This window comes from Candidatus Anaplasma sp. TIGMIC, assembly GCF_028204095.1.
In the GTDB taxonomy this organism is placed as follows: domain Bacteria; phylum Pseudomonadota; class Alphaproteobacteria; order Rickettsiales; family Anaplasmataceae; genus Anaplasma.
The window spans coordinates 1-50403 of the sequence record NZ_JAQLOH010000004.1 but is presented as its reverse complement, the minus strand read 5'-3'; the positions used below and the strand labels follow the sequence as shown (position 1 = coordinate 50403).

At 45.6% G+C, this 50403-nt stretch carries 38 protein-coding genes; 13 read left to right on the top strand and 25 right to left on the bottom strand.

What is annotated here, in order from left to right; translation table 11 throughout:
- Positions 1-207 precede the first annotated feature (207 nt).
- A complete protein-coding gene (gene gmk / locus PGW94_RS00920) occupies positions 208-855 on the bottom strand; it encodes a guanylate kinase (RefSeq protein ID WP_271757629.1) in 648 nt (215 codons plus the stop codon).
- A 337-nt stretch (positions 856-1192) separates the two neighbouring features.
- Between gmk and ccmC the strand changes: the two genes are divergently transcribed.
- The 3 genes from ccmC to ruvB are packed head-to-tail and all read left to right on the top strand — an operon-like array spanning position 1193 to position 3461.
- Entirely contained in the window at positions 1193-1900 is a 708-nt protein-coding gene (gene ccmC, locus PGW94_RS00915) for a heme ABC transporter permease CcmC (RefSeq protein WP_410519511.1), read from the top strand.
- Positions 1897-2475, top strand: coding sequence for a Holliday junction branch migration protein RuvA (gene ruvA, locus PGW94_RS00910; protein ID WP_271757623.1), 579 nt, complete (start codon positions 1897-1899; stop codon positions 2473-2475). Before ccmC ends, ruvA begins: the two co-directional genes overlap by 4 nt.
- 5 nt (positions 2476-2480) lie before the next feature.
- The gene (ruvB, locus tag PGW94_RS00905; RefSeq protein ID WP_410519513.1) at positions 2481-3461 is read left to right on the top strand and encodes a Holliday junction branch migration DNA helicase RuvB; all 981 of its coding nucleotides are present in this window, start codon (positions 2481-2483) and stop codon (positions 3459-3461) included.
- A 1577-nt stretch (positions 3462-5038) separates the two neighbouring features.
- Here the strand turns inward: ruvB and PGW94_RS00900 are convergent.
- From PGW94_RS00900 to PGW94_RS00840, 13 genes are all read right to left on the bottom strand, one after another.
- Positions 5039-6244: a multidrug effflux MFS transporter gene (locus PGW94_RS00900; protein ID WP_271757617.1), complete on the bottom strand. Its 1206-nt coding sequence runs from the start codon at positions 6242-6244 to the stop codon at positions 5039-5041.
- 261 nt (positions 6245-6505) lie between these two features.
- Complete coding sequence (gene thyX / locus PGW94_RS00895) at positions 6506-7378, bottom strand: FAD-dependent thymidylate synthase (RefSeq protein ID WP_271757614.1); 873 nt, start codon at positions 7376-7378, stop codon at positions 6506-6508.
- The gene (locus PGW94_RS00890; protein ID WP_271757605.1) at positions 7379-8167 is read right to left on the bottom strand and encodes a succinate dehydrogenase iron-sulfur subunit; all 789 of its coding nucleotides are present in this window, start codon (positions 8165-8167) and stop codon (positions 7379-7381) included.
- A gap of 13 nt (positions 8168-8180) precedes the next feature.
- Positions 8181-9983, bottom strand: coding sequence for a succinate dehydrogenase flavoprotein subunit (gene sdhA, locus PGW94_RS00885; protein WP_271757638.1), 1803 nt, complete (start codon positions 9981-9983; stop codon positions 8181-8183).
- A 288-nt stretch (positions 9984-10271) separates the two neighbouring features.
- On the bottom strand, positions 10272-12008 hold the full coding sequence (locus PGW94_RS00880) for an ABC transporter ATP-binding protein (protein WP_271757603.1): 1737 nt from the start codon (positions 12006-12008) through the stop codon (positions 10272-10274).
- 7 nt (positions 12009-12015) lie between these two features.
- Positions 12016-12354: a frataxin domain-containing protein gene (locus PGW94_RS00875; protein WP_271757600.1), complete on the bottom strand. Its 339-nt coding sequence runs from the start codon at positions 12352-12354 to the stop codon at positions 12016-12018.
- 92 nt (positions 12355-12446) lie between these two features.
- Positions 12447-13721, bottom strand: a complete 1275-nt coding sequence (glyA, locus tag PGW94_RS00870; protein ID WP_271757598.1) for a serine hydroxymethyltransferase — start codon at positions 13719-13721, stop codon at positions 12447-12449.
- 17 nt (positions 13722-13738) lie between these two features.
- Complete coding sequence (rplI, locus tag PGW94_RS00865) at positions 13739-14341, bottom strand: 50S ribosomal protein L9 (protein ID WP_271757596.1); 603 nt, start codon at positions 14339-14341, stop codon at positions 13739-13741.
- A 24-nt stretch (positions 14342-14365) separates the two neighbouring features.
- Positions 14366-14656: a 30S ribosomal protein S18 gene (gene rpsR / locus PGW94_RS00860; RefSeq protein WP_271757594.1), complete on the bottom strand. Its 291-nt coding sequence runs from the start codon at positions 14654-14656 to the stop codon at positions 14366-14368.
- Between the two features lie 10 nt (positions 14657-14666).
- Positions 14667-14996, bottom strand: coding sequence for a 30S ribosomal protein S6 (rpsF, locus tag PGW94_RS00855; RefSeq protein ID WP_271757592.1), 330 nt, complete (start codon positions 14994-14996; stop codon positions 14667-14669).
- 76 nt (positions 14997-15072) lie between these two features.
- Positions 15073-15675 (bottom strand): CvpA family protein, encoded by a 603-nt coding sequence (locus tag PGW94_RS00850; RefSeq protein WP_271757590.1) that lies wholly within the window; start codon positions 15673-15675, stop codon positions 15073-15075.
- A 9-nt stretch (positions 15676-15684) separates the two neighbouring features.
- Positions 15685-18282 carry a TRAP transporter fused permease subunit gene (locus PGW94_RS00845; RefSeq protein WP_271757588.1) on the bottom strand — a complete coding sequence of 866 codons (2598 nt, stop codon included), beginning with the start codon at positions 18280-18282 and terminating at the stop codon, positions 15685-15687.
- Between the two features lie 683 nt (positions 18283-18965).
- A complete protein-coding gene (locus tag PGW94_RS00840; RefSeq protein ID WP_271757586.1) occupies positions 18966-19109 on the bottom strand; it encodes a hypothetical protein in 144 nt (47 codons plus the stop codon).
- 1089 nt (positions 19110-20198) lie between these two features.
- Between PGW94_RS00840 and PGW94_RS00835 the strand changes: the two genes are divergently transcribed.
- From PGW94_RS00835 to ligA, 4 genes are all read left to right on the top strand, one after another.
- Complete coding sequence (locus PGW94_RS00835) at positions 20199-20702, top strand: redoxin family protein (protein WP_271757584.1); 504 nt, start codon at positions 20199-20201, stop codon at positions 20700-20702.
- 168 nt (positions 20703-20870) lie between these two features.
- Entirely contained in the window at positions 20871-21104 is a 234-nt protein-coding gene (locus PGW94_RS00830) for a BolA/IbaG family iron-sulfur metabolism protein (RefSeq protein WP_271757634.1), read from the top strand.
- Entirely contained in the window at positions 21097-21426 is a 330-nt protein-coding gene (grxD, locus tag PGW94_RS00825; protein ID WP_271757582.1) for a Grx4 family monothiol glutaredoxin, read from the top strand. Before PGW94_RS00830 ends, grxD begins: the two co-directional genes overlap by 8 nt.
- A 6-nt stretch (positions 21427-21432) precedes the next feature.
- Positions 21433-23460 (top strand): NAD-dependent DNA ligase LigA, encoded by a 2028-nt coding sequence (ligA, locus tag PGW94_RS00820; protein WP_271757579.1) that lies wholly within the window; start codon positions 21433-21435, stop codon positions 23458-23460.
- Between the two features lie 729 nt (positions 23461-24189).
- On the opposite strand, the gene PGW94_RS00815 is transcribed toward ligA, so the two are convergent.
- Genes PGW94_RS00815 through PGW94_RS00805 form a run of 3 tightly spaced genes read right to left on the bottom strand, consistent with a single transcriptional unit; the run spans position 24190 to position 27767 of the window.
- Positions 24190-25350, bottom strand: a complete 1161-nt coding sequence (locus PGW94_RS00815; protein ID WP_271757577.1) for a ribonuclease D — start codon at positions 25348-25350, stop codon at positions 24190-24192.
- A 7-nt stretch (positions 25351-25357) separates the two neighbouring features.
- The gene (locus PGW94_RS00810; protein WP_271757573.1) at positions 25358-27457 is read right to left on the bottom strand and encodes a sensor histidine kinase; all 2100 of its coding nucleotides are present in this window, start codon (positions 27455-27457) and stop codon (positions 25358-25360) included.
- Between the two features lie 31 nt (positions 27458-27488).
- Positions 27489-27767 carry a cold-shock protein gene (locus PGW94_RS00805; protein WP_271757571.1) on the bottom strand — a complete coding sequence of 93 codons (279 nt, stop codon included), beginning with the start codon at positions 27765-27767 and terminating at the stop codon, positions 27489-27491.
- A gap of 1248 nt (positions 27768-29015) precedes the next feature.
- Here PGW94_RS00805 and dcd point away from each other — a divergent pair.
- Positions 29016-29573: a dCTP deaminase gene (dcd, locus tag PGW94_RS00800; protein ID WP_271757569.1), complete on the top strand. Its 558-nt coding sequence runs from the start codon at positions 29016-29018 to the stop codon at positions 29571-29573.
- A gap of 475 nt (positions 29574-30048) precedes the next feature.
- Complete coding sequence (ccmA, locus tag PGW94_RS00795) at positions 30049-30723, top strand: heme ABC exporter ATP-binding protein CcmA (RefSeq protein WP_271757567.1); 675 nt, start codon at positions 30049-30051, stop codon at positions 30721-30723.
- Here ccmA and PGW94_RS00790 read toward each other — a convergent pair.
- Positions 30715-31713, bottom strand: a complete 999-nt coding sequence (locus PGW94_RS00790) for a COX15/CtaA family protein (protein ID WP_271757565.1) — start codon at positions 31711-31713, stop codon at positions 30715-30717. The two genes, ccmA and PGW94_RS00790, sit on opposite strands and share 9 nt — an antisense overlap.
- Positions 31714-32013: 300 nt before the next feature.
- On the opposite strand from PGW94_RS00790, the gene PGW94_RS00785 reads away from it, so the two are divergent.
- Entirely contained in the window at positions 32014-32763 is a 750-nt protein-coding gene (locus tag PGW94_RS00785; RefSeq protein ID WP_271757563.1) for a DsbA family protein, read from the top strand.
- Positions 32764-33074: 311 nt separating this feature from the next.
- Here PGW94_RS00785 and hisS read toward each other — a convergent pair whose 3' ends face one another.
- The gene (gene hisS / locus PGW94_RS00780; protein ID WP_271757632.1) at positions 33075-34352 is read right to left on the bottom strand and encodes a histidine--tRNA ligase; all 1278 of its coding nucleotides are present in this window, start codon (positions 34350-34352) and stop codon (positions 33075-33077) included.
- Positions 34353-34467: 115 nt separating this feature from the next.
- Here hisS and purC point away from each other — a divergent pair, with 115 nt between their 5' ends.
- The gene (gene purC / locus PGW94_RS00775; protein WP_271757561.1) at positions 34468-35199 is read left to right on the top strand and encodes a phosphoribosylaminoimidazolesuccinocarboxamide synthase; all 732 of its coding nucleotides are present in this window, start codon (positions 34468-34470) and stop codon (positions 35197-35199) included.
- A gap of 638 nt (positions 35200-35837) precedes the next feature.
- Here the strand turns inward: purC and PGW94_RS00770 are convergent.
- Positions 35838-36002 (bottom strand): hypothetical protein, encoded by a 165-nt coding sequence (locus tag PGW94_RS00770; protein WP_271757559.1) that lies wholly within the window; start codon positions 36000-36002, stop codon positions 35838-35840.
- Positions 36003-36072: 70 nt separating this feature from the next.
- Between PGW94_RS00770 and PGW94_RS00765 the strand changes: the two genes are divergently transcribed.
- A complete protein-coding gene (locus PGW94_RS00765; protein WP_271757557.1) occupies positions 36073-40074 on the top strand; it encodes a hypothetical protein in 4002 nt (1333 codons plus the stop codon).
- A gap of 315 nt (positions 40075-40389) precedes the next feature.
- Here the strand turns inward: PGW94_RS00765 and PGW94_RS00760 are convergent, their stop codons facing one another.
- The 5 genes from PGW94_RS00760 to rnhA form a co-directional block, all read right to left on the bottom strand.
- The gene (locus PGW94_RS00760) at positions 40390-41160 is read right to left on the bottom strand and encodes a phosphatidate cytidylyltransferase (RefSeq protein ID WP_271757556.1); all 771 of its coding nucleotides are present in this window, start codon (positions 41158-41160) and stop codon (positions 40390-40392) included.
- A gap of 406 nt (positions 41161-41566) precedes the next feature.
- Complete coding sequence (gene frr / locus PGW94_RS00755; protein WP_410519512.1) at positions 41567-42082, bottom strand: ribosome recycling factor; 516 nt, start codon at positions 42080-42082, stop codon at positions 41567-41569.
- Between the two features lie 32 nt (positions 42083-42114).
- On the bottom strand, positions 42115-42861 hold the full coding sequence (gene pyrH, locus PGW94_RS00750; RefSeq protein ID WP_271757552.1) for a UMP kinase: 747 nt from the start codon (positions 42859-42861) through the stop codon (positions 42115-42117).
- A 240-nt stretch (positions 42862-43101) separates the two neighbouring features.
- Positions 43102-46104 (bottom strand): AsmA-like C-terminal domain-containing protein, encoded by a 3003-nt coding sequence (locus PGW94_RS00745; protein ID WP_271757550.1) that lies wholly within the window; start codon positions 46102-46104, stop codon positions 43102-43104.
- A gap of 39 nt (positions 46105-46143) precedes the next feature.
- Positions 46144-46596, bottom strand: coding sequence for a ribonuclease HI (rnhA, locus tag PGW94_RS00740; protein WP_271757548.1), 453 nt, complete (start codon positions 46594-46596; stop codon positions 46144-46146).
- Positions 46597-46815: 219 nt separating this feature from the next.
- On the opposite strand from rnhA, the gene mfd reads away from it, so the two are divergent.
- Entirely contained in the window at positions 46816-50202 is a 3387-nt protein-coding gene (gene mfd, locus PGW94_RS00735) for a transcription-repair coupling factor (RefSeq protein WP_271757545.1), read from the top strand.
- Positions 50203-50403: the final 201 nt, after the last annotated feature.

Sequence of the window (50403 nt, the reverse complement as noted above, 5' to 3'; positions counted from 1 at the left end):
GATGCATCCTCGCAAGTTGCTGGTGAGATGACTGATATGAACCTGGATAACAAGGCTATTGTGGCGGGGCATCTTGCTAAGACTGTTGAAGGTAAAGACCATAGAGCTTTGAACCAAGGTCTGTAGCGGATTTTATGAGCTGGTACTACACCGCACATTTCAAGAAACTACTGCCTGAGCCTGGAAAAATCTCTCACGTGAGGTCGTTCACGCTGTCTGGTCCGGAAAGTTTTCGTCCACAAACCTTTTAAGAAATTTCTGTCTCGATGTCCTTAAGCATTCCGCACTCAGAATATTTCCTATCATCTGGGCGGTTTCTTCAGCATCCTCGTTTATTATTACATAGTCATACTCGTAGCAGTGCGCTATTTCAAACGCGGCGCCGGCTAATCGAGTCTCAACTACAGAATCAGTCCCTCGGTTTCTACCGCATAATCTTCTTCTCAGTTCTTCCATAGAAGGAGGCACTATGAACACGCTCACCACGTGCTCTTGCATCATCTGCATAAGCTTAAAAGCGCCTTGCCAGTCGATGACCAGTAGCGTGTTTATGCCTTTGCTAATGTTGTCCTCAACATACTTACGGGGGACACCGTAGAGATTACCAAAAACCTCTGCATGTTCCAGCATTTCCCCAGAATCACAGCGCCGGTGAAATTCCTCATGTTCAACAAAGAAATAGTCCCTCCCATCTACCTCACCCGCCCGTGGCTTACGAGTAGTCGCGGATATAGATCGCACGATGTTGTAACTCTTGTTGCTTACAAGAATATTGGCAACCGTGGTCTTACCACATCCTGATGGAGATGATAGCACAAGCAACACTCCCTCACTTTTTGGCACCGAATGAGTCAACTGCTATCTCCTTCTGTTACAAGTGATGCTAATACCGTAAAGCACATTTGACCACAAAAACTAACACATGTCACACATGACAGCCCCGACATCTTTATGTGCCATTTATGATAAACCTTTTTTGTGCACGCAATGGCAATGTACCTCTCTACCTGCAAATTTGCTATATCGTGCAACTGTCAAATGTTGCCACACATTGTACCATCCTGTGGCGTGGCGCACACATTGCCACGACATATACTGGACCGCATCTGTGCGTAGTCATTTGGTAACTTGGTATTGTCCTTTGTATGTAACTGTGCTACTTTCTCCCAGTGTGTAGAGCTTGTTTATATGGATGCACGGTTTAGTTCGCTGCTTGCGGTCATCACTGCGGTATATAGTGTGCCTCTGCGCAATCTTTTTGGCTACAGGCCTGTATTTCTCCTTGTTTGCGTCTCCTGAAGACTATAGGCAGGGCGATGTTGTTCGCATAATGTACCTACATGTGCCTTGTGCGTGGATCTCGCTGGGGGCCTACACCGTAATTGCAGCACTTGGCCTTGCCACCTTAGTGAAAAAAGACAGTGCAATGCCCGTAATTGCACGTGCCATAGCACCAGTAGGGGCGTGTTTTACTTCCGTGTGCCTTGTCGCAGGCAGCGTGTGGGGTAAGTACACGTGGGGAACGTGGTGGGTCTGGGATGCACGACTTACGTCTGTTCTCTTACTGCTTTTTTTATTTCTCGGATACACTTCGTTATGGAATGTATTTGAAGACCAGCACCGGGCTGCAAGAACCACAGCGCTTTTCGCTGTCTTCAGTGCTATTAATGTGCCCATAGTTAAGTTTTCTGTGGATATATGGTCAACGTTGCACCAAACTTCCAGCATACTTCGGAAAGGTGGCATTGCTATAGACCCTGCTATGCTTGTTCCCCTGATCACGATGTTTGTAGCGCTTTCGTTACTGTTTGTGGTGCTGGCGATTCTGCGCGTTGACACATTACTGAATAAGAGAGAGACTCAGGCGCTGATGCAGAAGTTTTGCAGTGAACTGCAATGATAGGAACGCTTTCCGGCATAGTGGAAGAAATACTGGACAATGGCATTATTCTGTCAGTAGGTGGGGTCGGCTATATAGTTCATATCTCCTACAGGACCCTACTCCGGTGTAAGCGCGGCGACATGAAGAAGCTTTATATTGAGACTTACGTAAACCGGGAGAACGTTCCTCAGCTTTATGGCTTCGATAACACCGCAGAGCAGCAATGTTTGCGAATGCTGATTAAAGTGAGCGGTATTAATTACAAGACGGCTCTTTCGATACTGGATAGGTTAACACCAGATCAGTTGTTCTCAGCAATCGTGAACGAAGACAAGGCGGCACTGAAGGTGGGTGGCATAGGTGATAAACTGACAAACAGAATTTTTACAGAGCTTACTCCAATAATACAAAAACTTGAATTTAACCCCACCTTGGCTAAGAGATCACCACACGCTGAAGAAAATGACGCAATTTCCGCACTTTTGGGCCTTGGATATGAAAAAACACGAATATTGGACGCGCTGGGAAAAGTTGGAACAACACATAGTTTATCTGATACAGTGCGTTATGCGCTTAAAGAGCTTACAAAGTGACTGAACTGTTACACGAAAACGATGCTTTGCCAGAGGATGAGCGTAATTATTCCCTGCGCCCAAGTTTGATAGAAGAGTTTGTTGGGCAAAGCAAGATCGTAGAAAATCTCAAGGTGTTTATAAAATCCGCATACGAGCGGCGTGCACCATTGGACCATGTGCTTCTATATGGCCCTCCGGGGCTAGGTAAAACCACGTTGGCACACATCATCGCAAAGGAGCTTAAAGTTAATTTCCGCGCTACTTCGGGACCACTACTAAGCAAAGCTGGAGATCTTGCTGCAATATTGACAAACTTGCAAGCAATGGACGTTCTGTTTATCGATGAAATCCACCGACTGAACAGAAATATCGAGGAGATATTATACTCCGCCATGGAAGACTGCTGCCTAGATATTGTTGTTGGGGAGGGCTGCGGAGCACGTACCCTACGTATAGATCTACCTGCTTTTACTTTAATTGGGGCTACCACGAGGTTTGGTCTCATCTCTAATCCACTCCGAGACAGATTTGGCATACCCCTGCATCTTGAATTCTATACCGTAGCAGAATTGATACTTGTGATTAAACGCGCTGCACATGTTATATGTACGAATATTGATGACAGTGGCGCATATGAGATCGCTTCTCGATCACGTGGCACTCCACGGATAGCATTACGCCTGTTTAGGAGAGTACGCGACTTTATGACAGTTGAGAAATATTACTGCATAGACTCAGCTTTTGCCGACACGGCTCTGCAGAATCTTGGAGTGGACAAGGCAGGTCTTGATAAGATGGATATAAAGTACCTCTCATTCATCTACGAAGCTAAAAATGCTGTCGGTATTGACACAATTGCCGCAGCTTTGTCAGAAGATGTAGGCAATATTGAAGAGACCATTGAACCTTACCTGCTAAAAATCGGCTTCATTCAACGTACGCCTCGCGGAAGGATACTCACGCCCAAGGCGCTGGAGTACCTCATGAATCAGCAGTATGTGTAAAGCGGCACGTTGTTTTATTTCACAAAGTGCGAATACAAACTTTTAACATAAGCTATGTCATTATTTGGTTCACGGTGCCAGCGGGCTATCTAAATAACAACCTGTATTGCTTTCCAGTAATTGCATGCGGCATCGCCCGCTCACATATCATGTAGTGATAGGCAAAAGTTAGATCTTCGGACTAGCCCGCTGCTGTTCTCGTGTAATGAGACCGCAAAACCGCATTAAAATGCGAAGACTGCACCTACTGTTACAATCACGTGTAACAAGATAAAACCCGTATATGAAGAAACTAAGAGCCCTAACAGCATTACCTGCGCGTTTAGAAGCTTACATGCAATGCGTGTGTTCGCGTATCCATGCTGTGGCTTCAGTACGTTATAACAGCCTCACAGCAATGCATATATGCTAACCAATAAGCCACTTACAAACTACCGCGGCGACCATTGCACATGTTAAAACTCTTTGTACTGCTTATGGATATAGAAGTGCCGTGCTGCATTCGTTACAAAAAAATGTAGAAATTCGGTGGACAACAAAAATAGTCCATACGCGATTATGGCATCAAGTGAAGCGCATAAGGCCATTTCGCCATCATATATACATCTGCATGTTTTGTAGCCTTTACCATTCCAGGCAAGGTTATAAATTTTTGTATTATCCATCAGTAATTCTTACACTGTCACGAAGCTTGTATGAGCTTCCACAACGAACTATAAAAGCTGTGTTATATGCAGAATGTCCCACATATAAACAAGCACCCTAAGGCTGACTAAAGAATGGTCGGCCCAGTGTGCCCTTTCCACATGCAATTTGCGTAGTGTTTCTGAGCTTGAAAAATGTCGATAGAAAACAAAACTCTGTTTCGTATCATATCGCACATATTGTTTGCAGTCGCGGTAATGCCACAGCACCACGCCAGCTTTGATAGAAGCAGACTGAATACATAAATTTACGGGCGCAATATGTGCCAATACAAGCATTCGTAGTCATAGTCTCATACCGTACGTCTGCATAATAATACCAACGTTGGGAAACATGAAAATTTTGGTCTCAGTGTGCGAGCAAGTGGAGATATTCATAATCAATAAGCACTACTAGAGACACGCTACACATACTTGCGAACGGGTTGACCTTTCGCTCACAGTCTTGCTACTAAGATGCTGCTTATTCTACTAGCCCTACCAAGACAAACAATAATGCACTAAACATATGAATTCGCCATAACGCAAAACTCTCTGCAGCTGGTGAACACAGGAGAAGACTGATAAGGTACATGATTGTACACTTCGTGCCATATCACAGTTCTGGTTGCCTCGGTTACTGGACGAACTACATAACCTCATCACAGTACCATTGCGTTCATCCAGATGGTTGATAACAGGGATACGGTGAGATAATGACGCGCAGTCCTCGTCGGAGTGCGTAAAACAAAATTCGCGACAAGTTGTGGGCATGTAACGTTGAGACAAACCTCTACAATCGGTGCAGTGCCTTTGGAAAACTCCTGTGCAGTATATGCAGTTTCACCTGTAGGGGATAACTCATGAACGCACCGCGTCACACCAATACTGCTGCTAGCTAGAAGCTTCTTTCAGCTTTTTGTCACATTTCGTGAGTAAACACAAAATGAGACCACATGTAATACAGCAGACTATTGGCAAAATCGCTACTGGAACAACAGTTCCATTGTAAAACTTACCCACAATGTATATTCCTGCCGCACCAAACACTGTTTGCTCACACAGTATGAAAGCCGACGCCACACCCTTATTACTTACCTCGCTGAATGCAGTGGCAACACTATTGATTGTCACAAATGCGACCCCAAACGACGATGGTACCCATATGAGCTCTATGAACCAAGGATTTAGAAGTTCTGGGAGTAGGTAACTACATATAATGACTACAATATCCGGCACCATAACAAGTACAAGGCCCATCACTATAATCCAGCGCATTCTGGCACGGCCTAGAAGCTGCCGGTTGACGAAAGTACCGCAAATATAGGCCACAACACTTATGGCCACTAAGTAACCATAGTGGCGCACGGGTAAATCCATTCCCTCTATAAAAACAAACGGTAAATTTGCAAGCGATGCCCATACCCACATAATAGTAAGACCCTGGATACACGCATACCCCAAAAACTTGCAATTCTTGAACAGTGCAGCGTATTCGGTGACAACAGATCGACAGGACAGGTGCGTTTGGCGACTCTTTGTAGTTTCCGGCAAACAAATGAAGAGCGTTAGCAAAAGGACTATGGCACTTAACGCTACGATAACAAACAGGAGCTGCCATCCGTATCCCCATGCTATGGCATAGCTGCCTATTATTGGCCCCGCCACAGGAGATAGAGATACTACCATGTTTACGATAGATAAGTTCCTGGCCGCGTCCTCCCCAGTATATACATCATTGATGATCGCATATCCCACGACGCCTGCAACTCCGGCACCTAACCCTTGCAAAAATCTCAGTGCTATTAGTACTCCCATGTTAAGTGCGAAACAGCACCCAATGCTTGAAAGCAGAAAAATGGCTATACCGCACAACATTACTGGCCTGCGACCGTAGTGATCAGATACCGGGCCATACACCAAACCTGATAGCGAACCACCAAGCAAGTTTAAACTCACAGTGAGCTGCACAACTGTATGCGGTACACCAAAATACGCGCCGATATGCGGAAGGCTTGGAATGTACATGTCATACGACACATCACAAATCGTTATAGTCATGATAACAAGCGCCAATATCAGCGTCTCTCGAACTAGCATAGTAGCAAAACTCCCTAAACTAAACGTACACCAGCACCCAACGCACATTAATCCACTATGCGGCAGCGCTTGATCTTAGGCACATCAGTTGAACATTACCATACGTCGTAAACAGCAAAGCATTCCAGCATGCACCCGAAGATTGATACCAGAGAATTGGCAGTACTGCACCCGATGCTCATGCAGAATAGCACTTAGATTCGCACCACGCACCTATGATCGGAAAATACTTTTGGAAATAACACCAAAATTCTAAGCGTACTAACGGCTTTGTTCTGGAAACAAGGTTTCCATAAGCTCATCCCATTCCCGCTTGCCCATCCCAGTGTCTTCCCTAGCAACCTTTTCGCCACTCAAAAGTCTGCGTATGACACACAGAGCACTCCTGGACAGCGTCTTAGACTCCAAACAATACTCCTCAAATGCCTGATGCGTTATGGGGACCCACATAGCTACGATTTCACGGATTTTCTCTGCATACGCACGAAGTTCATACTGTGCGCCACTGCCCGACCGCAGCATAACGAACCTCAACAGATTGTGAAGGTCAGTCTTCCAGTACCAGTGTGTATAACAGTTCAAAGTGAGACTCATCCTCGCTAATTCCCTAGCAAGACCCTGATCGAGCATTGACTCGTAACTTGCATACATGCGGTCAGAATTATCTTTAAAAAGATCTATAATCCCTCGAGCCACCTCCGGAGCCAATGGAGCCCCCCTGCCCTGAGCATTGTTCATTGATTGCTCAGCCACCTCGTGCTCCTCGGGAATATAAAACTCATTTTCCACAACAGAATATCTAGCAGAACATTCATTTATATTAGCGGTCCTGTGCCTGACCCACTGGCGCGCAACAAAAATCGGAAGCTTTACGTGGAATTTTATTTCACACATCTCAAAAGGCGACGTGTGCGCATGTCTCATAAGATACCCTATAAGCGCAGTATCCTGACTCAACTTCTTCGTGCCCTTGCCATAGGAAACACGAGCAGCTTGCACTATGGACGCATCAGAGCCCATATAGTCAACGACCCTAATAAACCCCCGATCCAGCACCTTGTGCTCTTCGTACAATATGTCCTCAAGCGCCGGCACAACCACACGTCTAGTGCGCCCTTCTAACTCACCCTCCATCTATAGCTCCAGCCCCCTCACCATCATTTGTTTTATCTTTGCTATTGCCTTAGCCGGGTTTAGATCCTTCGGACATGTTTTTGTGCAGTTCATGATCGTATGACACCTGTACAATTTAAACGCATCCGCCAAAAACGCCAACCTCTCATTTGCTGCCGTATCCCTGCTATCTATTAACCACCTGTATGCCTGTAGCAACGCCGCGGGCCCCAGGTACTTATCTGCGTTCCACCAATAACTCGGGCAACTCGTACTGCAACACGCACATAGTATGCAGTCGTAGACTTTATCCAGTTTACTCCTATCCTCTATGCTCTGAAGATGCTCTTCTTTATCTGACCGCGCACCGTCAGATTTTAACCAAGGACTGATAGATTGATACTGCTTGTAAAAATTGCTCAAATCCGGCACCAAGTCCTTAATAACGTCCATGTGAGGCAGCGGAAATATCTTCACATCGCCCTTAATATCAGAGATGTACTTAGTGCACGCAAGAGTGTTCGTGCCATCGATATTCATCGCACATGAACCACATATTCCCTCACGACACGACCTTCTAAATGTCAAAGTAGTATCGCATTCGTTCTTGATTTTGATCAGCGCATCAAGAACCATCTGCCCGCATTTGTCCAGATCTATGTAAAAGGTATCTATCCTAGGATTCTCATCACTATCTGGAGACCACCTGTATATCTTGAAACACCTAGTGCGCTTCGCCCCGCCAGATGCATCGTGAACTTTACCATTCGGATTGACCTTGGAGTTTCTTGGCAAAGAAAACTGAACCATTTCTAACTCCTAATTAATAAACTCTTTTCTGAGGAGGAAAATACTCCACCTCGTCCGTCAAAGTATGAGCATCTACTTCCTTGTAATCTATTGTAACATCATAAGTATCAGAGTCATACCAGGCCATGGTATGTTTCATCCAATTCTCATCATCACGTTCAGGAAAATCTTCGCGTGCGTGCGCCCCCCGGCTTTCCAGACGGTTTGCTGCACAATCCATTGTAACAACAGCCTGAGGCATCATGTTTGTGAGCTCCAGAGCCTCAACCAGGTCACTGTTCCAGATCATACTCCTATCCGTAACAGAAATATCCTTCATTAACGATGCAACTTCACGAATCTTGCTCTTTCCTTCATTCAATACCTCAGCAGTACGGAAAACCGCCGCATGCTCTTGCATTACGTGCTGCATCCTGCTACGAATCTCCGCAACCCTGTGAGCACCGCTAGAATAACGCATCCTGTCAAATCTATCTACAATGCCCTCTTCAAGTGCCTTCTTGATAGGAGGACAAAGCGAACCAGGCTGGATGATCTCCTTAGCCCGCAACGCTGCAGCTCGCCCGAAAACTACCAGATCTAGTAGAGAATTGGACCCCAAACGATTCGCTCCATGCACCGATACACACGCTGCCTCACCAATCGCAAACAGACCCTTAAGCACACTATACGAAGAACCATCCCTCAATGCCACAACTTCCCCATGGTAGTTAGTAGGGATGCCGCCCATATTGTAGTGCACCGTAGGTAGAACAGGAATAGGTTCTCGCGTAACATCAACGCCAGCGAATGTCCTCGCAGTTTCACTAATACCAGGCAGACGCTCCTGTATTACCTTAGGATCTAAGTGGGCTATAGACAAATATATGTGGTCTTTCTTTTCGCCGACACCTCTACCTTCTCGAATCTCCATAGTCATAGACCTACTCACAACATCGCGCGAAGCTAGGTCTTTAGCTTTCGGAGCATACCGCTCCATAAACCTTTCACCAGCGGAATTTAACAAATATCCGCCCTCACCCCTGCAGCCCTCCGTCATCAAGCAGCCGGAACCGTATATTCCTGTAGGGTGAAACTGTACAAATTCCATATCCTCAAGAGGCAACCCGGCTCTTGCAGCCATACCTCCACCATCTCCCGTACATGTATGCGCACTTGTCGCGGAAAAGTATACTCGCCCATACCCACCAGTAGCCAAAACAACCGCATGTGACCTAAACCTGTGTAAAACTCCATCACACAGTGACCACGCCATAACGCCATGACACGCGCTACCATCTTCGCTCATCAACAGGTCTATAGCAAAGTACTCAACGAAAAATTTTGCATTGAACTTAAGTGACTGCTGATACAAAGCGTGCAATATCGCATGACCAGTTTTATCTGATGCAGCACATGTTCGTACCGCAGGTTTACCCTTGCCATACTCAGTGGTCATACCACCAAAGGGGCGTTGATATATTTTACCTTCCTTAGTTCTTGAAAAAGGCACGCCATAGTGCTCAAGCTCAACCACAGCCTGCATAGCGTTCTTACACATGTACTCTATAGCGTTCTGGTCCCCCAACCAGTCAGAACCCTTCACAGTGTCGTACATGTGCCACCGCCAGTCGTCCTCAGTAACGTTACCTAAAGCTGCACTTATGCCGCCCTGCGCTGCAACGGTGTGACTACGTGTTGGAAAAACCTTGGTAACACAGGCAACTGACAGACCAACTGCTGTCATGCCCATAACCGCCCGGAGCCCAGCTCCACCCGCACCTACAACCACCACATCATATTCGTGGTCTACGATTTCGTACGCGGGCACGGACATCCCTAACACAAAGACAAAACAGGAAACTACTCTCAGGCTACCATATCCACCCATGTAGTCAACACAACTTTGAATTCTTAATAGATATGGAACATATCATGGCAATTGGATTGTAGTAATCATGCCAATGTTTATGCTATATAGCGCACATGCTGTATACGTAAGCGTTCAGCAATCCCGCAAATCGCCCTCCAACGCTCATTAAGATTCACATAAGTTTGTCGCAAGCTTATAATCTTGTACGAAACCACGTTTCAGAACAATACCTACGTATATCGCAAAAGGTACCTACGCTCCCGCACCTACCATGCCAACCTTGTGCTGAAGCTTAAATAGCCCGGCATAAAGGCTATTATCGTCAGCCATCAGTTCATCGTGCGTGCCAACTTCCTGTATGACCCCATTGTTCAAGACCACGATCTTATCGGAATCAACCACAGTGGCAAGCCTGTGCGCAATTGTTATTGTCAACTTGTCTTTCATCAGTTCCCGAAGAGTATCGTACACTTTGCTCTCGCTATTGGCGTCTAAAGCGGATGTCGCTTCATCAAGTATTAAAACCTCAGGGCGTCTAAGTATGGCCCTTGCCAAGACAATCCTCTGCTTTTGGCCTTCGGACATAAATATCCCTTTTTCGCCAACAAAGGTGTCGAATTTCTCTGGCAGACCAAAGATAAAGTCAGCAATGTTGGCACCCTCGACTGCATCACGTAACTGCTCCTCAGTGTAATCCTGAAGACCGTACGTTAAATTCTCCAATATGGTGCCGGAAAATATTGCAGGGCACTGCGGAACCACACAGAAAAAAGATCTCAGGCTCTTCAAAGAAATATTCCTAATATCAACACCATCTATAGTGATACTACCAGTGCTAACATCATAATACCTCAGCAACAGGTCAACTATCGTGCTTTTACCAGTACCAGAATAGCCTACAAAAGCGATTTTCTCCCCCTTTTTCATGGACAGACTTACGCCCTTAAGAACTGGCTCAGCCCTGTTGGTATATGCAAAAGTCACGTCATTAATACTCACGGACTCTTCCACTTTAAAAACATCTACACATCCGGCAGAATCCGCAATACACGGATCAACGTTTAGCAGCTTAGTAATATCCTCCGTTATCCCCACAGCTTTTTGCAGATCATGTATATTATCACCCAGACCATTTACGGCCCCTGCCGCGAGCGCGGAATAAAAAATGAACGACAGTAAGGTGCCAGCACTCATGCTATGTTCCGCCACAGCCCTGATGCCTACCCACAGAACTAGCCCTACCGATGTGGTTACTGAGGCTATGATTAAGGTAACCAAAAACGCCCTGAGTATAACGTGTTTCCCTTCGGCCTTCGCGACACTTTCCAACAAACAAGCAAACTTTTTACGCACTATCTCCTCCGCCGAAAGAGACTGTATCTCCCACGTCATGGAGCAGGTCTCTTCACCAAAATGCGCAAGTTCGTCCGTCTGCTTACGTAGCAATAACCCGGATCGTTTAACCCTCTTACCTAAAAAGGCCACTATTATGAGTAACACTGGCAACACAAGCGCAATGCGCGAGGTTAGCTGAAAGTTCGTATGTACGAGCATAACCATGCTGCTGGCCAACACAGTTATGTTACGAAATATCACCAATACACTGCCGTTCAACACTGCGCCAAGAGCTGCGGTATCAGCCATAAGTCGCGTCATCAGCAAAGATGTACTAAAGCTTTCTAATTCCGCTGGAGACAAACTGACTATTTTATCATAGAGCTTGTGCCGCAAATCCCGCACCACACACGAGGCACCCTTGCCACACAGCCAAATACGTAAAAATGAACCTTTCGCAATTATAAAAATTAATAGCAGAACCCAAAAGAAGGTGCCCAAGCTTGCCGAAGCATTGCCAAATAGTCCCGTATCAACTATGGCACTCAGGCCCTTACCAAATGCCAATATGGCGCCAGAAGTGACCAATACGACAAGGTAGGCAAACAAAAAGTACCGCTTGTAGGGCTTGATATAAGAGAGCAGAATCCTCATGCGATACCTACTCCTCAGCGAGGCCAAAAATGGCGATCACTTCCTGCCTGACAAAGTCAGCCAGCTCGCGCTTATCGCGACAGTCCCACCAAAGGTCTTTGTCCGGATCATAACTGAAACGCACAGATCCACTACATGGTGACGCCACCCATATCTGCGCAGAAGGGGCATGCCAGCTTACTAAATACACAACGCCACATCCCGATATCTCAACAATACTGCCATCGCTATCACAGCACACAGCCGCTCCAGCAGAATCCACCATCGCCTCTACCATCATGAGGATGGAGTCCAACATACTACTTGCCGCTGCATGCATGCCAGAACCCGAATTTTCGCTTACCATGGAAACTCTCGACAGTAAAAAACACCAAACAAGTTACCTGGCAACGTGCATGCCCTTCCAAAATCGCTACCCACAACAAGACGTCGCAGCGATCATCCCCATAAATACGGTATAGGTCTGACAAGGCTAGCAACCTCTTTGCGGACTTCTTCCTCAACCACTGACATATCTTCACTGCCACCGGATATGGCGTTCACAATCCTCAACACAAGGCCACCAATTCTCTCAAATTCTGCAGTACCAAGACCTCTAGAAGTTTCAGCAGCAGACCCGAGTCTAATACCAGATGTTACCCATGGCTTTTCTGTGTCAAAAGGAACCGCATTCTTGTTGCACACTATACCAGCCCTCTCAAGAGAGGATGACACGTCACGACCTGTCACACCCTTAGACCTCAAATCCACAACCACCATGTGACTATCAGTGCCACCAGTTACAACTCCCAATCCGCCATCAACCAACACATTAGCCAGAGCTCGCGAATTATCCAAGATTTTACTTACGTATACCTTAAAGTCGGGCTTCAATGCCTCGCGAAATGCTACAGCCTTAGCGGCAATAACGTGCATCAGTGCGCCTCCCTGCATTCCAGGGAAAACTGCAGACCTTATCCTTTTGTGTATATCTTCGTCATCTGTCATGATAACACCACCCCTAGGTCCACGCAGTGTCTTATGAGTAGTAGACGTAACTACATGCGCATACCCGAAAGGTGACGGATAACACCCACCTGCTATAAGACCTGAATAGTGCGCAATATCCGCAAGAAAGTACGCACCTACCTTATCAGCTATGGCTCTGAAGGCCTTGAAATCTATCTGCCTTGGATAAGATGACGCCCCAGCTATAATAAGAGCAGGCTTAACCGACAGCGCTATACTTTCGATCTCCTCCATATCGAGGAGATTTGTTTCTCGGCTGACATTGTACGGAACAGCATTAAACCACTTTCCAGAAACGTTGGGCGCAGCACCATGAGTCAGATGCCCACCTGAGTCCAAAGACATACCAAGAACTGTATCACCCGGCCTCAAAAGCGCCATGAACACCTGCTGATTGGCTTGAGAGCCAGAGTGCGGCTGAACATTGGCGTACTTACACCCGAACAACTCACACAAACGCTCCACCGCAAGACGTTCCGCAACGTCAACTTCTGAACACCCACAGTAGTATCTACTACCAGGATACCCCTCGGCATACTTGTTTGTGAGCACTGAACCCTGTGCCTGAAGAACAGCACGACTCACAAAATTCTCAGACGCTATCATCTGTAACGTAGTGTTCTGCCTATTTAACTCGGCAGACAGACAATTAGCTATCTCAACATCACACTCTCCTATATCGGCGTCGCCAACATACCCTACCATAAATCCTCTCACATGACCTACGACGCACTCTCTTCTTCGCTATCAGCTCCAGAATCAACCGCACCTATACCACTATCTTCGTCTGTCACTGCCGGCTGCTCTTCAGCTTTAGCGGCAGCATCAACCTTACTCTTCCTGTCGCGCGCAATGTTGAGTTTAACCACCTCAGCATCTGCCTCGTTTTTAACAACGTGCAGTTTCACCACGGAGACCAAGTCTGCATGAAGCTCTACGTTTATGTCGTATTCGCCCACACGCTTTATCACCTCACCAAAGAACACTTCCTTTGGCTGCACAGAATAACCAATACCATTCAGCAACTTCGCAACATCTCGTACGGTTACTGAGCCAAAAAGTCTGCCATCATCTGAAGCCTGGCGCACCATAATAAGACACTCAGCTTCAAGCGCACGCGCAACCCCTTCAGCCTCTTCAAGCTTTTGCCTACTCTCGCTTTCCATAGCAGCAAGCTTTTCTGACAAAAGCTCCATATTACGCTTTGTCGCTCGTACTGCCTTACCATCTGACAACAGATATCTCGCATACCCGGGCTTAACCTGAGCAACCTCCCCCGCCTTGCCTAGCCCTCTTATGCTAGACTTAAGTATTACTGACAACATCAAAAAGACCCATATTTCACTAATTTAGCAATAAGGAAGCAATGCAAGAAACCTAGCCCTTTTGATCGCCCGCGCAAGCAGCTTCTGCTTTCTTGCTGACACAGATGTAATCCTACTCGGCAGAACCCTACCGTATTCAGAGACAAATTTTGAAAGCAAGGCCTTATTCTTGTAGTCTATGTCCGCATCTGGACACTGCGCCAAAGGACAAGATCTAGATTTCCTGAAATAAGGTCTCTTAAGATAAACCAAGGGAGAATACGAACTACCTGTCGACTCCGAATCCCCACTACGCCTTTTACCTCCACTAGACACAGAAAACCTCCTAATCTTGATCTGAACCCATCATGGCGGAACGCCCCTCTGGGACCTTATCCACCTTTAAACACAAAAATCTCAACACATCTTCATTGAGTTTTATCTTACGCTTAAACTCATCCATTGCCGCTGGCCCCGCACGCACGTACATCATGCAGTAATGCCCCTTATTATTTTTCGCAATGCTATAAGCAAAATCCATAAGGCCCCAGTACTCATACTTCACGAGCTCGCCACCAAGCTTGACCAACAATGCAGTCAAACCTTTAGCAAGTCCCTCAAGTTCGTACTGAGTAAGACCCTGCTGTGCTATAAAAGCAAACTCGTAAAAAGGCACTACGAAACCCCCATGAACAAAAAAATCCTCACGGGTATTATATACAACAGCAGGACACAATCAAGAAATATAACGCCTATACACCGTCTGCATACCCAATAGATGTGGCTAGGCGACTTGCACGCTTTTTCTCAAGCAACTCTCGCGCAATAACCGTAATTTTTTCATACGTCTGGTCCGAGATGGAACTGCCTATGTATTCACTGGCAACAGAAAAGACATTGTACGAGTAAGTATCAACAAACCACCCGGGAAGCTCAATCTGAGAGCCCGCCTCTTCATCCACAGATGGGGGCGCAAACACGTACAGAAAAGTTTCCATAACAAAAAACAAAAAGTACGAGGCCACAAGACCTTTTGCCACACCCACAATAGACCCCGCAGTCTTGTCTAAAAGGCTATGCCGTAGTGGTGAGAGCACCCTTACTATGACACTGTTCGCAAGAATAGCGCACGTCATGGCACAAACAAATACAGTAACGCCGGAAAATACATTGGCCAATGCCTCCGAGTGAACCCGCGCACTGTACATGTCACTAAAGTAATCACTGTACTCTGCAGTAATGCAAACCACAGCAACCATGCCCGCTATACCGAACACTTCCTTAACGAAGCCCCGTATAAGGCCCAGAACCATCAACAGTAGCACCACCAGCATTACTGTAATGTCCAAAACCATTGTAGCACCCTATCGTACAACGCCGTCTTTGCTGCGTGACTGGAGCAACGCCAATATCATTAGCATAAAGAACGCCACGATACTCACGTAGTAGCCGTTTACGTTCTTCCTGGTCACGACTAAGCCTGTGACTTCGTCACCTGCATCCATGTCATCGTGAACGTAACCCCCTTTGATAGTGTCAAACACTATCCATCCCTTGGGGGTGGGATCAAGAAGCACGCCTATAGCATCCTTCAGCATTTTCTCTACACTACCTTCAAACCTTTCCCTGATAGGTACTGTCACAAATCCGCTATTGACTACACTGCCCACAGATCTGTCAAAATTGACTCTAACGGTATCTCCCCTATTCAGCATAACTACTTCCTCGTCAAAAGGAATATCGGCACTATTGTTACTAACTAGACTGGAGATGTAATTCGGCGCCATGAGCATAAATGCTATAGCTACCAGTATTATTGACTCGTAGTACTTATTTCGCCTCAGGAAGTACCCTTGCATCCCCATAGAGAGCACTATTATTCCGAATAACGCGAGCACGATGTCTATCGCCGCCTTCCAAATATTTTCAACGCCGTACAATATGACGTTATTGTTGAACACAAATATGAAAGGAATTGCCATAGTCTTTATGTTGTACCAAAAAGACTGCATCCCCGTCTTGAAGGAATTAGCCCTAGCTATAGCCGCAGCTGCGTACGATGCAATACCTACCGGCGGTGTAACATCAGCCATCAATCCAAAGTAAAATACAAACAAGTGCAATGCTATAGGAGAAGTCAGCATACCATTCTTGTGCACTATGGCACTAAGAACAGGCACCACCAACGTCGATACTATGATGTAGCATCCTGTGGTAGGCATACCCATACCAAGTACGATGCATATCGCGGCCGTAATAAGCAGAGCTATAAATACGCTATTTCCAGCCAGGACATCCACAAACGACCCCATGGCCAAACCAAACCCAGTTAGCCCTACTATGCCCACAACTATTCCAGCAGTTGCAGTGGCTACAGCAATGGGAAGCATGTTCTTGGAGCTTGTTAGCATAGCAGAACATATTTTACACAAACCCGCTTTCAGAGCCGGTAATATGCCAGAGAAATCTCTACTGCGGACAGAAGTAACAACACCCTCGATTAACAACATGTACATGAGGAACATATTTGTCCAGAAGCATGCCAGTGAGGACGAAACTCTTTCCACCACCAAGGACCATACTAGGATTATTACTGGAATAAAGTAATGCAGACCTTGCTTAAAGATTTCCCACCCACTTTCCTTGGGATCGCTAATAGATTCGACATCAACACCATCGTGCAGCCTTGCGCCGCTCTCAGGTCTGTATACCAGCACCGCAATATAGACTGCTGCCAAAATGACCGCAATAGCATATATGCTCGCTCCGTGGAAAATATCCTTCACCCCAGGGATGTGAAACGCCCCTATAGTGAGCCCATCAATAACCACATGGATAAACCCAAACAACATAACAAGAGAAGTTACGCACAGACCAATACGCAACAGCATCATAGGTATTGCTCTTCCCTTGCTGCAGCTCGTCTTCTCCACATTATGGAGCCTTTGAGCTTCAAAATGCACTATAACCAACAAACCTATGTACACCATAAGTGCTGGAATCAGCGCATGCTTGACAATGTCGGAATATGGCAATGCCAAAAACTCTGCCATCAAAAACGCAGCGGCGCCCATCACCGGCGGCGTTATCTGCCCGTTTATCCCAGCAGATACCTCAATTGCAGCAGCTTTTTCTGGGCTCATGCCCATTTTTTTCATAAGAGGAATAGTAAATGATCCAACAGTTATAGTGTTCGCCACTGACGAACCGGACATCATGCCCATAAACCCAGACCCTATAACAGCAGCCTTTGCAGGACCGCCAACAGATCCTCTAAGTAGCGCAAACGAGAGCTTCATGAAGAAGCCACCAGCTCCAGCTTTGTCCAGAAGTGTACCAAACAGCACATACAGAAAGACAAAATTACACGACACCCCTAACGCAACGCCAAATACACCCTCAGAACTTAGCCACTCATGCGAGACAATTGAGGCAATGTCGTGCCCTCTATGAGCAATGACATCTGGGATAATATGCCCAAAAGCCGCATACAACAGGAACAAGCTTGCCACAACAACTATAGGGAACCCTATTGCACGCCTTGCGGCTTCCAAAAGAAGCACCATACCGCAAACTGCCGCCGCGATGTCAAGACTGTTAGGCATAGCTACCCTAGCAGCTAACCCATCATAAAACGCTATGACGTACAAAACGGATCCCGCGGCCAAGATGGCACAAACCCAACCTATTAGCCCAGCGCTCCCTTCCTTAACCTCACGTTTAATAGGAGGTATAACTAAGAACAGCAAAAATAATGCGAATGACAAATGCACAGCCCTTGCTTTCAAGCCCGTAAGCACCACACCGTCGAGCCCATATTGAGAAGCCAACCAAAACGGCAGCGGTGATGCTATGAACAGCTGAAAGAAGGCCCATAAAAACTCTACACACCCAACGGTATACCGCTCGGCTGCTAAACCAGCCCCGTGTCCGGGGTTATCTATAATCTGACGAAGTTTCATACCTTCAGTAATTTACTAAATACCTTACCATTAGCCCTAGCATGCTCACATATCATTACAGAGACATGCAGTCAATTAAAATGACCATGTCGAATATTCTCTACTACAGCCTCATAGCACACACATACCACGCAGACGATATACACGCGATTGCCATCACTACTCTGGAGAATAACCAGGAGACATTCCTACTCAAACTTAGAAGTCATAACAACACGCAATAGCACACCCATCCCCCAAAAACGATATCTACCTTGTCACCACATAAACACACTCGTTTAGGATACCGCGAAGTGGAAAAATGTTGAAACATAAGTTAAGGCAGCTTCAGGAAGCGTACACTTTGGGTAAGATATCGTGATAATACAATAGCCGCATGTGCTAGACCTCACACAACCAGCAGCCCTTGATAAAGCGCAAAAACAATTCTTCAGAGCTCCAGCCGCACTTCCGACAGCGAGCGATTTTTTATGAAATTATGGCCACAATTTGGTGATACTACACCAGAAAAAACCTTACCGCGGATGCGGATAGCGCATAACATTAATCGCCATTATCGCATTAAAATCACCACAAACCACTGCAACATACCTGCGATGCCAATACATGTTAACTCTAGAGTACCCAACACTCTATGTGTTGGTTAAACCGCCGCCACAGCGTATTTGCGATATTTCTTAACCTCAGAGATCTCTGCAAATTGCATCATTCCTGGAAATGTTGCTGATGATCTTCAGAGCGGCTAACCCGGACGTAACACTGCACCGCCATTCTCTCGTTAGAGGCATAAAGGCTGCCTTTGCCGCCTCATTGTCAAGTCTTACCACAATCACCCAAAGTCCTACATAAGCTATAGGTTCTATGCAGCACAAACAAAAAACACCCGTTTTTGCTCCTGATGATGGCTACCGCACCTAAAAGGCACTTGCAAACAGACTAATCCCACATTGACGCGATCATAACTCTGTACCAGCCATCAGCGCGCAGACGTGCCGGAAATAGGATGTCGTTAATCGCACTTGCTACCTATCCAAAGCTCAGGAAGACATGTGGCGTGACCACCGGCAGACTACCGAACCATCTACGACATAACCGCGCGGTACCTGCGGGTCAGCTAAATCCACAACATCTGCAACTCGTGATTTTTATAACCACCATGCACAAGGATCTACATATACTCAGACAAGGCTCGGGCTCAAGATACAGACCTGCGCCCAGGAAGCTCCGAAAGAAATTCTTTTCTAATCCATCTGAATATACGTCCTACAGCTGCAAATATGGCGCATGGCCACCAATACAGCCAAAGCGCTATAACCTAGTGCCACAAAAAACAGGAAGTAATATCTAAGCATCCTGCCAGGTGGAAAAGAGCGGTCACATGTAAACCGTGCGTCGCCCGTTAGTAACTACATAACAGTTTTTGCGATCACATACACGTGAGTTCCGGCCGGAACGAAGCACAACACGGTATGCAAGAGCACAAGTAAGTTTTGCATTCTGCCTCGTGCACTGGAAGCGTACCATCAGAACCTTGAGCGGCTATGGTCAAGAGCACTGTTTTTCACACGTATCAGACGCGTTACGTCCCCAACCGCGCGGGCTTCCATTGCGCTATGTATGGACAAGCAAGCCTTTTGGGCGTGGTATATGTGGTTTTAGCGTCGTAGTGACACAGCGCAATCCCAAAGTTCCTATGGAGTGAGGGTACTGCACGTGTATTTTCAGGTCCTGTTACTTGAGGAAACAACGCAGGTCGCTGGGAAATCTCAAAAAGAAGCTTTTCCCCCGCCCCAGAGCAGCGCAGGTAGGATCTTACAAACTGTCTACGAAGACAGCAAATATTTATGCATGTCACTATTCCCGCAATAACGCAGACCTTGTATCATATCCAAACATTCTCACGAAAGGGGCGTCTTATGCGAATAGTCGGCGTATTCTTGTTGTTTGTGTTTTGTACTCTTTCAGTAGCCGCGTTTTTTGCAGTTTATCGCGCTCACAATAAACACTCTTTTTCTTATGACGTAATACTTCCAACAATAGTTGGCGAGTCAGCCAAGTTTAACACGCGGGAAATCAAAAAAAAGGGCCGACCCTATGTGGTAAATGTGTTTGCATCGTGGTGCACGATGTGCGTGAATGAACATAAGATCTGGATGGAAGCAGCAAAGAATTCCTCAATTGATATTTACGGAATAGACTACATAGACATAGAGAGCAATGCATTGTCATGGATTAACCTGCACGGAAACCCATATATCATGGTTGCCGCTGATTATGCAGGCGAGGTGACAAAAACTTTCGGTGTCTCGGGAGTTCCCGAAACGTTTATTTTCAACAAAAAAGGGGAGCTAATTTTACACATTCCGGGAGTTGTTACTGAAGAGCTGTGGAAAAAGCATATTGTCAGATTGATTAGGTGACAATCAATCGTGAGAGTAACGCGAAACCAACTATCCGGCACCCTTTGGCAGTCGCATTGGTTAAAGGTAAAAACAGTACCCTCTTGGTGCGTACACAATGACACTATTTACCATCCACACAAAAAGTGTTATACAGCTTGTCTCCTTGTGTGGTGTAGATTTCTTGCAATGGCTGTGGATCCATTTACATTAAAGCAGTTGTTAGTTAGCGCCTTCCCAGGCGATGCGGTTGATGTTATCAGTCTGGTGGATGACGATGACCACTACGCAGTGAAAATTGTCTCCGGTAGATTCAGCGGTAAGTCAAAACTTGAGCAGCACAGGATGGTGTACGATGCGCTATCTGGGGTTGTTGTTCATGCATTACAAATAGAAACAAGCGTGGGAAATTCAAATGGATAGCAACTTGGTAGATCGTATTAAACACGACATTGAAAGCAACGACGTAGTACTGTATATGAAGGGCTCCGCGGATGCGCCACAGTGTGGGTTTTCCAGCGCCGTGGTCGCTGCGTTAATGCGAGTCGGCGTACCTTTCAAGGGTATAGACGTTTTGAGAGACCCAGAGCTTCGTGAAGGCATAAAGAAGTTTTCCGATTGGCCTACTATCCCCCAGCTATACATTAAGGGGGAGTTCATAGGCGGTTGCGATATAGTGAGCGAGATGTACCGTAGCGGCGAGCTGCAGGAGCTATTAAAAAAGAAGGGAATAATAGCTGGCTAGAGATAAATGCCTGACACTAATAAGCAGCGATTGGTCAGAATCAATGAGCAGCTAAGGCGGCACGATGTCCTCTATCATGGTCTTGATGCTCCAGAGATTACTGACTCTGAATACGATGCGCTGCTGCGGGAGAAGCGCGAATTACTAGCGAAATTTCCTGAACTTGAACCTCATAATGACTACGACGGGGTAATAGGGTCCCCTTTGGCAGAAACAAAATTGCAGAAAATTGAGCACATTGTGCCTATGTTGTCCCTTGAGAACGCATTCACCCAGGATGATGTTCACAAGTTTATAACGAGGGTGAAGCGTTTTCTGGGCTCCGATAATAGCGTAGAATTTACAATTGCTTGTGAACCTAAAATCGATGGAATGTCATTCTCTGCCCTGTATGAGCATGGTGCTCTAACAAGAGTTGCTACTAGGGGAAATGGTCATCTTGGGGAAGACATAACCAGCACCGGAAAAATGTTAAAGGGTCTACCTCACAGAATAGAAAATGCTCCCGCGACTGTTGAGGTTAGAGGTGAAATCTACATGCACCATAGCGATTTTGCCAAATTGAAAGATACATGTAACTTCGCAAACCCACGCAATGCTGCAGCTGGATCAATACGGCAACTGAATCCTCAAATTGCTGCTGAAAGGAATCTACGTTACATAGCGTATTGCATTGTGAATAGCACGCTGGGGACTCAAAGTGAGATTCTCAGCCAATTGGCAGCGTGGGGATTTTGCACTCACTCAGAAGTACTTTTCACAGCCAATGTAGAGGAGGCTTTTGCCTTTCATGATCGCATGTACAGCACTCGCAGTAATCTTGGCTATGACATCGACGGAATAGTTTACAAAGTGAACGAGATACATGTACAAAAGCTCCTGGGAGCCACGGGAAAGTGCCCACGTTGGGCCGTAGCGCACAAATTCCCTTCCACAGAAGCCATTACAAAACTCAATGCCATTTCTGTCCAGGTTGGCAGAACAGGCGTTGTCACTCCTATAGCGGAACTAGAACCTGTAAACATAGGCGGGACTGTTGTGTCACGTGCGAGTCTCCATAATCTCAACGAAATCGCCCGCAAAGACATCCGAGTAGGAGACTACGTAGTAGTGAAAAGAGCCGGTGAGGTAATACCTCAGGTGGTTGGCGTAGATAGCGCAGCACGTCTTGGAGCTCCTTTAGAAAAGTTTATATTTCCCACCCACTGCCCCTCATGCGGTGGCGTGTTGAGACAAGAACCCGGCGAGGTTGCTATGCGCTGCGTTGCAGAGTTATCGTGCAAAGCACAGGTCTTAGAGAGGGTTCAACATTTTGCATCTCGAGATGGGTTAAACATAATTGGTCTGGGCGCGAAACAAATAGAGTTCCTTTGCAATGCGTCATACATTAATGACGTAGCCGATATCTTTTCTCTAAGTGAGAAGATAGATAATGAGAGTCTGCGCTCGGAGCGCGGTTGGGGTGAAAAGTCTGTAGCAAACCTTCTCGACTCCATACGCACAAGCTCCACAGTAAAGCTGAGTAACTTCATTTATGCTTTGGGTATGAGATTTATAGGCAAGGGGGCAGCTAAACTTATAGCAGAGCACTATAGGTCTCTTGAAAACTGGATGAACGCGATGTACACACTGGCATCGGGCGGCGAAATGGACACAATACGCGGCATTGGTGCCAAAAGCATTGATTCTCTCAGATTGTTCTTTTCCAATGAAGAGAATATTAGGGTTCTGCAAGCTCTCGAGAAAAAGCTAAATGTCTTGGACGAAATTGTATCGTCGGCATTTGGTGCAGAATCCCCGTTGTCTGGAAAAACAGTTGTTTTTACTGGCACGTTAGAGAGTATGTCCCGTGTGGATGCTTCTAGAAATGCAGAGCTAATGGGCGCAAAAGTTAGCAGTTCTGTATCTGCAAACACTGACTTTTTAATAGCTGGAAGCAATGCTGGTAGCAAACTACAGTCTGCAGAAAGGCTTGGCGTACGTATCATTAATGAAGGCGATTGGTTGCAGCTTGTAAAAGAGCACACCCAGTAATCCCTCTCTACATTAAGCTATCGGAATCGCTGCCGGTGCGGCACACATTAGAACTTCTTGACGCCATACTCAGCTAAACAGCTACTGGTATCTTAATCCGCGATCTAGTTGATAAGCACAAAACTGGTCATGCCACTAGCAATACGCATTGCTGACATCAACAATTGGCAAATGAAATGATTTCCCGAACCTGTAGAGTACACACCTGCAGTGCTACAACACAATAACTCACCATTCTATGGCCACAGCCGTATACATCCCCGTACTAAAACTTGTGCGGACGGATTGCGCAAACCAACATTTTTGGATAAACCGCGAGTCACCTACTGGACAATGTGCTTCATGTGACCTGTAGCGGGGAAAGTAACTTTCTGAAATGAAAATTCTCGCAACTCAATCCTCCGCTTGGTGAATCATTGAAAAACAACGAGATATCAAAACCGCTATGATATAAAACACAGACTCAATAAGTAACGTTAATTCCGCAGCATGTTAAAGGGTACTTACGAACTCTTCCCATGTACCGCTAAGCAAACAATCGCGTAGGCTGCCGCTACCTGCAGACAATGAATAGTCGCTGCTTATGGTACTATCTTTCACCACCTGACAATTAATCACAAAACCATCACACGCCGGACCTGTATCTACCAGAAACCTCTGTATGTGCAATCAAGAACGAACCTCTGCGAAACTGTGATCAAGACTTGCTCTTGGAATCGCAGCAGAATCTCATTTGTTTTCAAGCAATTGCGTGTCGACTAATAACTGCGGTCCAGATCCTTCATCGCTAACCGAAAAAACAAGTTGAGATTTGCCGGAAACAAAGTCTTCTATCTTATTGCCAAAAAACTCATACCGCCAGCCTCGCATTATTACGCTTGGCAGCCTGCTCATAGCCCTGACCAGGTCTCTTCTAGACGCCACTAACCGCTGCGAAACCCCATGCTTCAAGCACACGTTATGTAGCAATATGGAAAGAACACTAAGAACATCACGGTCTTGTGACGCAGCATTACTTGGCTCCAACCTGGAGTTTTTGTTACGGTCAACTATTTCCGTTAAGCCAAAAGAAAGTTCACGCAAATACTCGCCCTTTACGTGATTCGCTAAACAAGCGTCGCTGCCACTTGATATGAAGTCTCTAGTTGCGTTCAAAACGCTTTTTGAACACATAACGATGTTGCGATTCACGTTACGCAGGCTTGCTACTTTTTCACGCCACTCGACCACAGATCTCGCAACCATTAACTCTTCTTCTGTCAGCTCTCCATAAAAATCCATACCTTCAAGTATAGAAATATACTGCTCCGCAACCGAATTTCCTATATTCTCCATCTCCTGCAAATACCAGGACAGTCGCCCCTTTGCTTCCAAAATGTCTTTCAATATTTCATAAAGTTTATGCAAGTAGACAACATCATCAAGTGCATACCGCACTTTGCCTTCCGTCAACGGCCTCTTCGACCAGTCTACCCTCTTGAATGATAGTTTATTAAGCCTTACACCTAAAAACTGCTCAACCAATTTTGAATATCCAACAGAATTTTCATGATACTCGCAGAGCATCGCTGCTATCTGTGTATCAAAAATGGGATCCGGTATACTTGGGAATTTAACAGATAATGCATCAAGGTCTTGCCTGCAGTCGTGAAACACCTTAAAAATTTTCTTATTCGCGAATACATCCTGCAACGGCTCCAAGTCTATGCCTTCTGCCAAAGCATCAACAACACAGTGCCCTCCTTCATAAGCGAGCTGCAACAAACATAACCTGGGATAGTATTCACTAAAACTTCTAGAAAATTCAGTGTCCACAGCTACGCTTTCTGGGCCACAATGAAGTAGCTCAGCACAAAACTTCGATAATTTGTCAGTGGAACATATTAGCACTTTGGGCTCACTTTAAAAAAGTCATCAAGACTACACCGCCTTCGTCTGAGTTGCAGAAGCTTATAGTGGCACCATGCTCTTCCAAAATCTTCTGCACTATCGCCAGCCCAAGACCAGTACCCTGATCCCGTGTGGTGACGTAAGGCTCAGTCAACCTGCCAATAAGGTCTTCAGAAAACCCTACCCCGTTGTCCCGCACCTCTACCTGAACACTTCCTTCGCGTTTGGAAACCACAACCCCTATCCGCCCATTATCAGCATTTACGCTGGCATTTATGGACTCGCAGGCATTTTTGAATATGTTCACAAACACCTGAGAAATTTGCTCTTGGTCCAACCAGACAAGAACCTCTTCTTCCGGAAAGCTCAAGTCGTAGTATACGACATTTTTGCCGAACTGTCCCAAAAAGCTTATATCCCTTATTATGGCGGATATATCACACATTTTGAAAGTGGGGCTTGGCATTCTCGCAAACTGCGCAAACTCGTCCACTATGCAGCTTATATTAGAAACATGCTTAATTATGGTATCCGTGTATCGCAAAAAGGTTTCCCTTTCTGAAACAATCTGCTCAGAATACTTACTGCTCAGCCTCTCAGCTGCTAGGTAAATTGGGGTGATGGGGTTTTTTATTTCATGCGCTATTCTTCTCGCTACATCAGACCATGCAGCCTTCCGCTGCGCCTCTACAAGCCCCGAAATGTCGTCAAACGTTATTATCAAACCCTGAGTTTTCAGCCACTCTATGTTGACTGACAATATAAGAGACTTGCACCCTCTACTAATGGCAATATCACCCTTGCACTTAGCTCCACTAACCAGCTCCTGGGCTTCCGGAAATACCTCTTCTAGAGGCTTATTCAGCTCATTACATGACAGGAGCTCCATAGCCCTATCATTCATCAAAGTAACAAGCTTAGAAGGTGAAAGCGCCATGACCCCGGAAGAAACCCCAGATAACACAGTTTCAACAAAGCCCTTACGGCTGTTTATTTCACGGTAGGCATTCTCAAGCTGCAATCTCTGCTCGCTCAGACGCTCAACCATCTGGTTAAACGCCCGAATAACAGTGGCAATTTCTTCACCCATTGCATCGCCGTTGTTTTCAATTTTGCAATCAAAGTCGCCATCTTGCACTCTCTTGGTTGCAAAAAATAGTTCAGACAATCTGCCTACGATGCCTTTGGCAAAACTCGCACCCAACCATACCGAGATAAAAAGAAGCACAAGAAAAAGAAATAAAAATGCCAAGGAAAACTGAATCTGCAAAGCAGACATCTGCATCCTGAGATCTTCTCTGCGATCCTGTATTTCGGAATTGTTCGGAATATCGTGTTCCTGCGCTTTGCGCATCAGCCGGACCGCAACCAGATATGTTTTTGTGGATTCATCGATAAGCTGTACCGCATATACAGAGTGCCCTGTGAATATCGCCACAGGCTTTTCTTTGTTCACAGGCAGCTCGCTCTCAGCTATAGAATCCATACTGAACCCGGTATCCGGTATGCTACTTGCAACAATTTGGCCATTTTCTACAAGAAGAACTTCAGAAAAATGAAATATCCTTGAACCAAGTAGAAGTTTTTTACTCGATCGATTACCTGAATTTATCCCAACATATTCAGATAGATGCGTAATATCGGAACTGAGAACAGCAGAAATACAGGCGGCTCTCTGGTCAAAAGCGGCCGAAACACACTGTGAAAACGCGGGCCGTATACTGTTATAATACCACGCCCTAACGCCATAATCGAAGAACAGGTACGCGAAACCCGACACTAGCACGGCCGGGATCATACCTACAGAGGTAAAAACCAGGACAGCCCTGGCCTGCAACCTAAAACCTAGCTCTCCTCGCTTACATTGTATCCATATATGCATCATCCAATACGACAATGCAGCTATGAAGAATAAGAACAGTAGCAGCCCTCCTAGGAGGAGAGGCATAGACTCTTCCGGGGCAACACTCCACGCCCCGAATACATCGAATAGAAGAAGTACAAGCAAAAGATCAAGAGACGCCAGTAGAACAGAAAAAACACCGGAAGATAGAACACCACTAAGAACACTCCACAGAAGGCGCCTCTTCATAAAACCTAGCAGCACATGAACCCTAACAAGGTCTAGCAAACAGATGTTACTCCGCTATAACCTCTAGGTTCACAGCAGAAACCTTACCGTTGTTTTCATCCAACTGATATCTAACCTTCTGGCCTTCCCTAAGATTATCTATTCTGCTCCGCTGCAACGACGTGATGTGCACAAAGACATCCTTATCACCGTGGCCCATTCCGGCCCCACCGCTCAACTTTCCACCATCTGAGCCGTCTTTACAAATAAATCCGTAACCCTTCTCTACGCTAAACCATTTTACATGACCGGTGTAGAACGTCTTCCCATCCACTAACTGAGACATCAAAAACCCTTAAATATTCAGACAAAAAACCGTGACAACCAACCCCCTGAACTCACGCCTGAGTTGTAGGATGCACGGCGCTCCAAGACTATATTTTAATATCCAGCATTGCAAGAGAAATATTATTTTTTTACGTACTTTCCCTAGAGTAAATAGTGCACATCTTCAACCTAAAGTAGATAATGCATGACCTCCATCACACGTATACACAACTTTATGCCCTATCATATGCATTTTGATAACACATGCATTTTTTATTTGATAAATCAAAAAATATTGCTATTAGACCCTCCAGATAAGCTCTAAGTATGTGGCAATGTTATATTTACGGCCTATTCATGCTGGTAGAAGGTGGCAAATTTTGCCGCATATCGTATACTATGCTTTGACACTGCATAAAAATTTTTGAAATTTCCTCCACCTCTCCCACGTTTCCTCAATGACCTGTTTAGGACATATCAGAACGACTAACAGTAGCGATCTGCCCTTTGCTTTAAGGCATAACTAAAGTACTTATGTTCATGAATTATGCGCTACATCAGCCTATCACCGCGTAGATTTCGCCTAATAACTGATAGCTAAACTTACAGCTGCTGATCAAAACCCGGCCATACACCCTTTGTCTAACGCATAGACGATATTATAATGGCTCAATGCGGTAGCTCACATAGACACCTCTTCCAAGTACCTTTTAAAGGAGCTGTGTTCGGATATGCTCAGCAGAGCGGACTTTGCGGCGCTACGGGTGGCGCGCTCCAGAGAGAGAAAAAGTCTGTCTTGCGGCATGTGTCATCAAGCGAATTATGCGTGCACGTACAACTTACAGTATATATGCCAGACATGGTCTGCCCTTCCTTGAATTAGACTAAATCTGCGGTCTTTTGTGAAGCATCAAGCACTGCAATGTCATGAACTCTGCAAAAAATGACAAAGTTAGAGTTGCGTCTTATGGTTCACTAGAGAGATTTTAAAGGTTATGACTGCAGTAACAGTGTACAGTATGTGGAACAGTTTTGCAGAGCTAGTCTCAAGGCCGTTATTTGCCTATATGTGGACATGGATTATCAACTTGCGCCATGTTAGTAGTAACTCATTTCTTAGCCATATACAACTTGTTACGTCACAGTAGTTCCACAACAGGAAAAAATGACGGGTCATGGCCTAATTAGAGTTTTCTCTTGCGCTGGAACAGCATTAGTTATAGAGTGAGGGTCTAGGTTTGTTGTTTTTCTCTTCCTCGGAATTGCCATGTCAGTCATGCCCGATCATTGGATCAAGGAAAAGGCCTTGAAGGAAGGTATGATCTCTCCATTTGTGGATCACAAAGAAAACTCCGGTGTTCTTTCCTATGGCTTGTCATCTTACGGCTATGATGCAAGGCTCGATAATAAGTTTAAGATTTTTTCCAACACCCACTCTGTGATAGTGGATCCCAAGAACTTTTCTCAGGATAGTTTCATAGACAGAGAGGGAAGCCTTTGTGTCATCCCGCCAAACAGTTTCATGTTAGCTAAAACGGTAGAGTACTTCAGGATACCAAGGGATGTTATGGTTATCTGCGTTGGTAAGTCCACATACGCACGCTGCGGTATCGTGATAAATGTTACTCCTCTGGAGCCAGGCTGGGAAGGATGCGTAACTTTGGAATTTTCTAATACGTCTCCGCTTCCCGTGAAGGTTTACGCATTTGAGGGCGCTTGCCAGTTTCTGTTTTTGGCCGGCAAGGATCGTTGCAGCATCTCGTATGACGAGATAGATGGTAAGTACATGGGGCAAGATGGTGTTACGCTCCCGATAGTGAGCTAATATCCGCACATGACGTCTAGCCATGGCAAAAGAAGGTGTGTGTGTACGGAGGGTGCGCGTTGCACTGTGTTTTTTCAATAATGTTATCTCTAAAGTTGATTGTTGTTTAAGGCACTGGCCACAGCCTCATTCACAGAACTTTTCAGCTTCGCATGTGGGTCCGCAGGCATCCTGTGAGATACTTATGCAGCATGCGGATGTGTGCACCGTAGTATAAGAACGGTCTCAGATATGGATTGTTGCCACACTGCACAGACGTCATTGCACAGCACATTGTGTGAAACTTCTCAACAATTAAAACATGACCCAAGCTTATTTCGTCTTGTCCACCACACACGATGTGTGCGCTACTGCAGCTTAAGTCATAATATCACTGATAGTCTTTTGTTTTATTGCGTTACAGCTGCTTACCTGTTTTACTACTCGGGGTAGCTCGTATGCTGTTTAGTATGGTAATAATCCCATAACATGTATCATGCTAGTATTCGGCTCGAGTGCGTGGGTTAAGCTTGATGGGGGTGTGGTGCTAGAGTGCTCTAATGTGACATGCATACGAGGAGAGAGCGTACTTTTTAAAAACCTTAGTTTCGTGGCTGACTATGGTACGGTCACTGTAGTCACAGGAATGAATGGTAGTGGCAAGACGTCTCTGTTGAGAGCAATGGTCGGATTGGTACCAATCCGGTTCGGTACGATAACCCTAGATGGAGAGGTAGTAACCACATCGAGCACATGTATTTCTAACATAACATACGTTGGACACAAAAATGCTTGTTACGAACACCTAAGTACTGCCGATATACTGCGGTATTGGGCTCACTCAAGGGATAAAGACGCTTTGTTAAGCGCCGCAGTAAATTTTTTCGGGCTAGATCCGGTTTTAAACACTAAGTACAAACACCTGTCATCGGGGTGGAAACGAAAAGTTGCCCTATCTAGATTGCTGTTATTCAACACGCAGGTCTGGATAATTGATGAGCCGTTCACAAATATGGATTCACAGGCTATAGACACCGTAAGGAACCTGATCCATACCCGGGCAGAACACGGGGGAATCGTTGTAATGTCGGATCACAATCCAGCACACATATTTCCCGACGCACAAATAGTGCATCTGTCCCCAACCCGAGCAGAAGAAGTTCTAACGTAGATAAACCACACGTTTTGCTACTTTGAGTAGGTAGATTTCAAGCGCTATAACCACAAAACTCCATATTTGGTGTGCTGCTGCTATCTTCACCGGAACTCCATGTACCAAAGTAACAACACCTAACAAAAACTGTACGCATACAGAAAAAAACAGTACCCAGCTCGTTCTTGTTCGAACAAGGGCTAACGTGGTTGCAGCGCACAGGAACACGACTGCTGCAAAAATGCGATGTAAAAACTGAACAGCTGGTCCATTTCGCAGTAAGGTTCCCGATACCAAAGCTTCCTTGAGAATTTGCTTAGGGATAATTTCTCCATCCATAAGTGGAAAGGTATTAAAAATTAGGCCAGCATCCAATCCTGCAACAAATGCTCCCAGTAGCATTTGCACCACCGTGATCACGTATATTAGTACCAGAAATGAGTACTTACACGTAGATACATGGTATTTTCCACTCACTCCAATGCACTCCAGCAGACTGTACCACAGCAAAGAAAATATCAGCACAGTTAGGAACAAGTGAACGGACAGTCTGAAATGGCTGACGTATGGAACATCTACCAATCCACTCTTGACCATCATCCATCCCATAATTCCCTGTAGCATGCCTAACAGCGACACAAGCCCTATGCGCACCGCAAACGCGCCCTTTATCTTACCTTTGGCAATAAAGTGGAACATGGGCACAAAAAATACCGCGCCCAGCACTCTGCCAAGTAGTCTGTGAAAGTACTCTGTCATGTATATGCGCTTGAAATCTCCCATTGAGATGCCAAAGTTCGTGTACTTGTACTCTGGAGTTTTTTCGTATTTTTCTTTCTCTATGATCCAGGATTTCATACTCATTGGGGGAACTATGCCAGTTATAGGGCGCCACTCAGTGATAGACAGCCCAGCGTTAGTAAGCCTAGTAATTCCGCCAACTAAGACCATAACGAGAATGAGGACACAACACGTGCCCAGCCAGAGTGCGCAAGCCGACCGATGCATAATTTTTAATCACAACGTATAATCATCATAGCGCACTAGAAACATTTAACAACTAACATAACAAGATGCTCTTTGCAGTCTGTATACGCCGCGCGTGCATGTATGTAGAGCATAATATGGTCTTCGCACAAGAGTTGTATACGAACAAATGTAGTACACGTTATGTGCCTGCATGTATTGGGCCTCTGCTATTGGCCATAGCACCCAGATTTATGCAGCAGTTGCCCATATAGAAACATTGACGATACCCTGCATTTGTGTTAGTCGTGCTTAGTATTGCTGGTGTGCTGGAGTTTGTATATGGGGAGGTTGTTGTGCCTGTTGGGCCTTGTGGTATTGGTTGCAAGCTTCCCTCTGATTAGTCGTTGGGTTTCGGGTGTAAGGCACCAAAATAGGCAAGAGATAGAGGCAATCATAGAGGAGTACATTTACAAAAACCCCCACAAGGTTGTGTCTGCACTCAGCAAGGGCCAGGTTGCTATAAACAAGACGGAAATGCGTAAGCGAGTCCAAGAAAATAGGGAGGAGCTCGCTGACGAGGCTTACCCCGTGTTTGGCAACAAGAAAAGTGATGTAGTCTTGGTGGAGTTCTTTGACTACTCATGCGGATATTGCAGAACTATGCTTCCTCATATAAGGGAGATATTGAGCGATGGTAAGGCCAGAGTGATCTTCAGGGATCTGCCATTGCTAGGTGATGCGTCTATGCTTGCGGCGCGCGCTGCTCTCGCGGTGCATTTTCTGAATCCGGAGAAGTATATAGACTTTCACTACGCTACTATGGTCTATAACAAGAAGTTTGATGAGGAAGAAATTGCTGAGATCATAGCCTCCATAGGTATAGCGTACGAGGACTTTGAGAAATCCCTGGTACAGAATGATGAGAAGATAACCAAGATGTTGTCTGACACAAAGGGCTTAGTTGCTAAGCTCAATATCGGTGGCACGCCTTCTGTTGTGGTTGGAGACACTGTGTTCGTAGGGTCAAGTGATCTTCAGACCTTGCGTGATATGATCCAAAGCGCCGCTGATGCCAAGAGGAATAAGTAAGGCAGTAGCTCTTTAGCGTTATTATGGGTCTGTAGTCTATCTTTGAAACTGAACAGTATTTTGTGTTTTCGCCGCAATGCGTTTTATCCTGGAGTGATATAGGCGCTGTAGAAGTAGGTGAACACATACCAGCGCAAAGAGCATTGAAAATTTCGCAGCACCTTTATGAGCCCAACACGTTGACAAAGACTGTCCCTATGGCGACAAACTGGGGCTCATGATATTCCGTTTTTCCCATTCTGCTCTGACGTCATATTTACGTACGCACATCGCGTTGCTATACGCTATCACGAGCTAAATCAGCATGATGGCTATTTAGGAAGCTCGGCTGCCATTTTGCCCAAATACGCTTTAATATCTCCTGTTTTCACTTCCTCCTGCCGTCCTGATACCATATGCTTGCACGTGACAGAGCCGCGTCGAAGCTCATCGTCACCCAGAATTAGCACAACGTCTGCCCCCTGTTTGTCTGCTCGTTTGAGACCGGTCTTCAGCCTAACTGCCACATGATCATACGCTACTTTTAGGCCCAATAACCTTAGATCGTACGCCATACGCATTGCCTGGGGCATAACTTCGTCACATATCGGAACAATAGCAACACAAAATCTCTTTCCCTGACTTCCGCCGTCCATGAGTGCGGCGAGTCTTTCCATTCCGCCTGCAAAGCCCACTGCTGGAACATCTTCGCCACCCATTAGCGATACAAGACGGTCATATCTGCCTCCAGCGATCACAGCATCCTGAGCCCCCAGGTGTTCTGTCTTGAACTCAAAAACAACTCCGTTATAGTAGTCCAGACCTCGCACAAGTTTATTGTTAACGACATAGGGAATAGCCAAATTTGTCAGGTGGTCTTTAACTTCACAAAAACGGTGCCGGGTATCTTCATCATAAAAATCTTCTATACAGGGCGCACCTTGTAATATAGAGATATCGCCAGGGTCTTTGGTATCCAAAATTCTAAGTGGATTCGTATATAACCTCCTCTTGCTGTCTTCTGACAGGCCATCACTGTGCTTCTCAAAGTATTTTACTAAACTGTCCTTATATGCTCCCATACACGAACCGGCACCTAGAGAATTGATCTCCAACGTCACCCTATCGTCTATACCTAACGCTTTCAGTATGCTATGCGCCAATGAGATGATCTCCGCATCGGCGCCGCTACCTATCGCACCAAAAAACTCGTAGTTGATCTGATGAAATTGGCGCTGACGACACTTTTGTGGTCGTTCATAGCGAAATACAGGACCAGAAGTGAATAGCCTCACTGGCACAGTCATCCCTGATGTTAAGAACAATCTAGTAATAGCTGCGGTAAACTCCGGACGTAGGGTAAGCACATCGCCGCCCCTATCGGTGAAGGTATACATTTCCTTGCCTATTATGTCAGTAGAGTCTCCTAACGTCTTACTGAATACATCTTGGGCTTCAAATATTGGGGTTTGGACTGGAAGAAAGCCAAAGCGCTCACCTATTTCTTGTGAGATGGCTCTAATACAGTCAAACTTGTAAAAGTCATCCGGAAGAAGGTCTTTAGTTCCACGCACGGGACGAAACTTGCCTTCTTCTGCACATTTTATCATGAAACTAGCCCTCAGAACCTGATAGTAGTGTTTATGACAAGGTATCAAATGTGTACATTTTTTTTACAAAATTATCCGCCAAATTGTAAAATGCGGCAAACGCATGAGGAATTCCATGAATAAAAGCCGTGAGATTTTATATGAAGGAAAGGCCAAAATAATAATACAGCTCGATGACGCAACCGCAGTGGTACAGCATTTTAAGGATGATGTTACTGCCTTTAACTCCTTAAAGAGGGATTCCATTGTAAACAAAGGAATTATAAACAACAGAATTAGCTACCTGCTCATGCAACATCTAGAAAAATGCGGTATCGCCACCCACATGCTTGAATTCCTCAATGATCGCGAGCAACGTGTAAAAAGATTGGACATGATTCCTATAGAAGTCGTAGTACGCAATATTGCTGCAGGAAGCATCTGCAAGAAGTTTGGTATACCCAAGGGAAAAGTTTTTTCTGCACCATTGGTAGAGCTATATTACAAGAGCGATGAGCTCGCAGATCCCATGATATCCGAAGACCATGCCCTGCATTTTGAGCTTGTAACACACAGTGAACTACAGCACATACGCGCCTTGGTGCTGGAAATAAACAACGTGCTCCGTACGGTATTTGACGCAGTAGACGTGTTGCTAGTGGACTTTAAATTGGAATTTGGTCGAAACCCCTATGACCACAACAATATTGTACTTGCCGATGAGATTAGCCCCGATACATGCAGACTTTGGGATAAATCAACGCACATTGCATTAGACAAAGATTTATACAGACTCGGTATAGGAGGCGTGCAGGAAGGCTACTCTACAGTGCTACAAAGAATTGAGAAGTTCTTTGGACAGGCATAGCTTGCAGAAATCTGCGCCCATAACGAACCTCAGCTATGCAAATGTTGGATCATCGAGTTAAAATTTGGAGAGCAAAAATCCAAAGTATTAAATATTGCTCAATAAGAATCCATTGCCATGCTAGCTTTTGAACTGATGACAGGCAATTCCTGAGATGTTTGGGGTTACATAAAAGGCCTCCTACCGCACATTACAGAGTAGAACTGAGAAAAGATAAGAAACTAGGTAAGCCCCCGCGTGGACCCCACGCTGTCGCGATACCACATGTAAAACACACACAAGCCTAGTATCTCTCCCACTGTGTTAGAGCACCAAATAACAAGGCACTTCATATACAAACATGGGCCTTGCGCTGCAATAATTTCGGCCACAAAGACATCCTGCACTAGCAAAATGTCGCACACCTCGACACGTACACTGCGTATAACAACGCAAGTGTTGGTTGCGATAATGGCATTATCAACCCGAAAACATTTGTGTGCTTTCTGGTACTTTCTTTCATAGCAGCCGTTTATTCTATAGTGCAGATCACAATGTTTAGTGCGCGTATTCCGAAATAGTTAAGAGCTATCCTGAAAGATCGTGAGGCTCATCCCATCAGGAACAACAACGTACACTAGGTTGCCCAGGACATAACACTAAAACAACTTTCGCTTGCTACAGAGTAGTTTTATGAACACAGCAAGATTTATGAATTCACTATTGTTTTCATCTATTACGCCAACCCATGCACGAGGTGATGCATCGCTAACGCGCGCTAGAGGAGGTTTTGACGCACTTTTTTTCATGAAGATTATTGACATTTTTACGAAATGTGCACTCCTTAATAACTTATAACATTTCGCACAACCGTCGCAGTAGAGGTACGTAAATATGACTCCGCATGAACTAAGAAACGCCATCATCGAAAACGCAGTATCGCTCCAGATGTATTACATAAATAGCGCATTCAACGCCATTCACAACACAGCCAGAGTGGTTTCAGAAGAACGTTTGGAACAGGTTTTTGATAGAGTAGAAGGTGTCTTAGGACAAAACAGCAATGTACATGTTGTCCGGCAATATTCGTATCACACTGCAGAAAAAGCGCTGGAAGCGCTTAGAGTTGCCATTGAACTTTATCGTCACGGTGCATCTGATCTCACCGTTTACGATGATATCAACCAAATAATCCTCGATACGGAAAAGCATCCCAGGGAAAAACATCCCTACCTGCTGAGTATCATGGTAAGTACTCTACAGCCCGTGAGAAAAAAGTTCTACTCCACCAATGAACTAGAGTCCCTGGTTGGAAGAGTATCCCGGGAAGCTTTAAACAGCGTAACAAAGATTTGCCTGCCCGACTCTGACTCCACAGACATAGAAAACATAAATCAACACTTAGAGGAGTTTTTTGATTCAGTACCGTGGGTTATTTCTACGGGAGAATTAGTGGAGTGGGTAAAAATCCTGATAGGATACGCAAACAAAGTACTAAACTCGCCTGAAACACGAGAGGACGTACCGACGCTAGCTCAGTGCTTGTCTCTTTTAATGACTGTTGGCAACATTTTCCGCATTAAGGACAACATGTCTGCGTCCATTGGTACCTACACACTTGAAACAAGTGCAAAGTATGCCAGCAATTTGTTTGTCGTTGCGGCGGCCAAAGCGGAGGCGGCTTTCTACAACCATGAGCAGTGTTATCCAGGACTTGCGCAAAAAATCCAACACCTGGTTAATTTGAGCGATGAGATTGAAAGGCTCGGGTTCTACACTGGGGACTCTCTACTTTTCTTCAGAGGCACACAAAAGTATTTAGTAATGTTAATGCACATGTTCTTGTCAGGTGCAAGAATTGACGCTGCTCAAGAAGCAGAAAGTTCTGGAGCAAACTCCACCTACGACCCAAAAGTACTCTTAGCCTCTATGGTCGATCCTTTCTCTTGTATGCAATCTGCAGATGCAACGGCATCCTCCCTTCCTGCTACTTTTAAAATCTACCGCATGTTGCATCCCACAATTCCTGACTCAGCAGCACTATTTAATGAGGAAATTCCTGCTGTTGTTACAGAGTTCCAGGATGAACTTCGCAACATCCTGGTAACTGTACACTGCCTGGACAGTCTCATGCTCAGGGATTTTTCGGCACTACTGGAGCAGCACCGAGGTTTCTCTTTTGACCATGATTGTTTTAGCTGCTCTCAGATACTTGATGTAAACGTGTCGTACTATGTCATGGAATACCTAAAACTCGCCGTGGGTGCTTTGCAACGCCATACTTCCCATAGTCTGAGGCATGAAGAATGTGCAATTTACGTATCTACCGGTCTACTCGCAAATGTTTTTGCCCAGGGCTCCGAGTACAAAAATCTTCCAGTGCCAGAACGGATTTACAAGGACATCTGCAGGACTCAAGCCTATCTCAGCAATCATATTCCTAATACACGCGAGGACTTTTTAACTTACGGCCATCGACTTGACCAGGAGCTCATGAGCTGCATATTCGAAATGCCTATAAACAGCATAGTTGGAACGCGAATTGCTAATAAACGTGCATCCTTCCTAAATACCACTACTGAAAATATGCAAATACCTGGGGTTTACGCAAATAGTTACATGGGCTCTTCTTCATCAGAACAACCAGCTATTGTACAACCTGAGGCCCCTATCAATTATACAACATCGCGGTCCCAGTCCATATTGGGTTCTGCCTATCCATTACAGGCCGCCTCTAACACTACAGCGTATTCTAACCCTGGACAACAAACCCAGGCACTACCAACTTTCGAGACTGCCTTTAAGATACGGAGCACTGGATCAGAACAAAGGCAGTGGTCTGCCACGGCTGCTCAGGAGGCTCAAAGAACTGTATTATCCAGGAGAGCAAGTGCCATGGGTTCCTCACATCACAGTATGGGACAACCTCAACAAGGGACATCCAGCACCGGAATATACAATGAGCACATATCTGCAAGCACAAACCAATTAGGTACAGAAAATAGGGCACTGGCAATACAGCGTCCCACACAACATAAAACGGGATACACCGCAGCTGGAAGTCAGCCAACAAGTGTTGTGACGGAGCTGGGAAATACCTCAGGCACAACAACCCACCCACATAACAGAATAGGAAATTCCGGAAAGGGAGCATCTACCACTAACGCGGGACTAGTAACCAAGGACACATCTTTCGGCAGCAGCCATTGGAGTGTTGCCATCGCAAGGCTACAGAGAGAGCAGGATGCTCTGCGGAAAATCTTGGACAGCTACACTGCAGAACCATCGTCTGCAAGCACTACTACGGAGTCAAGCAACACTGCTAGCTCCACGGATTCCACTGTCTTTTCTCATTACGAGGGCAACCAATGTGGGCAAGAAGCATCATCGGCTCCTGGAGGAAGTGCTAGTGGGAACATGTCTTTAAGCTCCAGTGAGTGGCATGCAATATCAAGGTTGCAAGAGAATGCTACCGTGCGAGCTATTCTGGACAACAGCACAACTGATCAACAGTCGTCAGGAGCTACCAATACCCGGAGGCTGAGCTCAGGAAATGTGGAAGCATACCTGGCACAACATGGAGACTCACAATGTCTATTTAACGACGGTAGTCAGGGATCCGGTATTATACCCGCCTCAAGTGAAACTTATAATACAGCAGGTTCGCATACATACACCTCTGCCGATAATACTCCTCAACAGCAGGGAACTAGGCGTTTAACCGAAAATGAATATGGCAGCGGTGCAATCACGATAAAAATAACTGAACAGCAAACTAAGATAGGCACATTTGTGGAGACACAAGGTCCGCTTGAATCTAACCCAACGTTGAACAGCGTCGATGCAGCGCTCGAAGGCGGATACAAGATTGTAAGTTCGCTGGAATCCAAAAAACGTTATAAACGGAGTACAGGACACACAACAAGTACCGTACCATCATCTGACCCTGAAGTATCGTTCTTTGCCGTGCCAATGGCATTATCACATACTCGCAGTTCTGCCCCCGCACTCGTACAGCGTGCCGCTAGCGTCCACGCAGAGTCCAGTTACGAACGTGACACAGAGTCGCAAAAATCTCTTTCGCGCACTGTTCACTTTGGCATCGAAGAAAATCAACTTCAACGTCGCAGGGCCCGACGAGTACAAGAACCCAGACAACTCTCAGTGTATAGCCCTTCTTACAATGTGGGTACTATACCCCGAGGCAGCAGCATACGGGAAGAACAACCTTCAAACCGGGGTAATACTACTGCACTACGCAATATGCTTGGAGCAACGGCATCAGAGTTTACAATAAGCACGCCTAGTACATCCTATGTCAGTGATACAGGTACGACTTCAGGGCCAACCACTCGCAGAACCACAACCGCACAAAAATCGTGTAGAGGCAAAGCTACTGGAGCTGCTTCAAGAGGTAGGAGAAAGCGGGCCCCCGCAAGCGCCGCGTATTGCACTACAAATCTCGGGAATACCAAACGGAGTGCAACATCAGTCACTGAGCCTGGGTACCTAGGAGGACAGCCCAAACGTCCTTACTTTACCGAAGGTAGCTCGTCGGGAGTTCGCCGCTATGACAATGCCACAGCTACTTATGATATAGGTGGTGTGGACCATGGATATCATAATGAAGTTCCTGCCAAGAGGGGATATAGCACTACGACGCAATACGCCTCCGTCATGGAATCAACACCACCTGCATTCAATACCAATCCTAAACCATCCAGTAGTGGGTATGGCAGTGTTGTGACATCACGCGTATCTTCTGCGCACTCTGTTTCTAATATACTTGCAACGCATGTACAGCCATCGGCAGTAGGTACTGTAATAGAGCCATCCTCCGTCACACCAATGGCTTACAGTAGAGATTTCCAGGGCAACATTCCTGGTAACAACTAGCTCTTGATATGATATCCCCACGAGAACGCATTGCGTTCTCGTGGGGAATCTAAGTCATACAACAGAAATATAAATGCTTTGGTTAATACTTTGCGGAAACAGTTGTGCATATAAAACCACGACTATCGGCACAACAAGATCGGAAATACAGTTGCTTACTTCCGTGCAAAACTCCAAACAATGTCCCTACGATCTGTTCTCAATGTACCCGAACGGGCATAAACCTCAGCAACAAATAGCACGCTAAAATCCCTGATTAGGATGTGAAACTACCCTACTCTTTCCGCAGGAAGCTGCAGTAGCACTCAGCAAGTACTAGCTTATGAAGAACTTAGAAAAGTGCTTTATGTAATAAGCTACCAGCGGTGCTGTAAATATGAACCCATCCATGCGGTCCATAACCCCACCGTGACCCGGAACAATAAAACCACTGTCCTTAACATCACACACACGTTTTATTGCAGATTCAGCAATGTCACCACATTGAGCCACTACCGCTATGATAACACCTATAACTATAGCGTGGGACACAAAAAATATTCCGAAAATCATGGACATCACGAGCGTACTTATGGCACTAAAAGCCATACCTCCCCACAGGCCAACCCACGTCTTGTTTGGACTGATAGAAGGAATGATTTTACTCGTTCCTAAACTTTTACCAAGAAAGTATGCCGCAACATCCGTGCTCCAAATTGCTACCAGAAGCCAACTGAGTATTATCGTACCATGAGGCAAAGCGTATATGTACGCCATGGCGGTGTATGGCAAGGCTATCATGAAGACAGCAGGAATATAAAACAACCTGTTTCCCACCGTTATCGTGTGCCATTCAAAGGAGGAAATCATAGCTAAAAGGAACAATAGAAAGTAAAACGCCGCACCCCCATAAAACAGGCCTGTCAAGAAAATCCCGCCCCAAAATACTGAGGTCGCTGCTCGCACCAAGAGGTTTTTGTCCATGGAGCCGATATCACTACATGATAGTCTGTCCCTAAGCCCGAGAACCAACCGCCTAGGCATCTCCTTAACTTCTCTGATCTTCATGACTCCCCCAAAATAAAGTTCTCTTAAAGCCAAGAACACTGCCCTGCGCGCTTAACCACAGAGCATTGTCTATCACATTTCCTACACTGCGCCAACAGCTACAAGGCAGCCGGACAATATGACAGCACCGCACCCGACTTATGAAACCACATTTAACCAGAATTGCTTATATGTTTATATGTTAATAACATAAATTGTAAACTAAAGCCTTATTACGAAGCGAGTTGTAAAGCGAGACCCCATTCCACAGCCACTTTCCTGCCCAGAGAACATATATCAATGCGCGCACGTCGGGCAGTCACTACAAGCTGACAACCCACACATAATATGACTTACAGGCTACGAAAACAGCACACCACAAACAACGTCCTTCAGTCCCATCGTCGTCTGCACACACCAGGACCACACTTGCTGCGCAAACTAATCCCACCAAAGGGTAACGCCTCTATCCCAGAATCTCGCTTTCCTTGCTTATGTATGCTTCAGTTATCTTTTTTATGAATGAATCGGTGATTTTCTGTATCTCCGCACTGACGCTATGAACATCGTCCTCTGAGATCTCTTTTCCCTCTTCCATGGACTTTAGCTTCTCAATAGCATCCCTTCTTATGTTGCGCACAGATACTTTGCTCTCCTCCGTTAGCTTATTCAGCATTTTCACCAGATTTTTTCTAACGTCATTGGTAAGCTCCGGAACAACGAGCCTGATGGTACTGGACTCGCAAGACATACCAAATCCCAAATTAGAGGTCTCAAGGGCCGTTTTTACCGCTCCTACTATCCCAGCATCCCAAAGTGTCACCAACAAGGTCCTACCTGACACTGAAATGCTAGAAACAGCGTTCAGTTTCATTTTCCCACCATAGCAATTCACTGTCACACCAGACAACAACGAAGCACTAACACGCCCCGTTCTTATACCCGAGATATCCCCCAAGTACATAGCAAGAGTCTTCTCCATTCTCTCTTGGGCGTTTTGCCTTACAGTACTAGTCACGCCACCCCCTCACCAGAAATAGTAGTAAATACGCCCCGCCCGCTCACAACTTCGGAGAAAGCATTATCCTTTCCCAAATCAAAGACTATTATGGGTATAGAGTTTTCCCTTGCTAGCGACACCGCAGCAGCATCCATAATCTTCAAATCAGACGCTATGAGATCATGGTAGGAAATCCTGTCATATCTTGTTGCAGTGCTGTCCTTTTTGGGATCCGATGAATACACACCGTCCACTTGCGTGCCTTTAAATATGGCGTCACAGCGCATTTCTATACTTCTCAGTACCGCAGCGGTATCAGTCGTGAAAAACGGGCTACCGATACCTGCAGCACAGATAACAACTCGACCCTTTTCAAGATGACGTATTGCACGCCGCCTGATGTAGGTCTCACAAACAGCCGTCATAGGTATCGCCGAAAGTACGCGACTCTCAACACCCATCTCTTCAAGAGCATTCTGCAGCGCTAATGCGTTGATCATCGTTGCTAGCATGCCTACGTAGTCATTACTGGCACGTTCAAATCCAAACGATGTCGATGAACCACGAAATATGTTACCGCCACCTACTACTATACACAGCTCGACACCGGACTCTCTCACCTTCTTTAGATCGCGCGAAAGCTTGATTATGACGCCTTGATCAAAGCCAAATTTTTTCTCTCCTACAAGCGCCTCGCCAGAAACCTTCAGCAGCACCCTAGAGTACCCAGCACACCCAGTAGAATCGTTATTATCTGACATATCCAAGCGCAAATTCTTCCCCAGTAGCAGAAATTGATTATACATCAATGCTGCAAATACGCAATCTCCAACCGATGAAAGAAATACAAACTAGCGATGGAAAAGAACATATAAGACGCTTCAAGTATGGATTACGCCGGAGCATAGTAACATCAAAGACCAAAGAATTTTTGTTGAAACAGAGGACTACACCCGCCTGGCACCACTGCACCATGGCACAGACAAATCTGGACTAAAAACCTATGCAGCTTCGTCGCGCCCTAAAGGCACATGACGACCAGTAACCCCCTCCTGCTTTGTTTTGTAGTCCAAAACTTTCAGTACCCTCTTGAGTAAATTTGGGGCCAAAATGGATAGAAAATTAACGGAGATATCATGAACTTTGGTGGTGCCTTTAACCTTGTAATCTATGGCAACAATTCCGCGGCTATAACCACCAGTAAGTAACTTACCAACAAATGGAGTGTTCCATACCATCTTATTGACAGCGTATGCGGGCACTATCTGACCACGAACGTCAAAGTTTTTAGTTGTAAGATCTATCTTACCCCCCAGGCTGATGCCAAGCTCAACCCCTTCCATCCATGACTCGCTAAAGCTAATCATGTCATTACCAAATGTGAATGGGACATTTAACTTACTGAAGTGTATGCCGCTCCCACTCAGTGTGTTACCTATTCCTTTCAATGACGATAGCGTCAATATCTGAGCAAGAATGTGGGCATTCACTATGTTAAACTTAGTGATAGAAAACATTCCATTGGTCCGCCCGACATGGCTGTCTGGGTACATGTATATAGACAATCTTCCGCCATCAATCGTGCTCAAGACATTGATAGCTCGTAAAAACTTCCCAGCGTTACCCGTAGTCACCTCCAAACCTATTGGACCGTAACTAATATTGAAAGGCTCCAAGTCCCCCGCAAAGTTACCAGTGATACCAACACGCGTATCACGCTTGTCACCACGTTTGAATTCGAACCCCAGATTCTCTATCAGTACATCGTCATTCATCAAAGCTTGGTCAGCCTGCACACTAATGTAAACGTTGTTATTCGCACCTGGCGCGGAAGAATACCCTCTCGTAAATGCGGCCAGGTTCGCTTTGCTTAAATCTAAAAACGCCCCCTGAAGCCTAACCACAACGTTATTGTTTACTGCCTTTACCCATCCCTTCGCATTGGTCTTGAGAAACTCAATCTTATCAGCAACAAAATCAACCTCTCCGGCACCTATCTTCCCATTAAGCCGAACATCCACCCCATCACCATGCAATACCGCCTTACTAACGTTTATCAGGCCGCCCGGCTCTATCCCCGCAGAAAATGTCAGAGTCCTTTTTTGCTCACCTAAGTTAAAATACCCTTCCTGATCCCCCAACGATAATGTAGAGACATCTAACACGCCATCAATGCTTGAACTGCCAGTGCTCGTGTTACTTATCAAGTTTATATGAGTTTTCGCATGCCCACTGATGCCGAGCATAACTGCTGCACCGCTTAATCTCCGCAAATCTTTCCCAGAAATATATCCATCTATATTGCAATGTATTTTATCGTTACCTTTTCCATTCGTAGCAACAACAGTAATGTCCTTATCGTTCATCTTGCCCTGAGCACTTACTGTTATGGACCCATCATAATATTGCACACCCAGATCCACATCTTCTACATCAAAGCTTCCTAGTATTCGGTTTGCACGCATGTTTCGAACATTTGACTGCACGCTAACGCTGGTGGAAACTTCCTCATCGTTCATGATATTGCGAACCTCTACCACAAATTTTGTGACGGCTTCACCTGTTACATCTTCCCCACCTATATTCAACATGTCCCGCACATCAGAGGCTTCGTACAGTGTCTCTGCATCACTAGTGGCTTTTCCTTCTATTTTTAGCACAGCATTGCCACTTTTCACCCCCTTCATGATAGCTATGCCCTCCTTGGAGTGCAGTCCTTTGTAATTGTAATCACCAGATCTGATAACCAGATCTCCCTTGTGGAATAGCAGCCCTCCATCTACGATATTAACAGCGCCATAGCCCCCACCTATAAGCAGCACCGCATCTTTCAAATGCGAACTAACTATGTAGTTATCTGGGTTTTTAAAATCATTTATATGCCCACGGTAGGCAATCTGTGGCTCACGAAAGAATCCGCTCAAAACATGTTCGCAATACCACGCGCGCATTACTCCATAAACATCCTCTGGCCAGTATTCACACACCCTCTGTGCGCTAACCTCATAGCCCCCTACATTGACGTCAACGCGCCCACTGGATGTGTCCAGATTCGCACTCATTTTCACAGCGATGTTGTCTGCGAAAAGGTTGAAATTGGTAACCTGTAGTTTCCCATCGCTGTATTTTACACGCGCCCTAAATCTTTGGACGTCAACGCCATGCCCAACGCCATATGGGACAGTGCCAACAAGACTGTGCAAGTTTATATCTCCGTACTCGATGCGGTCGTTTGCATCGAGTACCATATCAGCCGTGCCCGACAGCCTTAGATCTTTGTACTGAGCAAGTCTTGCATCAAGAAACTCTAGATGCCTTAAAAGCCTCGTATGAAAATTGTTATACTTTACGTGCAACGATACTACACCCTTATAGTGCTCAGACAGGCGTACTCTAACTGCCGACTCTCCACTGACAAATTCTAAACTGAATACACGGCCATCGTATTCATTCTCAGCACCAAACTTAAGAGACTCCATGACGACCTCGTCTACGCCCCCATTACGGATAACCAGCCTATCGACTTTCACCGGAATATCAGAACGCACAAACACTAAAAGCTTCTCTCGGAGAGTTGCCACGGAGATCGGAATTTTTGCTACATTGGCCAAACTTCGGGACTTGGATATATCAACCCCGATCTTGGCAATATCTAGGCGACTATCACCCCAATAGCCCCACAAAAATAGAATGCCAATCTTGGAATAGATAGACACCTCAGGCGCTTCTATGTTGACCCCCAGGTCTTTGTCGACAACAGTAACTCCTTGCGCCGATAGGAAAAAGTTCTCATCTGCACGACGCCACGTAAGCTTAACGTCACGAATATTTACATCTGCCCCGAAAAAAAACTTGGATAACTTGTGTTCCAAATACAAATTTACTAGCCGTGATCGAAACTCTAGCGTATCCTTTGTGCTAACGTTGTAATACAGGATGCCCCCAAAAAGCAGCACGCCTAGCACGAACACCAACTTTACACAAAGCCACACCACAGAATTCATAGCACCTAATCCATACCCTCGCGCAGCACGTAACCTTATTCAATGCCCAGCGCTTTGGCTGGCTATTTCACCCCTTGCAAGCGCGTCAGCTTCTTCGTTGTATCTGTTCCCAGCGTGGGCCTTAACCCACTCCCACGTTACATTGTGACGCAAAGCAAGCCTCTCCAGCTCCATCCACAAATCAACATTCTTCACAGCAGACGAGCTAGATGTCCGCCAGCCGTTTGCTTTCCACTTGTGAATCCACGTGGTGATACCGTTTTTGACATAGATACTGTCTGTGTGAACACACACGTCGCACCCCTCACCTAACACGACCAACGCCTCTATGACTGCAGTAAGCTCCATCCTATTGTTCGTTGTATCACGGCAACCACCCGACAGCCTACGTTCCTGACCATCATGGTAAAGAACAACAGCCCCCCAGCCTCCAGGCCCAGGATTGCCAGAGCACGCACCATCGGTATATATGATAACCTTCTCACCACCCATAAGTACTACGAATTCATCGTTTTTGATTGTATTCTAATACCCTGCATAATACAATGACATTCGTGCCGGTGCCATAGCCCTGCAGTTTAGGTGCAGCTTCTAACAAGTTGCTGGCTCTCCTACAAGCATGAGTCCTCTTGTGTGCCGCGCAGGATGTAATTTATCCACATGCTACATGTAGGTTTTAGCTGCGCGTATGACGATTGAATTTTTCAAAATATGAGTTCCTTGGAGATAGTATCGGGTGTCATTCCAGAGGTGGAAGATACGCTATTTGCCGAGATGTGTCTGCGCGATAACGAGCTCTCCTTTGTTTACATACTGGGCGATGATAGGCCTTTGGAGCTGCTAGTTAACACGTTGAGATTCTTTGACAATACCCGAGACATATTCCTTTTTCCTGCGTGGGATTCACACCCTCACCGTGGGATGTCTCCAAGCAGCAACGTTATGGTAGCCAGAATAAAATGCCTGCTGGAGTTGGTATCTGCTAAAAGACCCTACATACTCATAACTTCAATCAGCGCAACAATACAAAAAGTCCTGCCGCGACGTACCGTGAACTCTCTAGCTCTGAGCATAAGGCCAAGGTTAAACCTTTCAATGGACGCTTTGACTAAATATCTTGTTGATCATGGCTATCACAGGTCTTCCTCAATAGTGCAGGAAGTGGGAAGCTTTGCAACACGCGGTGAGATAGTGGATATCTTCCAATCTGTCGATGAAGGCCCCGTACGAATATACTTTGAGTATGACTTTGTTGAATCCATCAAGCCTTTCGATCTAGATACGCAAATAACTACCGGGGATGAGCTCACAAACCTGATCATATTTCCTGCATCAGAAATGATAAAAAGCAGTGATAACCTCGAAGTCTTTTGCAAAAAGGGCGCATACATTAAAAACACTCATCCCACACTATACGAGGCAATAGCATCACAACAAAAACACATAGGTGAAGAATACTTCCTGCCCCTATTGCACGAGGATCCCCTGGAGACTCTTTTTGACTATGTACGTGGTGATGCGAAGTTAGTATTCAGCGAATCTGTGTCGTCAAATACTGTGAAACAAATAGAGTACATACGGACCGAATATGCTTCACAGCAGGCTGCAACGTCACCTGAAGCACTGTTTCTTGATGAGCAAAACTACGACGAAGCAATGCGCAGATTTGCAAAAGTGATTACTTGCGGTTTGGGCTCGACACTAACAGCCTCGCAATGCGACACTGATCCCGTGATATCACACTGCACGTTGAAACCCATACCAGACTTCAGACTTCAAGCTCAAGAATTAGGTACAACAGCCCTTACCGCACTTATAAATTACGTCAAGACGTCGAGCAAACCCGCAATAGTAGCCTGTTATTGCGAAGAATCCATGCAGTACCTTACGGAGAAGTTCAAATCTCACGATGTGTATATGTCTTGTGTACGAAAGTACTCAGAAATATCAGGTCTCCACAACATAGCTATACTGCCGATACACAGAAATATAGAGGCAAGAGATTTTGTGGTCCTGACAGAGTACAGCCTGTTTGGGAGACAATGCTCCGTAAAAAAACCTAAACGTACGATAAACAGCAATGAATCTGACTTAACAATTGGAGATATAGTAGTACACCAAGACTATGGTATAGGAATTTTTAGCGCACTGCGAACGCTTACAGTGTGCGGTAATTGCCATGATTTCGTCGAAATCATGTACCGAAATGATGACAAATTATTTGTGCCAGTAGAGGATACTGACCTAATAACTCGGCACGGCACAAGCACTGATGTTGTTTTGGATAGATTAGGCAGCGCAGCTTGGCAAGAAAGAAAAACAAAGCTGAAAAAACGGATCGATGAAATAGCTAAAACCCTTATGAGTGCCGAAGCTATGCGCCGTTTGGCCCAAGGTGGCCAGTTTTTTGCCAACACCACTTACATGGACTTCTGCAAGGAGTGCCCGTATGTCGAGACCGAAGATCAGCTAAAAGCCATTGCCGATGTGGAAAATGACCTCGCAAGCGGAAAAGTCATGGACAGACTCATCTGCGGGGACGTTGGGTTCGGAAAAACGGAAGTGGCGCTCCGGGCAGCATTTTTGATTGTAAACGAAGATATAACCTGCCAAGTAGCAGTCCTTGTGCCTACTACCTTATTGTGTCGCCAACATTTGATCGCATTCCGGGAAAGGTTCAAGAACTACAAAAATGTAAATATCCAGCAGCTTTCCAAGGCAACCGCCAAGAAGAAACAGCAAATCAAACATGAGTTGGAGAACGGAAGCATAAACATAATCATAGGCACAAGCGCACTGCTGTCTGACGGGATCCAATTTCTAGACCTCAGATTACTCATCATCGACGAAGAACAACACTTCGGCGTCCAACAAAAAGAGAAATTACGGTTACTAAAGCACAACATCCACGTTCTATCGCTATCAGCAACACCTATTCCCAGAACATTGCATATGTCCCTGTCAGGAATAAAAGACCTGAGCGTACTAAAAACACCTCCTATTGGCAGAACGGCGGTGAATATTTCAATAACACACTTTGATGACAAGATAATACGAACCGCAATATACGACGAAGTTAGCCGCGGTGGAAGGGTATTCTTTACCTGTCCCCTCATTTCCGACATTAGCACAGTGCTGGAGCGACTTAAGGCACTGGTGCCAGATGTAAAAATAGCTGTAGCACACGGAAAAACATCCGCACAAGTGCTCGACAAAACAATGAACGACTTCTATGACGGAAAGTTCTCTCTCCTCCTGACAACATCCATAATAGAAAGCGGCATAGACATACCATTTGCAAACACCATCATCGTATACAATGCAGATACATTCGGGCTTGCACAGCTGTACCAACTAAAAGGCCGGGTCGGGAGAAGTACTAGTCAGGGATATGCGTATTTAATTCTTTCAGAGAAAGCCAAAATGAATTCTCCCGGGCTCAAGCGTCTCGAAACATTGAAATCACTTAATAGCATAGGATCAGGTTTCTCCCTATCATTACAAGACATGGATATGAGGGGCTTTGGTAACTTAGTTGGGGAAGAGCAATCCGGCAATATAAAAGAAGTAGGCGTAGAACTCTACCACCGCATGTTAGAAGAGGCTATTGAGACGTGCAAAATGGCCAAAGACACCTCGGGTAATTGTCTTAACGTTAAGGTTGACATAAACGCGAACGTGAGAATTCCCGAATCGTACATACGGGAGCTTGATCTCCGAATGCAAATGTACAAAAAAATGAGTAGCCTCAAGACTCCTGAGGAAATACAACACATCGTCACAGAGCTAGAAGACAGGTTTGGGCCACCCCCACGCGAGGTGAAGAACCTTCTAGACGTACTACACATAAAACATCTATGCTCACGAATAGGCATTTCAGAGGTGACACACTTCAAGAACCACATCACACTGCACATGACGCGTAACTTTGTCAAAGAAGATGCATTACTCAAACATTTTGTGTTTAATGCCGGCATATTCACTATACAGGGCAATAGCGTCCGAATGGTTGTGCCAGGAGTCCATGCACGAAATGTGACACAGTACATAGTATCCAGACTGTCACATATGTGTAGCCTCATCGGCGGCCAAACATAATCCTTCTCATGCCGCAAATTTAGCACGCCGTTCTTTTCCATAAGACTCTTTACACAGAAAAAACGTCGTTGTGTCCCCGCCTGCTATTGTCATTATGAAGGCACCCTATAGTCAGCAGCATATCTTTTAAAACAGTGCCGACACCCATAGCAGGTTTTATACCAGTCCCTCACTCAGCAGATCATAACAAGCATTAACCAT

Coding starts and splice junctions, on each gene's coding strand:
- ccmC (WP_410519511.1), top strand. CDS start 1,193: ATGCACGGTTTAGTTCGCTGCTTGCGGTCATCACTGCGGTATATAGTG.
- ruvA (WP_271757623.1), top strand. CDS start 1,897: ATGATAGGAACGCTTTCCGGCATAGTGGAAGAAATACTGGACAATGGC.
- PGW94_RS00900 (WP_271757617.1), bottom strand. CDS start 6,244: ATGCTAGTTCGAGAGACGCTGATATTGGCGCTTGTTATCATGACTATA.
- thyX (WP_271757614.1), bottom strand. CDS start 7,378: ATGGAGGGTGAGTTAGAAGGGCGCACTAGACGTGTGGTTGTGCCGGCG.
- PGW94_RS00890 (WP_271757605.1), bottom strand. CDS start 8,167: ATGGTTCAGTTTTCTTTGCCAAGAAACTCCAAGGTCAATCCGAATGGT.
- sdhA (WP_271757638.1), bottom strand. CDS start 9,983: ATGTCCGTGCCCGCGTACGAAATCGTAGACCACGAATATGATGTGGTG.
- PGW94_RS00880 (WP_271757603.1), bottom strand. CDS start 12,008: ATGAGGATTCTGCTCTCTTATATCAAGCCCTACAAGCGGTACTTTTTG.
- PGW94_RS00875 (WP_271757600.1), bottom strand. CDS start 12,354: ATGGTAAGCGAAAATTCGGGTTCTGGCATGCATGCAGCGGCAAGTAGT.
- glyA (WP_271757598.1), bottom strand. CDS start 13,721: ATGGTAGGGTATGTTGGCGACGCCGATATAGGAGAGTGTGATGTTGAG.
- rplI (WP_271757596.1), bottom strand. CDS start 14,341: ATGTTGTCAGTAATACTTAAGTCTAGCATAAGAGGGCTAGGCAAGGCG.
- PGW94_RS00850 (WP_271757590.1), bottom strand. CDS start 15,675: ATGGTTTTGGACATTACAGTAATGCTGGTGGTGCTACTGTTGATGGTT.
- PGW94_RS00845 (WP_271757588.1), bottom strand. CDS start 18,282: ATGAAACTTCGTCAGATTATAGATAACCCCGGACACGGGGCTGGTTTA.
- PGW94_RS00835 (WP_271757584.1), top strand. CDS start 20,199: ATGCGAATAGTCGGCGTATTCTTGTTGTTTGTGTTTTGTACTCTTTCA.
- PGW94_RS00830 (WP_271757634.1), top strand. CDS start 20,871: ATGGCTGTGGATCCATTTACATTAAAGCAGTTGTTAGTTAGCGCCTTC.
- grxD (WP_271757582.1), top strand. CDS start 21,097: ATGGATAGCAACTTGGTAGATCGTATTAAACACGACATTGAAAGCAAC.
- ligA (WP_271757579.1), top strand. CDS start 21,433: ATGCCTGACACTAATAAGCAGCGATTGGTCAGAATCAATGAGCAGCTA.
- PGW94_RS00805 (WP_271757571.1), bottom strand. CDS start 27,767: ATGTCTCAGTTAGTGGATGGGAAGACGTTCTACACCGGTCATGTAAAA.
- dcd (WP_271757569.1), top strand. CDS start 29,016: ATGTCAGTCATGCCCGATCATTGGATCAAGGAAAAGGCCTTGAAGGAA.
- ccmA (WP_271757567.1), top strand. CDS start 30,049: ATGCTAGTATTCGGCTCGAGTGCGTGGGTTAAGCTTGATGGGGGTGTG.
- PGW94_RS00790 (WP_271757565.1), bottom strand. CDS start 31,713: ATGCATCGGTCGGCTTGCGCACTCTGGCTGGGCACGTGTTGTGTCCTC.
- PGW94_RS00785 (WP_271757563.1), top strand. CDS start 32,014: ATGGGGAGGTTGTTGTGCCTGTTGGGCCTTGTGGTATTGGTTGCAAGC.
- hisS (WP_271757632.1), bottom strand. CDS start 34,352: ATGATAAAATGTGCAGAAGAAGGCAAGTTTCGTCCCGTGCGTGGAACT.
- purC (WP_271757561.1), top strand. CDS start 34,468: ATGAATAAAAGCCGTGAGATTTTATATGAAGGAAAGGCCAAAATAATA.
- PGW94_RS00770 (WP_271757559.1), bottom strand. CDS start 36,002: ATGTCAATAATCTTCATGAAAAAAAGTGCGTCAAAACCTCCTCTAGCG.
- PGW94_RS00765 (WP_271757557.1), top strand. CDS start 36,073: ATGACTCCGCATGAACTAAGAAACGCCATCATCGAAAACGCAGTATCG.
- frr (WP_410519512.1), bottom strand. CDS start 42,082: ATGGAGAAGACTCTTGCTATGTACTTGGGGGATATCTCGGGTATAAGA.
- pyrH (WP_271757552.1), bottom strand. CDS start 42,861: ATGTCAGATAATAACGATTCTACTGGGTGTGCTGGGTACTCTAGGGTG.
- PGW94_RS00745 (WP_271757550.1), bottom strand. CDS start 46,104: ATGAATTCTGTGGTGTGGCTTTGTGTAAAGTTGGTGTTCGTGCTAGGC.
- rnhA (WP_271757548.1), bottom strand. CDS start 46,596: ATGGGTGGTGAGAAGGTTATCATATATACCGATGGTGCGTGCTCTGGC.
- mfd (WP_271757545.1), top strand. CDS start 46,816: ATGAGTTCCTTGGAGATAGTATCGGGTGTCATTCCAGAGGTGGAAGAT.